Source organism: Rhodanobacter sp. MP7CTX1 (genome assembly GCF_014205795.1).
Lineage (GTDB): Bacteria > Pseudomonadota > Gammaproteobacteria > Xanthomonadales > Rhodanobacteraceae > Rhodanobacter.
In genome coordinates, this window is the sequence record NZ_JACHCN010000008.1 from 1 (window position 1) to 57,671 (window position 57,671).

The 57,671-nt window shown below is 60.5% G+C and carries 38 protein-coding genes and 4 pseudogenes (1 of these 42 running past the window's edge); 24 read left to right on the forward strand and 18 right to left on the reverse strand.

The window, feature by feature from the left end:
- The first annotated feature begins 710 nt into the window (after positions 1-710).
- Both HDE77_RS11370 and HDE77_RS11375 read left to right on the forward strand, forming a co-directional pair.
- Positions 711-1,784, forward strand: a pseudogene (locus HDE77_RS11370) (IS5 family transposase).
- 923 nt (positions 1,785-2,707) lie between these two features.
- Positions 2,708-3,064 (forward strand): hypothetical protein, encoded by a 357-nt coding sequence (locus HDE77_RS11375; protein WP_184417458.1) that lies wholly within the window; start codon positions 2,708-2,710, stop codon positions 3,062-3,064.
- Between the two features lie 44 nt (positions 3,065-3,108).
- Here HDE77_RS11375 and HDE77_RS20535 read toward each other — a convergent pair.
- From HDE77_RS20535 to HDE77_RS11395, 3 genes and pseudogenes are all read right to left on the reverse strand, one after another.
- Positions 3,109-3,398: pseudogene (locus tag HDE77_RS20535) on the reverse strand (transposase); the annotation flags it as partial.
- A 654-nt stretch (positions 3,399-4,052) separates the two neighbouring features.
- Positions 4,053-6,371, reverse strand: a complete 2,319-nt coding sequence (locus tag HDE77_RS11390) for a response regulator (RefSeq protein WP_184417461.1) — start codon at positions 6,369-6,371, stop codon at positions 4,053-4,055.
- A gap of 82 nt (positions 6,372-6,453) precedes the next feature.
- On the reverse strand, positions 6,454-8,460 hold the full coding sequence (locus tag HDE77_RS11395; RefSeq protein WP_184417462.1) for a response regulator: 2,007 nt from the start codon (positions 8,458-8,460) through the stop codon (positions 6,454-6,456).
- A gap of 137 nt (positions 8,461-8,597) precedes the next feature.
- Between HDE77_RS11395 and HDE77_RS11400 the strand changes: the two genes are divergently transcribed.
- The 3 genes from HDE77_RS11400 (at position 8,598) to HDE77_RS11410 (ending at position 10,842) form a co-directional block, all read left to right on the forward strand.
- A complete protein-coding gene (locus tag HDE77_RS11400; protein WP_184417463.1) occupies positions 8,598-8,942 on the forward strand; it encodes an Hpt domain-containing protein in 345 nt (114 codons plus the stop codon).
- A gap of 58 nt (positions 8,943-9,000) precedes the next feature.
- Positions 9,001-9,399 carry a response regulator gene (locus HDE77_RS11405; protein ID WP_184417464.1) on the forward strand — a complete coding sequence of 133 codons (399 nt, stop codon included), beginning with the start codon at positions 9,001-9,003 and terminating at the stop codon, positions 9,397-9,399.
- 870 nt (positions 9,400-10,269) lie between these two features.
- On the forward strand, positions 10,270-10,842 hold the full coding sequence (locus HDE77_RS11410; protein WP_184417465.1) for a GNAT family N-acetyltransferase: 573 nt from the start codon (positions 10,270-10,272) through the stop codon (positions 10,840-10,842).
- Positions 10,843-11,057: 215 nt separating this feature from the next.
- Here the strand turns inward: HDE77_RS11410 and HDE77_RS11415 are convergent, their stop codons facing one another.
- Positions 11,058-13,049: an EAL domain-containing protein gene (locus HDE77_RS11415; RefSeq protein WP_343206100.1), complete on the reverse strand. Its 1,992-nt coding sequence runs from the start codon at positions 13,047-13,049 to the stop codon at positions 11,058-11,060.
- Positions 13,050-13,203: 154 nt separating this feature from the next.
- Here HDE77_RS11415 and HDE77_RS11420 point away from each other — a divergent pair.
- A pseudogene (locus HDE77_RS11420) lies at positions 13,204-14,279 on the forward strand (IS3 family transposase).
- On the opposite strand, the gene HDE77_RS11425 reads toward HDE77_RS11420, so the two are convergent.
- Positions 14,258-16,009 carry a sensor domain-containing diguanylate cyclase gene (locus HDE77_RS11425; protein ID WP_343206101.1) on the reverse strand — a complete coding sequence of 584 codons (1,752 nt, stop codon included), beginning with the start codon at positions 16,007-16,009 and terminating at the stop codon, positions 14,258-14,260. The pseudogene HDE77_RS11420 and the gene HDE77_RS11425 sit on opposite strands and share 22 nt — an antisense overlap.
- Before the next feature lie 1,166 nt (positions 16,010-17,175).
- Positions 17,176-17,481: a hypothetical protein gene (locus HDE77_RS11430; protein WP_184417468.1), complete on the reverse strand. Its 306-nt coding sequence runs from the start codon at positions 17,479-17,481 to the stop codon at positions 17,176-17,178.
- A gap of 169 nt (positions 17,482-17,650) precedes the next feature.
- On the opposite strand from HDE77_RS11430, the pseudogene HDE77_RS11435 reads away from it, so the two are divergent.
- Positions 17,651-18,576: pseudogene (locus HDE77_RS11435) on the forward strand (IS3 family transposase); the annotation flags it as partial.
- A 913-nt stretch (positions 18,577-19,489) separates the two neighbouring features.
- On the opposite strand, the gene HDE77_RS11445 reads toward HDE77_RS11435, so the two are convergent.
- A complete protein-coding gene (locus HDE77_RS11445) occupies positions 19,490-20,221 on the reverse strand; it encodes a hypothetical protein (RefSeq protein ID WP_184417469.1) in 732 nt (243 codons plus the stop codon).
- 965 nt (positions 20,222-21,186) lie between these two features.
- On the opposite strand from HDE77_RS11445, the gene HDE77_RS11450 reads away from it, so the two are divergent.
- The 9 genes from HDE77_RS11450 (at position 21,187) to ntrC (ending at position 33,425) form a co-directional block, all read left to right on the forward strand.
- Positions 21,187-21,699, forward strand: coding sequence for a hypothetical protein (locus HDE77_RS11450; RefSeq protein ID WP_184417470.1), 513 nt, complete (start codon positions 21,187-21,189; stop codon positions 21,697-21,699).
- Positions 21,696-23,525 carry a Mu transposase C-terminal domain-containing protein gene (locus HDE77_RS11455; protein WP_184417471.1) on the forward strand — a complete coding sequence of 610 codons (1,830 nt, stop codon included), beginning with the start codon at positions 21,696-21,698 and terminating at the stop codon, positions 23,523-23,525. The genes HDE77_RS11450 and HDE77_RS11455 overlap by 4 nt, the downstream gene beginning before the upstream one ends.
- 4 nt (positions 23,526-23,529) lie before the next feature.
- Complete coding sequence (locus HDE77_RS11460; RefSeq protein WP_184417472.1) at positions 23,530-24,471, forward strand: TniB family NTP-binding protein; 942 nt, start codon at positions 23,530-23,532, stop codon at positions 24,469-24,471.
- Positions 24,464-25,384: a TniQ family protein gene (locus HDE77_RS11465; protein ID WP_184417473.1), complete on the forward strand. Its 921-nt coding sequence runs from the start codon at positions 24,464-24,466 to the stop codon at positions 25,382-25,384. Before HDE77_RS11460 ends, HDE77_RS11465 begins: the two co-directional genes overlap by 8 nt.
- Before the next feature lie 624 nt (positions 25,385-26,008).
- Positions 26,009-27,097 carry a hypothetical protein gene (locus HDE77_RS11470; RefSeq protein WP_184417474.1) on the forward strand — a complete coding sequence of 363 codons (1,089 nt, stop codon included), beginning with the start codon at positions 26,009-26,011 and terminating at the stop codon, positions 27,095-27,097.
- A 14-nt stretch (positions 27,098-27,111) separates the two neighbouring features.
- Positions 27,112-28,467: an ATP-binding protein gene (locus HDE77_RS11475; protein WP_184417475.1), complete on the forward strand. Its 1,356-nt coding sequence runs from the start codon at positions 27,112-27,114 to the stop codon at positions 28,465-28,467.
- Positions 28,412-30,655 carry a S8 family peptidase gene (locus HDE77_RS11480; RefSeq protein ID WP_184417476.1) on the forward strand — a complete coding sequence of 748 codons (2,244 nt, stop codon included), beginning with the start codon at positions 28,412-28,414 and terminating at the stop codon, positions 30,653-30,655. The genes HDE77_RS11475 and HDE77_RS11480 overlap by 56 nt, the downstream gene beginning before the upstream one ends.
- Before the next feature lie 308 nt (positions 30,656-30,963).
- Positions 30,964-31,971 carry an ATP-binding protein gene (locus HDE77_RS11485; protein ID WP_184417477.1) on the forward strand — a complete coding sequence of 336 codons (1,008 nt, stop codon included), beginning with the start codon at positions 30,964-30,966 and terminating at the stop codon, positions 31,969-31,971.
- A 71-nt stretch (positions 31,972-32,042) separates the two neighbouring features.
- Complete coding sequence (gene ntrC, locus HDE77_RS11490; RefSeq protein ID WP_184417478.1) at positions 32,043-33,425, forward strand: nitrogen regulation protein NR(I); 1,383 nt, start codon at positions 32,043-32,045, stop codon at positions 33,423-33,425.
- A gap of 237 nt (positions 33,426-33,662) precedes the next feature.
- Here ntrC and HDE77_RS11495 read toward each other — a convergent pair whose 3' ends face one another.
- On the reverse strand, positions 33,663-37,544 hold the full coding sequence (locus HDE77_RS11495) for a glycosyl transferase family 36 (protein WP_184417479.1): 3,882 nt from the start codon (positions 37,542-37,544) through the stop codon (positions 33,663-33,665).
- Between the two features lie 296 nt (positions 37,545-37,840).
- Here HDE77_RS11495 and HDE77_RS11500 point away from each other — a divergent pair, with 296 nt between their 5' ends.
- From HDE77_RS11500 to gnd, 3 genes are all read left to right on the forward strand, one after another.
- On the forward strand, positions 37,841-39,172 hold the full coding sequence (locus tag HDE77_RS11500; RefSeq protein ID WP_184417480.1) for a glucoamylase family protein: 1,332 nt from the start codon (positions 37,841-37,843) through the stop codon (positions 39,170-39,172).
- The gene (locus tag HDE77_RS11505) at positions 39,159-40,679 is read left to right on the forward strand and encodes a mercuric reductase (RefSeq protein WP_184417481.1); all 1,521 of its coding nucleotides are present in this window, start codon (positions 39,159-39,161) and stop codon (positions 40,677-40,679) included. The genes HDE77_RS11500 and HDE77_RS11505 overlap by 14 nt, the downstream gene beginning before the upstream one ends.
- Before the next feature lie 101 nt (positions 40,680-40,780).
- Complete coding sequence (gnd, locus tag HDE77_RS11510) at positions 40,781-41,692, forward strand: phosphogluconate dehydrogenase (NAD(+)-dependent, decarboxylating) (protein WP_184417482.1); 912 nt, start codon at positions 40,781-40,783, stop codon at positions 41,690-41,692.
- 115 nt (positions 41,693-41,807) lie between these two features.
- Here gnd and HDE77_RS11515 read toward each other — a convergent pair whose 3' ends face one another.
- From HDE77_RS11515 to HDE77_RS11535, 5 genes are all read right to left on the reverse strand, one after another.
- The gene (locus HDE77_RS11515) at positions 41,808-41,996 is read right to left on the reverse strand and encodes a hypothetical protein (RefSeq protein ID WP_184417483.1); all 189 of its coding nucleotides are present in this window, start codon (positions 41,994-41,996) and stop codon (positions 41,808-41,810) included.
- A 158-nt stretch (positions 41,997-42,154) separates the two neighbouring features.
- Positions 42,155-42,469 (reverse strand): antibiotic biosynthesis monooxygenase, encoded by a 315-nt coding sequence (locus HDE77_RS11520; RefSeq protein ID WP_184417484.1) that lies wholly within the window; start codon positions 42,467-42,469, stop codon positions 42,155-42,157.
- A 213-nt stretch (positions 42,470-42,682) separates the two neighbouring features.
- The gene (locus tag HDE77_RS11525) at positions 42,683-43,387 is read right to left on the reverse strand and encodes a LytTR family DNA-binding domain-containing protein (RefSeq protein WP_184417485.1); all 705 of its coding nucleotides are present in this window, start codon (positions 43,385-43,387) and stop codon (positions 42,683-42,685) included.
- Positions 43,387-44,436, reverse strand: coding sequence for a histidine kinase (locus HDE77_RS11530; RefSeq protein WP_184417486.1), 1,050 nt, complete (start codon positions 44,434-44,436; stop codon positions 43,387-43,389). Before HDE77_RS11530 ends, HDE77_RS11525 begins: the two co-directional genes overlap by 1 nt.
- Before the next feature lie 126 nt (positions 44,437-44,562).
- A complete protein-coding gene (locus HDE77_RS11535; RefSeq protein WP_184417487.1) occupies positions 44,563-45,225 on the reverse strand; it encodes an alpha/beta fold hydrolase in 663 nt (220 codons plus the stop codon).
- A gap of 147 nt (positions 45,226-45,372) precedes the next feature.
- On the opposite strand from HDE77_RS11535, the gene HDE77_RS11540 reads away from it, so the two are divergent.
- Positions 45,373-47,817: a prolyl oligopeptidase family serine peptidase gene (locus HDE77_RS11540; protein ID WP_184417488.1), complete on the forward strand. Its 2,445-nt coding sequence runs from the start codon at positions 45,373-45,375 to the stop codon at positions 47,815-47,817.
- Positions 47,818-47,908: 91 nt separating this feature from the next.
- Here HDE77_RS11540 and eda read toward each other — a convergent pair whose 3' ends face one another.
- The 5 genes from eda to HDE77_RS20540 all read right to left on the reverse strand — a co-directional run bounded on the left by eda (position 47,909) and on the right by HDE77_RS20540 (position 53,048).
- Positions 47,909-48,562 carry a bifunctional 4-hydroxy-2-oxoglutarate aldolase/2-dehydro-3-deoxy-phosphogluconate aldolase gene (eda, locus tag HDE77_RS11545; protein ID WP_184417489.1) on the reverse strand — a complete coding sequence of 218 codons (654 nt, stop codon included), beginning with the start codon at positions 48,560-48,562 and terminating at the stop codon, positions 47,909-47,911.
- A gap of 166 nt (positions 48,563-48,728) precedes the next feature.
- On the reverse strand, positions 48,729-50,546 hold the full coding sequence (gene edd / locus HDE77_RS11550; protein WP_184417490.1) for a phosphogluconate dehydratase: 1,818 nt from the start codon (positions 50,544-50,546) through the stop codon (positions 48,729-48,731).
- Positions 50,547-50,633: 87 nt separating this feature from the next.
- A complete protein-coding gene (gene pgl, locus HDE77_RS11555; protein ID WP_184417491.1) occupies positions 50,634-51,347 on the reverse strand; it encodes a 6-phosphogluconolactonase in 714 nt (237 codons plus the stop codon).
- A gap of 118 nt (positions 51,348-51,465) precedes the next feature.
- Complete coding sequence (gene zwf / locus HDE77_RS11560; protein ID WP_184417492.1) at positions 51,466-52,929, reverse strand: glucose-6-phosphate dehydrogenase; 1,464 nt, start codon at positions 52,927-52,929, stop codon at positions 51,466-51,468.
- Positions 52,926-53,048 (reverse strand): hypothetical protein, encoded by a 123-nt coding sequence (locus HDE77_RS20540; RefSeq protein ID WP_255482680.1) that lies wholly within the window; start codon positions 53,046-53,048, stop codon positions 52,926-52,928. The genes zwf and HDE77_RS20540 overlap by 4 nt, the downstream gene beginning before the upstream one ends.
- Positions 53,049-53,153: 105 nt before the next feature.
- On the opposite strand from HDE77_RS20540, the gene HDE77_RS11565 reads away from it, so the two are divergent.
- The 4 genes from HDE77_RS11565 to HDE77_RS11580 all read left to right on the forward strand — a co-directional run.
- Positions 53,154-53,906, forward strand: coding sequence for a GntR family transcriptional regulator (locus tag HDE77_RS11565; protein ID WP_184417493.1), 753 nt, complete (start codon positions 53,154-53,156; stop codon positions 53,904-53,906).
- A gap of 79 nt (positions 53,907-53,985) precedes the next feature.
- Positions 53,986-55,017 carry an SIS domain-containing protein gene (locus HDE77_RS11570; RefSeq protein WP_184417598.1) on the forward strand — a complete coding sequence of 344 codons (1,032 nt, stop codon included), beginning with the start codon at positions 53,986-53,988 and terminating at the stop codon, positions 55,015-55,017.
- Between the two features lie 129 nt (positions 55,018-55,146).
- Positions 55,147-56,289 carry an N-acetylglucosamine-6-phosphate deacetylase gene (gene nagA / locus HDE77_RS11575; RefSeq protein WP_184417494.1) on the forward strand — a complete coding sequence of 381 codons (1,143 nt, stop codon included), beginning with the start codon at positions 55,147-55,149 and terminating at the stop codon, positions 56,287-56,289.
- A gap of 296 nt (positions 56,290-56,585) precedes the next feature.
- On the forward strand, positions 56,586-57,671 hold the beginning of the coding sequence (locus HDE77_RS11580; protein ID WP_184417495.1) for an efflux RND transporter permease subunit. 2,085 nt of this gene lie beyond the right edge of the window; 1,086 of the gene's 3,171 nt are visible here — the first part of the coding sequence; it begins with the start codon at positions 56,586-56,588; the stop codon falls past the right edge of the window.

Genomic DNA, 57,671 nt, shown 5'->3' on the forward strand with positions numbered 1-57,671 from the left:
AAACGGCCGGTCAAATCGTCATTTTGGCGCAGCCATGCCGAAGTTTCCGCACGGCATATGGACGGCCGTTTCAGCCTCAATAGATCAGAGCATCCCTAGGCGAGATGGACAAACTTGTGCCGTGGGAAGTATTGCTGGCATTGGTGTTGATAGCAAATAAAGTTGTTTCCTAGGAACTGCCTAACTCGTTGAATCTATTTTGATGCTCCGAAGCTCTAAACGCTCAAAGTTCTATCCTTGTTCGGCACTTCCCAGCTTTCGGCTCAGAACAAAGTCTTTTCCAGGAAAAATACCCCTGCGGCCACAATACTGCGGCTTGCCACTTCGCTAGCGGCTATCAAGTCTTCCCCTTGGTCGCGACCATGAAATCACGCAGATGGGTTGTGGACGCTATTTGGTACCACTCGCCCCAAGTGAGGAGCGATAAATTTCACCGACCTGAATGGCACGATCTTGCGCGCCCCTTCCCGGCGTAATTGCTTGATAGTTGAACAAATAGTCCATCAAGGTGTTGGTTTTGTTGTGAGAGCCGGAAATGGTCAACAGGTTGTTGACCATTTCGGCTAGGCAGAGCACCTAAGTCCAGTTGGGCAGCAGGCTACTGCGCAATTTCACGTAAGCCGGAGCATCGTCAAGACTAGCAGGCTGTTGAGAAACTCCGGAGCGTCGTCGCGGTCATAGTTTGCCTCAATCGCAGAGCTTTCGACCCGATGCGCCGTCCCGACGTCCAGCAGCTTGGCATGTTCTCTTATGTATCCGTGGAAGATCGCGTGCCGAGCGATCATCCGATCCGCAAACTTCGCGTGCTGGTGGATAGCATCCTGGGTGAGCTCGACGGCGTGCTGGCCGCGCGTTATGCCGAAGGCGGCCGCCCGTCGATTCCGCCGGAACGCCTGCTGCGCGCCTCGTTGCTGCAGGTGGTCTACAGCGTGCGCAGTGAGCGGCTGCTGATGGAGCAACTGGACTACAACCTGCTGTTCCGCTGGTTCGTCGGCCTCAACGTAGATGATCCGGTGTGGGATCACTCGACGTTTTCGTTCAATCGCGAACGGCTGTTTGATGAAGCGATTGCCCAATAGTTCTTCGAGCACACCGTGCTCCTGGCGCGGATGCGCGAGCTGGTCAGCGATGAACATTTTTCGGTGGACGGCACGCTTCTGGAAGCGTGGGCCTCGCACAAGAGTTTCCGGCCGCGGGGAGGCAGCGGTGATGACGGGGACGATTTCCACGGCGAGAAGCGCAGCAACGACACGCACGTCTCTGCCACCGATCCGGACGCGCGGCTGATCCGCAAAGGCAAAGGCAAGGAAGCGAAGTTGAGCTATCTGGCCAATGCCCTGATGGAGAATCGCCACGGCTTGCTGGTGGCAGTGGACGTGCGCCACGCTAGCGGCACCGGCGAGCGCGAAGGTGCGCTGGATCTGCTGACGGCCGCTGGCGTGAAGGTCGGCGCCACGCTCGGCGCGGACAAAGGCTACGACACGCAGGACTTCGTCGCGGCACTGAAACAACGCGGCATCCGACCCCACATCGCCCGCCACACCAAGGGACGGCGCAGCGCCATCGACGGACGTGCCGCGCGAGACAAGGGGTATGCGACGAGCTTGCGGATTCGCAAACGCATCGAGCAGAGCTTCGGCTGGATCAAGACCATCGGCGGGTTGCGCAAACTGCCGTTGGTGGCAATGTCCAAAGTCCGTGGCTGGGTGACGTGGACGTTTGCGGCATACAACCTGATCCGGCTCGGCGGCATCGGTGAGTGGTGGGAGCCGTCGCCGACGTGAACGACGACGGGAGACGTGCGCCTGCGGGCTGGAAAGTAGGTAACAGCGGCCGCCTTGCACTGCCCATTTCATAGATTGCATCTATGACGGCAACCCCGTAGGGGGCATTCTCAACAGCCTGCTAAGAAGCGACAGATGATCGGAACGTAAAGGACTTGGTGCGACCCAGGAATTCGGTAGTTAGCAAGTGTTTCAGTGGATGCCTCATCGGCGGAAAATGGGCGGTGTCGACAGGGAAGGAAGAGCAGGACGCCAATGGCACGTACGCCAGGCACGTAAGAAAGGGCATCAAGGGAATACCAAAGAATTAGGAATTGGCGGTCAAGCCAGAGTTGAAAGAACTCAGGCCGTGGAGACCGGCTTGACCGCCAAGATGTACACCACTTACTCCCCTGGAGTGGTCATGGAGAGTCACTTCGCAGGATGCGAAATAGCCTGGTGCCGCAATTTCGATCGTGAGCGCCAGGCAAAAAAGCAGGTCGCTCCTCCCCCAGCGCCTGTTTGCCACGTCGTGAGATGAAGCGTGTCGAAGGTCCGCGAGGACTGCGGAGAAAGTTTAAGGCCCAAGGATAGGGCCTTTCGGCATTTGAGCGTGCTTAGCGGCCCGTTACGGCTCCGCGACATACCGCTCGATTGACCTTGCGCTGTCTTCCACCACACGGTAGATCGGCGCCCACGTACCTATTTGATATAAGTTCTTCAGCCTGCACCGGGCCTAAATCAAGCGCGGCCTTCTCGGCAGAACACCGTACCCGTGAAAGCTCACGTTTTGTACCTGATCGTATCCCGCACTCACTGCTACACATTTCGATGCCATTTGGCGCGTCCCGCGACACATCCGGGATACGTCGCTGCGGTTTCCTATGCACACCGGTCGTCTTCTACATTTCGGGCCAATGGCCTCCCACCAAGAAGCCCCAAACATGTCCTCTCGCCTTAATGTTGTCTACACACCAACGCCCTCACCACTGGCGGACGCGATGGTCGATCGTACAGTCATGACAATCGACTTTGACGCGACGGACTACCCAAGTGTGAACGATCTAAGCTGTATCGCGATTTATCAATCCGCGATGGTAATGAAGGCTGCTATGAAGATTGATCCAGACCTTGGAAGCGTTCTGGACTGGTTCGAGAACGACATCATCGCCGAGTTCGGTGAAACACCGCTAAGCATGGTCTTGCAGGGCAGGTACGTGCAGGTCATTCTGTTCCTTGACCGTTGCAGCCGCGTAGAGTCATCAATTCACCTCACGCCGGAAATTTATCGGCTCGATTGAGCATGCGGCATTGATTTACCGAACAAAGCCTTGGCCCGGTTGTTGGAGGTTTGTGGTCGAGGCACGTAGGCGGTGGTGCCGGTTTCTTCGCACGTTACGATCTCCTCACCGCTGAAGTAACCGCGATCTGCGACTATCTCCAGCTGTTCGACCTGCAAGGCGGTGCGTGCGCGCTGCGCCATCACCGCCTGCTGGCTGCGATCGTGGCCGACGTTGGTGATCTGGTGATCTGGTGGTCGGCGATCAGGTGATGCTGCGCATCCACCACCGTCTGCACGTTGTAGCCGACGGTGCCGGTACCCTTGCCGCTAGTGGCCATTGATCGTGCATTCGGCATCTGCTTTTCGAGCACGGCCTCGACCTCGTGCGCCAACGGGGGGCTTCGTTGATCTAATCGACGTCGATCACGGCGTGCGGACCACGAGCTCCGACGGTTGGGACGACGAAGCCATGGGTACCTAACTAATGTGTCCGAAAAAGCCGGGCGACCTCGAACCCAATTGGTCAGCAACCTGCTGACCAAATTGTGCAGCAGGCTACTTCCAGCTCAGTGAGAGCCGGAGGGCATGGGAGGCACTTGATGGTTGGCTGCGGCGTCAGCTGCGTTGCCTGATATGACGGCAGGCCAAGACGCGACAGCGGCGAACGAGTTGTTACGCCGAGGCGGGTTGGCGGAGAGGAGTGCGTGACACTCGGCGCGCAGCGGGCATGGCCCGTGGTGGAATGCCGGGGCCACCCACATGAACGAAGCGTTCCCCAAGGCCTTCTTCGACGGCAAGGGACAGGTCTGTATGACCGACCTGTGCCGTCATCTTCAGCGTCTGGCGTGAACCGCCGTATGCGGAGCCGCACGTACGGTGGCGTGGAAGGAGGCCGAGTGACCGGCTCCCTACCCGATTAGGGTTTGGCTACCGAGATCGACGGCTGGGAGTTCTTCATCACCGGACACACTTTGCGCCACCGATGGAGACGGCTAGGTCAACACTGCTTACTCCGTTGCTTGCGCAAGCCGAGGCAAAGAGCGCTGTAGCGCTTCAATCAACTTCGGCATGGATATTGGCTTGCTCAAATAGTCGTCAACCCCTGCCGCCAGACAAGCACGGCGATCCTTCTCCATGGCGTCAGCAGTGAAAGCCACGATGCGCGGTCGACGCTCCGGAGGATAGCTGGCAAGGATGATTCGCGTCGCTTCGAGTCCATCCATGTCCGGCATTTGCACATCCATCAGGACGAGATCGTAAAACTCTCGTCCCACGGCAGCGACAGCTTCCCTGCCGTTAACGACATAGTCCGCGTTATAGCCCAGTCGATGGAGTGCTGCCATTACCACCTTTTGATTCAGAGGATTGTCCTCGGCGACCAATATTCGAAGCGGATGCCGCTTAGCCATGTCGCCGTCAAGCGCAGACTCGGACCTCGCGGGCACTTTTATCAAGGCCACGCCGAGGTTTTCGACAATGACTGCATACAGAAGTGCCGGCTTGATGGGTTTGGTGAGATAGTTAGCAATGACAACCCCCTTGGCCGCCGCTTCTTTCTTGGCCTCAGGAACCGAACTCAGGATGATGATAGGCAGTTTCGGCGATAGCTTGTTCAGTTGCCCAGCCAACTGGATACCCGTCATTCCCGGCATCTGGTAGTCGAGAATCGCGATGTCGTACGAAGAATTCGTCTTGAATTTTTCCAGCGCTTCAACAGAGTTATCGAGAAGGGTCACTCGCATGCCCCAGCTCCTGGCGTATTGGTCGATGATCTTGAGGTTGGTCGCGTTGTCGTCGACGATCAATGCGTGCCGATCACGCAACAGCCCGTCCACATGAATTTCCCGTCCGTGCTTGCTTGCTGCAGTCGGTTGAGCGCGCACACTGAACTCGAACGTAGAGCCATGTCCCAGTTCGCTGCGCACGGTGATGGTCCCGCCCATCAACTCAACAAGCCGCTTCGAAATGACTAGCCCGAGCCCTGTCCCCCCATATAGCCGCGTAGACGAAGCGTCCGCTTGGCTAAATGCTTGAAAAAGACGACTCATGCGATCGGGAGGTATGCCGATGCCAGTATCCCTAACAGCGAATTTCAACTCGACGTTCTCGGCATCGATGCGGTGAGAAACAACGGTCAATACTACTTCGCCGCGTTCAGTGAACTTGATGGCATTGCCCACTAGATTTAATAAGACCTGCCGCAAGCGCGCGAGGTCGCCGACAATGGCTTCAGGAACGCTGTCCCCGACGGTGTAGGCCAGATCCACTCCTTTTTCGTCCGCCTTAGGCGCAAGCACGTCCAAAGCCTCCTCGATACAGTCACGCAGAGTGAAGGCTGCCCGCTCGATTTCCAGCATGCCACTTTCAATTTTCGAGTAGTCCAGAATATCGTTGATCAGGGTGAGAAGGTGCTCACCACTGGAATGGATCGTTTGAACAAAGTCGCGCTGTTGTGCATCCAGCTTGGTGTCGAGTAACAGGCTCGTCATGCCGATCACCCCATTCATCGGCGTGCGGATCTCGTGGCTCATATTGGCGAGAAATTCGCTTTTGACACGGTCCGACTGCTCGGCCAGGCGTGTGACGGCAGTCTGTTCGGCCAGTCGCGCATCAAAGACGGAGATCAATAGTGCCGTCGCCAGGAATAATAAGGTGAAAACGCCGATGGTCAGCGCCAGCCATCCGTTCTGGATGCCGCCAGATGAACCGTAGCAAATAGTAGAGGGATCGAATCGCGAGGCCCACATCCCCGTAAAGTGCATGCCGACGATGGCCGCGCCCATCACCATCGCGCTACCTCCTTTGCGCCAGAAGCCCGCTTGAAGCGACTGTCCGCGCAACCGAAACGAGATCCACAGCGCAGCGATGGACGCGGCGATCGCAACAGCAAGAGAAGCTGAAAAAAGAAGAGGGTCGTAGGTTGGGAACGGCATTACTTCCATCGCGGCCATGCCGGTGTAGTGCATGGCCGCGATACCCACGCCCATCAATATGCCTGCGAGGACAAGCCGACGCCAGCTCAGATCCTCCCGACTCACCGTATAGAGCGCAAATGCCGAGACGCCTATCGCGATGCCGAGTGAAAACGCGGTTACCTCAACGTTGTAGGACACGCTGATCGGCAAACTGAATGCCAGCATGCCAATAAAATGCATTGCCCAGATCCCTCCCCCCATCGAAAGTGCACCGCCGACGAGCCAGTATTTGGCCGCTGGACGACCGCGCGAGGCCGATACTCGCGAGGCCATATGCAGAGCGACGAAGGACGCGAGAATGGCCACCAGGTAAGACAGCACGACAAGCCATGGGTCGTAGCTCTTGATCATGTAATGGTCCTCAAATTTTCAAGCAGGCCGGTTCCCGGAATGTAGTCTGGCGTTTTAGCGCGGACAACGCGTCATCCCCAACTCAGGTTTGATAGACGACGCACCGACGCCCGGAGTCCTTCGCCCGATACAGGCGCTGGTCCGCGCATTGAACGAGCTCGTCCTGAGCATGCCCATCCTCCGGATACACGGCGATGCCAGCGCTGAAACTCGCATGGAACATTGTTCCGTCTTTTGCGTTGAATTCGAATTGAACAAACTCCTCCAGGGCACGCTCGACGGCAGCCTTGGCCGTTTCTCCGTCCAGTTGAGGAAGCGCAAGAATGAATTCTTCCCCGCCCCACCGGCCACGAAGGTCTTGCGGACGAAAACGATCGGCCAGGAGAGCACCCAGTTGTGTCAGAACGGCGTCGCCTATCAGATGGCCATAGGTGTCATTGACCGCTTTGAACTTATCCAGGTCTAGAAGCACCAAGGCCATGGTTGCATCGGCGCGCTCGCACTGGCGCAGACATGAACTGAATGACTCGCTAAACCGTCGGCGCGTAAAGAGACCAGTTAGTGCGTCACGATCACCACGTTCGCGCAAGAGCCGCACGCGCTCCAGTCGGGCACGTATCCGGGCTTTGAGTTCGATTGCCACCACGGGCTTGGGGATGTAGTCGTCGCCGCCCACCTCGAATGCCGCGATACGACTCGCGGGGTCAGTTCGTGCCGTAAGGAATAGTATGGACAGGTCCTGCCAGCGCGGTTGGTAACGCAGTGCCCGACAAAGGTCAAAACCGCTGACAATGGGAAGATTGACGTCCAGCAGCAAAAGCTCGGCATTCTCGCGCGCCAATACCTCCTGCAGTAGGGACGAATCGGTGACGTGAGTAACGCTCATCCCGGCCTCCTCCAGAATCGAGCGCGTCAGGTGTGAAAACTCGATGTCGTCATCGAGTAGCACGACCCTGGGTTGAGTCAACCGGTGATTGGAGAGCGCCTCGTTTGTTGCCAAAACGGTCGCCTCCGGCGTCGGCAGACCACCTAGAAGGTCCGAGGCGCCCAGGTGAACGGCAGCCGCTTTCTCTGCCAGGCTGACCGTATCGGAGATAAGCACGATCGGTAGCGGGATTCCACCCGTGATGGCGCGCAACTGGCGAGCCAGATCCGCTCCACTGAGCGCTCCACTCAAATGCAGGTCGATGACAGCAGCGTCGGTCGGGCGCAGGCGGTACTCATGCAGGGCCTGCGCCGTGCTGGTTGCGCCGATCACCCGAAATCCTTGGGTTTTGCCCAGAGCGCTCATCCCCTCTATGAATTGAGAACGATCGTCGACGACGAGTACGAGGATGCTCGATGCCTGACCAGTTGATTCAACGGGGAACGGAATTTCTTCAAGCATGGCGTGCTGCACGTTGGCCAGGAGATCGCTCACACGGCCCGTCGATAAGGATTCCTTGTGTTGTGCCCTCCCGGCCCAGACGCGCAGTTCCTCTTCCAGCAGCGCACAATTGCTACTGACCGCGTGGTATCCGTAGGACCCTGCCGTGCCCCTCAGACGGTGCGCCTGACTGATCGCTTCCTTTTGTGCCCCCTCGTCCTCCTGGAATCGACGCAGCACCTCTATCGAAGCCGTCAATGCCGCTATCTTGCCGGGAAGCTCCTGGCCGTATTTATCCCGAAGCTCACCAAGTCCGTCGTCGCCGTCGGAATAAGCTTCCGTCTCATCGGCGTTCTGGGTCTCGAACAAGTTGTCAACCATGTCTGCGAAGGCCAGAGGAACAACAGGCTTGTACGCAACCCTGGCAACGCCAAGCTCCTTTACAAGACGGTGATAGGTGGCGAAATCATTCCAGGTTCCCGTTACGAACATAATGGGCACTCGATTCCCCGCGGACCGCTGAGCTGCGATCCAATCGCGCCCATCCTGGTCGGGTAGATGCCCATCAACGATAAGCAGGTCGAACTCACTGTCAGCGACCAACACGCTCGCCGCCGCGCAATTGTCAGCCTCCAACACACGGTAACCACGTTCGACAAGCGGCCCCTTCACGAGTGCCCGAAAGTCAGCCTCATCGTCCAGAAGCAGGATAGTTGCAGGCATTTACTCTCTTCCCTGTATGGTGTGGGTAATGCCGATTTTTCACCGGTTGTATGCGTCCCTGGCGTGTACTATGCGCCAATGACAGCCCGGTTGCTCTGTTGCTATCGATATTTCCGTCTTTATAGCCGGGAGGAAAGATGAAAGTCATACAGCGAGCGCTGATTGATCTTCAGGAAATCGGAGGGGATGCCTTTGTCGGCGAGTGCATTGAACTATTCCTTTCGAGCGCGCCAACAAAGCTAACCGACGCCAAGGATGCAGCGGAGAAGGGTGACGTAAAGACGGCCATACGTGCGGCACATACGCTTAAGTCGACAGCCGCTCAACTTGGATTGGAGAAGCTGAGCGCACTATGCAGCGAGATGGAGATGCTGGGAAACGCCGGCGATATGGCTGGTTTGTTGCGGCTTCTCGCCGATGCCGAGAATGAATTGGTCTGGGCTGAACGCGCGATCAGCCGCGTTTTCGCTGTGAATTTCTGATGTTGCCGTTGCCATCCAGCTTGCCAGCAACCGCTTTGTCTTTTTCGATGGCGCACACATGAAAGTGCTGCTCGTAGACGATGAGCCCGACATGCTTTTAATCGTCGACATGGCGCTACGCAAGATTGGTGGTTACGAGACAGTTCAAGTGCAGAATCCGCTGCACGTGCTTGAGATTGCCAAGCGAGAGCGGCCCGATGTCATATTGATGGATGTCTTTATGGCGGCCATGGATGGCCCCCAGGTGTTGGCTCTTCTTGCTGCGGAACCCGATACTTGCGCTATCCCGGTGATCTTTCTTACCGGTAGCGCCAGTCCCGAGGAAGCGAGACGACTTATAGAAATGGGTGCAAGAGGTGTTATTGCGAAACCCACCGGCCCACGGTCGATGGTTGAGCAATTTCGCAGCATACTCAAAACTGACCAGATGGATTCAACCACGAAGTGCGACGTTTGAAGGACGCGAAAAAGACCTCGCTCGGCGTCTTGAATCTCGACATCCTGCGCCCTCCACCTCAGGCTAGTTGTCGCCTCGTTTGATTTCTTAAACCATAATGGGAGGCGCCAGCGAGCGAGAGTATGAAATGGGTATCGGCTGCGTGCGACTTTTCGTGAGGCCTCTGCCTTGGGTGGTAACTGACGTACCAGTCGACCTTAAGCGGCCAAAATGGACCGAAATTGCGCACCGGTAGCTTCGGGATGCAGTAGCACTAATCGTGCCCCGGCCTGCTTACGTGCGGCGGGCAGACAACACTGGCCATCCGCGGTGATCACGACCAGAGGCGTGCAAGCCCGTGTGTCCAGCGGTCGACAATAGACTCGGCCATGATTTGGTCCGCCAGCAATAATGTAGTCGACGAACGTATCCATAAAGGCTTGCTCGATGAGGGGACGGCAAGCAATAAGCAAGCACGACCCGCACCAGTCGACCCTTACTTCTCGTGCGGTGCATCACGGTTTGGAAGCAGCAAACTCAACAATCGGACCTCAGACTCTCATTCAAGGCCAGCTACGGGTCGACCGTAGAACCTGCGGCTTAAGGTTTTCCATGTTTTCATGGTTGGCGCGCTGAGCAGGCACCTGCACGGGACGAGTAGGTGTCTTACGACTTGTGAATCTGTCTGGCGCATCGTCGGACAAGTCGAGAGCGACAACTCAAACCACACCGTTTCCCCTGCGGAGTGACCCTGCACTTAATTGATTAAGGGCAAGCCGAGCTCTCCCCTCTTGAGGCGTACAATTAAGGTGTGCAAGGAGGCTTGCAACCCTGCTTGATCGACCAGGCCATGGAACAGCCGCGCGATCATCCGCCTCCGGGGATAGCGCCATGCCTTCCACCGAGCATCCGATCAACTATGACAGTACATCCACAGATCCCTTTGTGCTGGAGGGGACGCACTGGATCGAATCTCTCAGTGACGGTACCAGGGTATTGATACGCCCGCTCCGCACGGAGGATCGCGAGCGCGAGAAGGACTTCGTCAATCGTCTATCACCTGGCTCGCGTCACGACCGCTTTCTGGGCGCTTTTAAGGAAGCGAGCCCGGCATTGCTCGATCAGTCGATAGATATCGACCATCTGTATCAGATGGCTTTCGTCGCCCTGGCGCACGACAAAGACAAGCTACGCGAAGTCGGCGTCAGTCGCTATAGCGCGACCGACGACGATACGCATTGCGAGTGCGCCGTCACAGTGGCTGACGACTGGTGCCAACGCGGCCTGGGTGTTCTGCTGATGAAGCATTTGATCGGTCTTGCACGCAGAAACGGCTACAAGGAAATGTTCTCGATCGATACCGCTGCCAACGAGTCGATGCGTGACCTGGCCGGGGATCTCGGCTTCCGCCGTCAACAAGATCCGGAGGATTCCACTCAGGTCATCCATACCCTGGATCTGTGATCGAACCATTCTCTTGAGAGCGCACACCATGTCCATGCATGCTGAAAAGCTTCACACCATTTCGGATGACGATCGGGCCGACGCACTTCCGCGGCTTGCGCGGCTGAATGACATCATGATCCTGGCGACTTCAGGTGCCCCGTGGAGTCCTGCCGTAACGGCGGGGATATCGCTTGCGGCATGTTGGCATCACTGGATGCGCAGTTGGCGGCTGCTCAATTTTCACGACCGTCGCCACGTTCCTGGATTAGTGTGAGCTCGCTCAACAGCGCGACGAATGTTTCGCGGGCAGCGCGATAGGCTGGATGCATAGGCCCATCGATCGAGGCTTCACCCATTGCAAGATGGCTTTCAAGCAATGCTTCGGAAACCCACTCGACGTCACGCAGATAGCGCGCGCAGCTAATCTCCGCGTGCCGTTTCCATAACATAGGATCGGCTGGGAGAGCGGCAAATTGCTCCTCCCAAAGCAGGATTCCCGCGAGCACACCTGCCGCTGTCTTCGGATGTGACGCGTCGATGCGCAGGTTGGAGTGCGGAAGCCATTCGCGCAATGTATCGACAGGCATGGGTCGAGCTAGTGCATAGCCTTGCCCGAGATCTGCTCCAAGAACCAAGGCCGCCTCAATCAGGCCGGCCGTCTCGAGGCCTTCCATCACCACCTCCAGACCAAGATCGTGCCCAAGGCGTATCAGCTGCCTGATAAACCGCAGCGTACGAAGCGGATCTTCAGCAACTTGCAAGACGATGGCCTTATCGATTTTCACGCGATCAAACGGCCACTGACGCAGACGAATCAATGAGCTGTATCCCGCACCCAAATCGTCTTCGACAAGTCGAACGCCAAGTGCCTTCAGCGCCTGTGTGCCGGCCATCGTCAACGGTGATGTGTAGTCCGTGCCAACCGGCGACTCGAGTATCTCCAGTAGCAGCATCCTCGAAGGACATTCACTCGCGGCCAGGATATCCGCTGCGACGTTGGCGTAATCGAGGTTATCCAGCGCCACCGCGGGCGCATTCACAGACATGTCGAGCGCGTAGCCGGCATGAGCAAGGACCTTCCTGCACGCAATGGCTTGCGTTAGCACTGCGCGGAAAAGATGGAGCAGATCACGATCCCCTAAAGCCGGTAGAAATCTGCCTGGCAAGAGCAACGTTCCGTCGCGCTCGCGTAGTCGAGCTAGTGCTTCGAACTCTGTGACATGCCCGACAGCGAGTCTGACCACTGGCTGATAGTGCACTTCCATAGCGTCCGTCACGACCATCGTTCGCCACGCCTCACGCACAACAAAGGGCAGCAGCTCCGTGCCTGGCCGTGGAGGCGCGATACGAGCGAGTGCGAGATCGAGCACGGTTTTGATCTGCTCCACGAAGGCTTGTTGATCGTCGCTCTGGAATCCCCCAGCGTACTGACTGTAGAGCGCAAGCACCGCCGTCGGTCTATGCGGCATTGGACACAATGGCACGGCGGCACTGGAAGTAATCCCGATGGATAGCGCCACTTCACGCCAGCTCGCCATGGCGGGATCGCTTCCCATGTGTGTGCACCACTGAATCGTACCTTCGCGCCACGCACGACCGCTCGGACCGCGGCCATCCGCATTAGCGGGGGTTACGCGAATTGGCGAAGCTTCCCCCCTTGCGATCGCACGAAAATAGCTCGCAAAGGCTTCACCAGCGACGGCCTCGAAGGTAAGTTTTCCCGACGCATCGGGGCGGCCCACGGAGCAGGCGGCGATTTCCTCATGAGCGACCAGGATATCGACTGCGCCCTGGATAAGTTCGAGGTAGCTGTCGGCCGACCATGCAAGCCTATTAAGCTTGGCGAGAACCGCGACGCGACGACGTTGCAGCTCTCGCATGCTTTCCAACTGCCATTGCCTATCCAACGCCAATCGCTGCAAAACAATGCTCAAAGGTCGCTGGTCGCTATTCGCATTCGACTGCTTGAAGGTATTGGCGAACAAATCGCGAAGCTGTTCGATAGCTTCCAGCAGGCCGACCTCTTCGACGCCGCAGGCCGCAAAGAAAAAGCCCAACCGGCGTGCATGAGTCTCTTGAAAGGTCAGTTCAAGATCGGGCCGCAGCAAAACAAGCAGATGCCACGAGATACGACGTTTGACGAAATCCACGTCATCAGCCGGAAGACTGCCGAGAAGCCTGGCAACACTCTCGCTAACCCAGAGCGCGGTGTAGAAGCTATCCACCAATGCTGGAACCCTCGGCTTTATCGAAATGGACCAGGGCTCTAACAAGATTGATGCGAGCTCCCCATACGGAGATTGCGGATATCCGACGTCCCCCCGGTTTTGAGTAGCACAGCGATTTGGAGTCCAATCCCTCAACCCAAGGAGATTGGACGTGAAGAAGCGGTTTACCGAAGAACAGATCATTGGCTTCTTGCGTGAAGCGGAAGCCGGCATGCCGGTGAAGGAGCTATGCCGCCGGCACGGCTTCAGCGAGGCCTCGTACTACCTGTGGCGCAGCAAGTTTGGAGGGATGAGCGTGCCCGATGCCAAGCGCCTGAAGGAGCTGGAGACGGAGAACGCGCGGCTGAAGAAGTTGCTCGCCGAGCACGTGCTCGAGAACGAGGTCATCAAGGAAGCGTTGCGAAAAAAGTGGTGAGCGCACCGGCTCGACGCGAGTTGGTGCGGCACATAGTGGACAAGGGCTTGAGCGAACGCCGGTCGCTGGCGATCGTGGGCATGAGTGCCAGTGCGTATCGCTACGAGACACGCCCGGATGGTAACGAGGATCTTCGACAACGGATCGTGGCCCTGGCACAGCGGCACAAGCGCTACGGCGTGGGGATGATCTACCTGAAGCTTCGACAGGAGGGACTGCGGGTGAACTACAAACGCGTGGAGCGTCTGTACCAGGAAGCGAAGCTGCAGGTGCGTCGGCGCAAGCGGAAGAAAGTGCCAGTAGCTGAGCGGCAACCGCTGTTGCGGCCGTCGGCACCCAACGAGGTATGGTCGATGGATTTCGTGTTTGATCGCACGGCGGATGCTCGTGTCATCAAGTGCCTAACCGTGGTCGACGATGCCACCCACGAGGCAGTCGTTATCGAGGTTGAACGGGCGATCTCCGGCATGGGCCTAACGCGCGTGCTGGATCGTCTTGCGCTCAGTCGCGGCCTGCCCAAAGTCATTCGCAGCGACAACGGCAAAGAGTTCTGCGGCAAGGCCATGGTCACCTGGGCACACGAACGTGGCGTGCAGCTTCGTCTGATCGAACCAGGCAAGCCCAACCAGAACGCTTATATCGAATCGTTCAATGGCCGCTTTCGCGATGAATGCCTCAACGAGCACTGGTTTCCCAACCTGTTACACGCACGCACCGAGATCGAAAGCTGGCGTCGGGAATACAACGAGGAACGACCCAAGAAAGCACTCGGCGGACTGACGCCTGCTGCCTATGCAAAACAGTTACAGTAATCCCGGACTCTAATTCGCTCCGCTACTGAAAGCGGGGGGACGTCGTATCCGTCGTGATCGATGGCAGTTCCGTTAGTGCCTTCCGTTGGCGATTGCACCGACCACCACTTGGCGCGGTCGCGCTTGCGCGACTTAACGTGGTACATCGCCTGGTCTGCACGCCTGAGAAGTTGTTCACCACTGGACTTCGTGTGGTTTGCCGACAACGCAATGCCGAGGCTTGCCGACAATTGGAAGACCGCATCGTCGATGACCATGGGCTTGTGCAACTCACTCCATATACGCGCGAGTTGTGGCTCCAGATCCTGCTCCCGCTCGAGATTCTCGAATACCAGCACGAATTCGTCCCCGCCCAGGCGCGCCACGTAGTCCTCGGAACGAAGTGAGTGACGCAAACGCGCAGCAACCTCCGTCAAAATACGGTCGCCGGTCGCGTGACCGTAGCGATCATTGATGGGTTTAAAATCATCCAAGTCCAGTAGACCAAGAGCCACCAGATGCCGGCGTCGGCGCCGCTCAACTTTCATGAGAACGCTGTCAAGGTGATGGTCAAGCGCACGTCGATTGGGAAGGTCCGTCATCACATCGTGCAATGCCAGGTATGTCTGGCGCTCTTTCTCCAGGAGCATGGCGCGACGTTGTTCATGTTGTCTAAGGGCAAGGCCGGTTGCGTCGGCGATCTCATCGAGCAATCTGCACATCTCAGCATCGAAAGCATCCGGCTCTCTGGTGACAATCGCAAAAACGCCTGCAGGTTTCCGCATCGACCTCTTTTCGCTGGTCGCCCCCCCCAAAAAGAGGCCGGCAAGCAACGGCACCCATCTGCGCGAGGGGTTCCTTGCGCCATGCAATGGACACGTCTGGCTGGCGGCACGGATGGACCCGAATAACGGCCACCCCCCCCCCATAAAGGCGCGTGTGGGGGTGAAAATGGTCGGGCCTTCGCTGAAAATGGGAGGCCGTGGCAGCAGATGCATGGCATCTGCCATAGGTCCGACAAGGGCGACCCGGCACAGTAGAGGGTCATTGCCGTCAACGGCATAAACATCGACCGCCGCCGCCCCGGCGATCTCCACGAGTGCCTGCGCCAGTGTTCGGTAAACTGCCTCCGGATTCGGCTGATCCAGCAGCGCCCGCTGGATCGTGCGCTGCGCGTCGCGATACCGACTCATTCTGAGATTTCGTTCAAGCAGTCCCTGCTCGTCCCAGAAGCGTGCAAGCTCGTCGACCAGTCGCTGCGCCCAGTCGACCAGCTCATCGCTCAACACCGGACCGGTTTCACTGGAATAAGCCGCCAACACCAGTTGGCCACCGTCAGCCGTTCTGGATGCGGCCACAATGCAGGAACCTAGTCCGTAGTGCTGCGCAGCTTCCCGCCATGTGGCGAACTCTGGCGCATCGATAGATACCGCTCGCGCCCGCTCCTCGCGGAGAACGATGCCTACAGGGCCGCGACCCCCTTGAGCGTTCTCGTCAGCGCTGAGCCGAAGTGACGATGCGTAGTGGGCGGCTGACCCTGCCGCTGCTTCGACGTCAACTTCAAGGCGGTCAGGCTCACGCCGTCCGATCCAGACCAAGGGGATGCCCATGCGCGACGCAAGCACCCTGGCAATCTCGACCATGGCAAGCCCGCGGTCATACCCGGGTGCCGCATGGAGAAGCGTCAAGGTCTCCGCCACGCTGCGGTAGAAGCGTTCGCGAAGCTCGCCACGTAACTGTCGCAAACTCACTATCCCGTCCTACTGAAGCGGGCGGTGTGTGTCAGATATTGAACCGGCTCGGCCGATCGATACAACTGCAAAATATTTCTTCTGGTGACCAACTCGACAAGCTGAGTTGGGCTATGTGTGCCGCGCTGCGCGCGACTTTGCTGCGGCTGAGGCACAGCGCTCTGAGCAGCGGCAATGCCGTTGAGTGCCACAAGGCAGAGTCCAGGCACAAAGCTAACGCGCTTCAACATATCGATCCCCTTTCTATGCCTCGGTCACTTGGATACTGATGCAAAAGCTTTGCCAAGCTTCCTCAGATAATGACGGGTTGTTCAGGGCCGGCTGGCGCGCATCGCATAAGCGGCTATAGCGGCAATGAAGGTCGGCACCGGGCGGCTAACCCTGCTAGGTCAACGCAATCAAGCGCAAAGGGAGCGGACTGAGGTTACACGCAAATCAGTCGCGCCTTAGCCGCTGAATCGTTGTCGCCGGAGCAATCCGCGAGCGACGATGGACTGCTTATGAGGGGTTCCCACGCAAAATCGTCGCCACTACGGCACAAGTCTTTGATTTATGAAAAACTTAACGATAACCTCACGCCGAAAATGTGACCTGGTTGGCAATGAAGGTGTGCGGTAAGGCGGAGCCTGTTCTTTAGCAGCCCGAATCAACGGGGTAGTGTTGACATGACAATTTCTCTACTCGTGGTTGCTTGGTGCCTCTGCGCCATGGAGTTCATTCCCTCAGTCGTCAATGCGGCAAGTGGGCAGATCGTCTTCTCGGGTGCGATTGTTGAGCCTGCGGCCGTTGCACCACGCATGGAGGCGCGGCGATTGGCCTTGCGCCAAGCACAGCAATGCAATGGCTGCATTTCCGACCTATACACTGACCACAGAGCGCCTATCGAGCTCCGCGTCGGATCGGGTGCTGAAGTACTTTGACGCATATGTAAAGGCAAGTCGGCCAGGCGCATCGGATCCCCTGTTGCTCACGCAGACTTACGAATGACGCTGCTTTGCGCTGAGTGAGCTGAACCGAGACATGAAAAACCCGCATCAGGCGGAGTTTTCAATAACTAGTACCACTAATAGGACTCGAACCTGCACGACATCGCTGCCTGCGGATTTTGAGTCCGCCGCGCCCACCATTCCGCCATACCGGCACAGAAGGTGCTAATCATGGCGGTTTCAGTGGACGCGGCCGAACCCAAACCGAAACAGCTTCACGCCGGCTAGGATTTGAGGCAGCCAGACAGGGCTTTGAACCCGGGCGGTCGTCGCTGAAACCTGCTCTTTGGGCAGACCGCCAGCTTGTTGACCAATCATTGCCAGAACAGTTGACCAGGCTCGCCACACAGCTTGACCGGCATAGCCAACCGGCTGACCATCCGACTGAAGGTCGCTTGTCGACCTCTTGTTGTCCTTCGAGAAACGCCACTTGATGATCCGCTTCGCAGCGGAAACAAACATCACCAGACACAGAACCATCGCCATCTGGCACAGCTTTGCTATACATCGGGAGGAACTTCCTGAGAAACTACAAGTAGAAATGCTGAAACCATTGAGTTCATCTCCACCGATCAGCGTTGGTGGCACCGGTCCGCGAGACATACGGACCGGAAATGAGCATGTCGCTCGCGAATCGATCGGAGGGCCGCGTCGGCTACCCGATGCGAAGCGTCTGCGTGAGCTGGAGACGGAGAACACACGGCTGAAGAAGCTGTTGGCCGAGTCGATCCTGGAGATCGAGGTCACCCGCGAGGCGTTGCGAAAAAAATGGTGACCGCATCCGCACGACGACTTGCGGCAGATGATCAACCGAGGATTGAGCGAACGGCATGCGTTACGCGTATTGCGCATGAGCGCCAGCGCGCTGCGCTATGCCCCAGCACCCGACCGCAATGTGTCATTACGCGAACGTATCCTGGCCTTGGCCCATCGGCATCACCGCTACGGCGCTGGGATGATCTACCTGAAGCTGCGTCAGGCAGGCCTGATGGGGTCAATCACAAGCGGGTTGACCGACTCTATGCCCTGGCAAAGCTGCTGGTGCGTCGGCGCAAGCGCAAGAAGGTGCCGGTATCCGAGCGTCAGCCACTGGTTTGGCCGCACGCTGCGAATGAAGTGTGGTCGATGGACTTCGTCTTCGATCGGACGGCCGAAGGTCGGGTCATCAAATGCCTGACCATTGTCGACGACGCCACGCATGAGTCGGTTGCCATCGTGCCGGAGCGAGCGATCGGCGGCCGCCCGCTCACCCGCATCCTGGATCAGCTTCGCGCGATACGAGGTCTGCCCAAAGTGATCCGCCCCGACAACGGCAAAGAGTTCTGCGGTCGCGCGGTGCTGACCTGGGCGCACGGGCGCGGCGTCACGCTGCGCCTGATCGAACCAGGCAAGCCCAACCAGAATGCGTATATCGAATCGTTCAACGGTCGCCTGCGTGATGAATGTTTGAACGAACACTGGTTTACCAGCATGGCTCACGCCAAGGTCGTCATCGAAGCGTGGCGGCGCGAATATAACGAGGAGCGACCGAAGAAGAGTCTCGGCGGGCTGACACCCGCTGCCTACGCACTAAGACTGGCCGCCAGAGCGGCTACGATGTTACGCCGCGATTTGGTGGCCGTCGCTGACGGCTTGCACGAAGTCTTGGCGACAGCGCAGTTGCCATCGGTCTGACTGCAGCAATGATCCGTGAGATAGCCAATCAGATCATTCATGGCCTCGATCACGGGGCGTAGTAGATGACGCGGCCGCTCTGCTGGCTGGTCACAAGGCCGGTGTGCGACAACTCCTTCAGATGAAAGGAGAGCGTGGCGTTGGGCAAGCCTAGCTTTTCACCAAGTTGCCGAAAAAATGGCTCCTAGCCCGCTGGCCCACGGAAAATGTGGCACTTGTAGCGGTTCGCTGCACCAATTGGGCATCATGTTTTGGGGTCGGCAGGCATTCGTCCAAAAGCCATTGGCAGGTAGATCACACATTTCAATGGGGTGCATGGGCAAGCCGCACGTACTGCAACGGAACGACGGTCGCCCAAATGCGACAGTCGGTTAGCTCGCGGCCGTCGACGTCCTAGGGAATTGCGTCGCTGCGGCAATTTGTGCAGCAGCCTGCTGCGCAAATTGGTCGGCAGGTTGCTGACCAATTGGGTATGCCCTTAGGATCAGAAACGGCCGTCGTTCTGGCATGCGCTGCACACCAATAAATTCATCACTGACGATGACGTCCCTAAGGCTCTGAATTGGGCAGCAGGCTGCTGCCCAATTGGGCGGACCACACGTAATACAGGGTTGTCCCGATGCGACGTGCACAGCCTTCGCAGAAGACTCGTGAAGCGATGGCGGGCGCGCGGACTTTAACCTACGCTCGCACGACCCATACGTCGGGAAGCGAGAACAATTTTGCTAGTAACTCTTGGTTACCAATAAGAATATAAGGAGGTGCTACCTCCCAGTTTAGCCACGAGGACGCTCCGTTTCCTCCTCAAGGTTAGGTCACCCTACTTGGCCGGTGGTATAGACAACCCTAGCTTGTCAGCAATGTCTTCGGTCGTTTCGCGGCCGACTGAGGTGGCGTTTACCGATAAAGTGTCCACAAGGAATGGTCTTTCGGCAGCCTCATAGCCATCGCTAATGGCATGTCGGTTTGCGTGGAACCAATGAAGCCGGTCGTTTATTGGCACGATCGGCGCCGCGACCGCGAAGTATTGTGTTCCCCGATATAAGGCGTCACCGTTGAGCAAAGCGATTGCTTTTGACCTTGCATCGGACTCAGGTGCAACTCCGTGTTTTGCGCGCGATTTCACACGAGCCGATGAGGCGTACAGATCGGTCCAGTCGTTCCTGCATACCCGCTTTTCCACGATAGCCTGCAAATCTCCGATCCACGTTTTGACGTTTGCCGGGAAGGGCTTAGCAATCACAACAAAAAGCGACCGCATACCTTTGAGGTAAGAGTTCGCTTCGACGAGATCAAGCCGATCGATGGCTTCTTTATACGCACAGCCAAGTAGAGCTATGCCGTCGAGCGACGGGGTATTGGCAAGGTACTGAATGACATGCTTGGTCGCATCATCATCTATGGATCTGAAAGCAGGCTCGTCAGGAAGAATCCAATGGCCCATGGGCCGGACGAGCCAATCTGCCCGAAACAGGCCAAGCGACTGAATCAATGCCGTGAAGATCTCGCCACGTTCGAATCTGGTCAGCGATTTATCTAGCAGCTTCCACAACTTCGACTCGTACAGCGCCTTCGTGCCAGTGAGCTCTGGGCAGCCGTCCGTGACCTCAACTAGATCCACACCGCTTTGAAGCCGCGGTTTGGAGCGTGGGTCGATTCCCGCGTGAGCCATGCTCCAAAACGCACGCGACCGCGGAGCTTTGGGTCCTGACGCCGTCGGGATAAAGCGAAAATCCAGTTCGTCCCACGAGCATCCCGCTCGCCGGTAGACCTCTGAAGCCCACAACCGATTGCGAATGTTTGCAGCGATATCCGTCGAGGGCCTACCCCGTTTGGTCGAATGACTTTCCATGGAGTAGCAAAATAGCCATTTTGCATGAGTTTTGCTACTCCAATTAGCCTGACATAGTTTCTACGCCGCATATGGCGGCTGTTGGCTGGGAATGGCGATGGAAAGTGAAAAACACGAAGCGCCAAGGGCGTTCGTGAGCGATCTGCTGGAGCGCTACGGCGAACTAATGAGTGGACGGCCTCTGCGATTGGCCTTGGGGTTCCGCAGCGACCGCTCGTTCCTGCGTGCAGCTCTTACCGGTCAACTTCCGGTTTCGACATTTCGCTTGCCAAATCGACGGGGACGGTACGCCCGTACGCGAGACGTTTCGGAGTGGCTAAGAACGTTGGCAGATAAATCGACGGAGAGCTGAGATGGGCGGAATGCTTATCAAATGACCTTCCGGAAATCGGCAAGAAAAGGAAAAGCCGCAGTCAGACACTTGAGGGACAAGGAGGCACGATGAAGAACTAAAACTCAACCAAGCAAACTCGTTCAGGAGCCTTAAGCAGAGCGGCCTACGGGGTGTCTAGATCCCGTAGGCCGTTGCCAGCTCGTCGATATGTCCCCGACGACTGCATCCTAGCCCGACCAACAATCTTGTCAAGGTTGCGGATAGTTTTTGCTAAGCGCTCCATCCCATATCGGCACCAAGGTGCCTGAAATGTCCATGGAGCAACAAAATGATGAAACAGTTTGAATTTTTGCGTATCGCATGTAGGAATCCGTCCACCAAGGACGAACTGGCGTCGCTTCTGAAGGAGCGAATCAGAACGGAAGGCGTAGAACTGAAGTGGGGCTTTCGGCGTGTGCCGCTCTCCCGCGGCCGCCATCATGGCGGCTACGTCTGCGCATTCCGCTGTCAGCCGCTCTTGCGGGTGGAAAGTGCGCTGGAGCGGCACGTTCTCAGGGCGTTGGCTGCCGATCAGGGATGCGTAGCGCTGGCCACGCAGCCGGTAACTATTCAGTGGACATGGCGAGGAACCGTTCGGCGATACACACCGGACGTGCTGGTGATGCTTTGCGACGTGCCAGAACCATGGTCCGCCGTTGGACTCGAGCGGCTTTCGCTGGTCGAGGTCAAGCCGACGCGGTTTTCCGTTGACGACGATCTCTGGGTGGAGCGAGTACGTGTCATTAAAGAAGCCTTGAACATGCCGCTCGTTCGGTTGGCGACGTTGCCGGAGGCCCTGTCATGAGCAATTTTCAGAAAGGCAACGACGTGATCTACCAGGGCCTGCGTATGCGCGTGATGGATCCGGCATACAACGGGGCCGTCACATTGATGGATTTGCAGGATTCGTCCGTACTGTGCCGGGCTCCTGTCGGGGAGGTGGCGCTTGCACCTCATGTGCCGAAGCCTCTGGCACAGATCGACCTGCTTAAATGGAACGAGCTGGAAAGCATGGCCAATGCTGCTCGCGCCATTATCAAGGCACCGACTCTCGAGGAGAGGCAGAAGACCTACACATCCTATGCACTTCAGCTTGGATGCAGTAAACGCACGCTTCAGCGTGTCGTCAAGCAAATCAAGCGCGTAGATTCGGTCGACGCATTGCGCGGGGGAGTATGCGGGCGACCAATAGGCATGCGGATGTTGTCGCCCGCCGTAGAAGAAATTATCGCACGTCAGCTCGCCGAGAACTGGCTCGTCCCAAACCAGCCAAATCTGTCCGACATCATCGATCAGATTCAGTCCGAGTGCCGAACCCAGGGGCTGAGGGCGCCTCTCGACACGACGGTGCGAAAACGTGCGGCTGCTCTCGATGCTTACCGAACAATGGCGTTGCGAAAGGGGGCGAAGAAAGCCAAGTACACCCTCAAGGCCATGGTGGGCCATATCGAAGCGGCATTAGCGCTGGAGACCGTCCAGATCGATCACACCTTGGCTGACCTCATTCTGGTGTCCGAGGATAACCGGGCGATACCCATTGGGCGACCTTGGATCACCCTGGCTATCGACGTGGCGACACGCATGGTCGTGGGTGTCTACATCACCTTCGAACCACCGAGCGCGGTGTCCGTGGCCATGTGCCTGCTAAACGCCCTGTTGCCCAAGGAGGCGTTCGTTGCGTCGCTGGGTTTGACAGGTCGCTGGCCTGTCTTCGGCGTCATGCGTTGCATCCATCTGGATAACGGACGAGATTTCCATAGCGATGCACTGCAGCGTGGATGCAGCAATCTGGGCATCGACATCCAATATCGGCCAGTGGGATCCCCACATTACGGTGGGATGATTGAGCGCCTCATCGGTACATTTATGGGGCGGTGTCGTCTGTTGCCCGGCGCGACACAGAACAATATCGTCAACCGCGGCGATTACGATGCTGAAGCCAAGGCGGTCATGACGCTGACGGAGTTCAAAGCGTTCCTGGTCAACGAGATCGTCAATGTCTACCACACGCAAGAACATCGGACGCTGGGCGTTCCACCCCTCGTAAAGTGGGATGAACTTCAATCGTGTCAGGAAGAACAGCGCATTCTTCCCGCTGGCTGGGAGCAGTGGATGCTGCCAACCGCGTTCTATCCGTTTGAAATGCGACGAGTGCGTCGGACCGGCATCCAAATGTTCAGGCGCTTCTATTGGGCGGAGGGACTCGAGGAATGGGTTGGTGATGGTATCGAGCGTCCCGTTTCCTATGACCCCGGCGATGTCTCGAAGGTCATCATTGAGGGACCCAATGGCATACCGCTCGTGGCGTACGACACGCGAGGTGATGTAAATCATCTCTCGTTGTACGAACGTCGCAATGCGCGCAAGCAGCAAAAATTGCTGGGTCACGATCCTGAGCTTCTTGCCCAGCAGGACGCGGGCCTGACGAAGCGACAATCGCTCACCAAAAATGCCACGAAGGACACGAAAAAAGAACATCGCCAGGCAGCGATCGCTCGAGGTCAGAAGCAGCGTTCGGCTGACGTGCCGGCATCCAGCGACGCACAGAAGCCGGCACCAGCGGTGAGTGTGCCACTGTTCAATTTCGACACGCCCGTAAACCAGTTGAATGTTCGCAGGAAAGGGAGCTAAACGTATGGATACGACTATCGACACCGCACAGAATTTGCCGGCTAATGCGCCACCAGAGTTGCCCACCTCGCCGGGACCGGGAAGTCCCGAGTCCTATGTGCATCTGGCGCCGCCATACCGCATGGATGCCACTCGTTCGAACGAGGAACGCATTGAGATCATCAAGAAGGGCATTGTGATTGAACATGCGGCCTATACCGCAGCAATGGACTATGCCTATTGGATCTTGTCGCAACCAGACGGCACGCCCGGGAGGGGCATGCTCCTGATGGGCGAGCCGGGTGCGGGCAAGAGCACCTTCGGTGAGGAGCTTGCACGTGCCTGCAAAGGACCGATTGTCATGATCAGCGCCGAAGGGGCACGCAGTATGCGCGAGGTATACGGCCGTGTGCTGCAGGCTCTGGATGGGCCAGTCGCCAAATCGATGCATACGCCGGATCGTGAATTGGCAGTCATCCGCCTCTTCCGGGCACTCCAGGTCAGAGCTTTCGTGGTGGACGAAATCCAGGATCTTGCCAAAGGCACTCAGCGCGAGCACGAACGTGTTTTGCTGAGTATCAAGTACCTGTCGAACACAGCTCGCATTCCATTGATCTGCCTGGGTGCTCCGGAATCCGAGCAGACATTCCGGATGGATAAGCATCTGGCCAAACGCCTGCGCCCGTTCAAATTGCCATTGTGGAAGTTGGACCAGTCGTTCGCCGACCTCGTTTCCAATATTGAGGCAACGCTCCCTCTGCGTAAGGCCTCTGCCTTGCGCAACGAGGAGGCGCTTAGGTACCTGATCGATATTTCGGGGGGCAGTCTGCGGGAGATCATGGCGCGTATCACTTGTGCGGCGGTGCGCGCCATTCTCAGCGGCGAGGAATGCCTGACTCTGCAGGGGCTCAAGGATGCCGAATTTCCGCCAGCTCGCCCCGGGACCGGAGATGGCGTGAATGGATAATTACCTGGCGACCCCGCAGTCTCGGCGTTTGAAACTTGTGCCTCAGGTCCTGATGCCCGGTGAGTCGATCTCCTCGCTCGTCGATCGTCAAGCGCAGCTTTGGGGTGTATTGCGCAAGGAACTGGTTTACCAGGCCGCTTTCATAAGCGGCCTGGTGGCCCTCAAGGATCTGGATGTCTGCAAGGAGGGTGGTTTCCTGGACATTTATGCCCAGAAGACAGGAATCGATCGGCGGCTTCTGGAAATTCATCGGGCGCAGGTATCAAGCCCTTTGGTGAGTCAGAGGCTTCGATACCCATACTGCCCGATGTGTTTCCACGAAGATGCCTCCGCAGGTCATATACCTTACTTCCGGCTGGATTGGGCGAGGATTTTCCTCACCCATTGCCAAAGGCACGGGTGCCCGCTGTTTCGATGGTCCCGCGTGTCATCCGATGGCACACGGAAACTTCCCCACGGATGGTTTATTGGCGAAGGGCCGGATCAGCGGAGTCTGCCGCAGTTTCGACAGGATCTCATGCTGGCGAGAGCGTATGCCTTCGGTGCTCGACCGAGAGCACCGAGTTCGATTGAGGCCTGGAATCGGCTGAAGAACTTCGAAGCTTGGCTATACCAAACAGGTGTGTGTGCACCCATATGCCGAGTTTTGGATGACCGCGCCAGGTCGATCGAGCGCGATGTCATGGAGCACGCTGTCACGTTGGCTAGATCTGCAACGGCAAACGGGAGGCTCCTTGTCGAGGAATCGGACGCTGTTTCATTCGAAGATCAACGAGTGATGTCGTTCACTTTCAAGGAATCACCCGTTCGGGATTCGAATCCGGCGTGGAGAGATTTGCGTTCAGGCATTCAGTCCATTGCGTGCCGTCGGGCGGTCCTTTTCATTGTGAGTGGAGCTTACAACGCAAAATAAAAGCATTCGTAAGAGTCCGATCGAGCGTGTGCCCGACATACGTCGGTGGATGAAGACAGTGATCATTCCGCCCTCGGGTTGTGAGTGACGAATTGTCTGCCATACCCGGGATTCGTAGCGCTCGGACAGCGACCGCCATCGGCACGCGAATTTGGGTGAGTGCTGGCAATTTTGAAGATGTCGCTGCCCCAACTTCACGCAGTAGTCGATCGCGGCGAAGGCGTGGCCGTGCATTGCAAGGGTGGCCGAGGGAGGGCCGGGACAATCGCTGCATCGCTGTTGGCCAGCTGCAAGTCGGCATCTTCCCTCAACTGACCGCGTTCCGTAGATGCCGTCATCCGGACAGAGGGTGCGGATGCGGCCCTATAGTGTTCGTGAAACCGGGGTCTTGGCATACGCGGGTGCAGGCACCGACGAAGTTGATCACCTGGACTAAAGGTCCTGCATCCGCATACCGCCAAGTTGATCGCCAGATAGTGCCCGCTATCGGGTTGCAAACGCTCAGAGCTTTTGGAAGAAGCTTCAGGTTTAGAATGCGCCTCCAAGATCGGTGCGTGTTGAGGCAGGCTAAGCCCAGCTCAGCGCCAAGTGCAAGATCAGATTCTCCATTGCGAAGGACGCTGTATGGGAATGCAAATCGAAGCCTTACAGGCGGATGAAGGCGATGCGCTACTAATAACCTTGGAGGGCGACGTTCCTAGGACGATATTGATTGATGGAGGCTTGGCCAGAACCGGGGAAGCGATCGCGCAGATATTCCGCGACCGCGGTGTTGTTAAACTCGATCTATTAATTGTCACGCATATTGATCGCGACCATATTGAAGGAATCCTCAAGCTCCTCGATGAGTTGCCAGCGTCAATGCTCACGGTCGATCAGATCTGGTTCAACGGGTACCGGCATTTGAGGGCCACCCCACCCAATCCAGGCGAGTTGGGTGAGCACGGTGCGTTAATGGGCAATCGACTTGAATCTTCCATTTATGCGCGAAGCATTCCTTGGAACAAGGCTTTTTCGCATGGCCCCGCGGCCAGAAACGGCAAAACCTTTCCGGTCATGTGGTTCAGTGACACGTCGCGCATTACGCTTATCGGTCCGACGACACTCCAACTGGAAGCACTCGCGCCGAGCTGGGAGAAGGAATGCGAGAAGGCCGGCATCGTGCCTGGTCAGCCGCCGGCGATAAGTGATTCAACGCTAGTGCAGCACAGCAGCTCGGGTGAATTCGATTTCGACGCACTTGCCAGTGCTGAGTTCAAGAACGATCACGCTCTCGCGAACTTGTCCAGCATAGTTGTCCTAATCGAGCATGGCGCAGCCGTGGCGCTATTTGGCGGCGATGCATGCGCCCGTTCGCTCACATCCGCACTGGAGGAACTCGCTGCCGAGCGAGGCGCGCCATTGCACGTCGATCTCTTTAAGGTGCCCCACCACGGTAGTGCGTCCAATTTATCGATGGAGCTCCTTACGAGTCTCCAGTGCACGAACTACGTTATTTCAAGCAGCGGTGCACGATTCGGGCACCCGGACGACGAGACTTTGGCAAGAATTGTGGCGCATCACCGTGCATTAGGGGGACCCCTGCCAACGATCTGGTTCAACTACCTGTCGGCGCGAACGCGGCCTTGGTGCGATCAAGATCGGAAAAGCAGTCTGGGATATGAAGTCGTCGTGCCGGAGGGAACCGGCTCGGTGACGGCTCGGCTGGGCTAGTATGGGCCCGTCTTTTGAGCTTCCTGACCCATAAAGTGGAATTTGGTTCCACGATTGGCTATTTTGGTCACGATAGTAGCGGTTTTGGTACCGCACTGGTATATTGTCCGTCATCCACGGAGGTATATACAGTGCAGCACTTTGGTGACGTCTTAAAGATCATCGAGGGTGGGCTGAAGTTCAACGTCCAGACTGTAGTTAATTACGCGCAGGCGCTTAAAGCTCGCCTTGAGAAAGACGGCGAGCTGCAGCAAGCTCGCTTGCTGCAGACCAAGCTCGATGGTATCTCGCCGACGCTCATGGCCTATAGCGGTTCAACCGCACCTGAGCTTCCTGTCGATCAGGAAAGTCAGTTGGAACTGGCCGATATCGAAAAGTTGGCCCCGGGCGAGGCCCACGCGATTCTCGATACGCATATTCGGAGCGATGTTGATCGCTTTCTGACATACGCGCGCGCCACCGATCAGCTGGTTGAGGCCGGCGTCGGTGTGGCGCCCAGGATGCTTATTTTCGGGCCGCCAGGCGTCGGTAAGACACAGTTGGCGCGTCATCTCGCGGCCGAGCTTGGGCTGCCATTAATGACGGCCCGATGTGACTCATTAATATCCAGCTATCTCGGAAGCACGGCGAAGAATATACGTAAGTTGTTCGACCACGCCTCAGAACGGCCATGCGTACTCTTCCTTGATGAATTTGATGCGTTGGCGAAGGCACGTGATGACGCACAGGAGCTCGGCGAGCTCAAGCGTGTTGTGGTGGGGCTGTTGCAGAACATCGACGCTTTGCCACCATCGTGCGTGCTTATTGCGGCGACAAATCATCAGCAGCTGCTTGACGCAGCCGTGTGGCGACGGTTTAGCTTTCGGATCAATATGGATTTGCCGCGGCCAGAGCTGCGCGACGCGCTTCTTCGGTCGTATTTGAAATCGTTCCTACCATCTGAGCACTTGGACCGGGCGGTCTTGCTATCGGAGGGATTGTCCGGCGCTGCCCTGCGGGAAGTGGCTGAGGACTGTATTCGTGGTGCCGTGATCGCGGGCGAGCAGACCGTGCCGGCTCATCTCTTGTTGCACCGCATGGCGCAGACATCAATTATTGCTCGGGGGATGTCGCCGACCGAGTCGGCGATCGCTCGTTTTCTTCTTGATAACAAGACACCGCAGCGCCTTGCGGCCGCCGCGAGCAACATGTCTCGTCGACAAGTCATAAAACTTTCGGCGGATATGAAGGTGAAGGTCAAGCCTGTCGCCAAGGAAGGCATTCGAAAAACAGGGAAATCAGGCGGCCTAGTTGCCGTGGACAAGGGGACGGACAGTGGAAAAGTACAAAAACCCGGCGCTGGTCGTAAATCATCTGCCAAAAGAGCTTAGGCCAAAGCCTGCCGGCGGTGGTAACCGAAAGCATTTCGTTACTGACCTTGATGCTCACCGCCAGGATGTGGCTCTGGAGTGGGAGGCAGCGGTCACGAACGTTCTAGCGCGCGCGGAAAGCGCTTCGCTGACACGCGGCGTGCTAAAGATCGAGCTCAATCGAGAAGCGTTGGCGAAGTCGCACCGCCCTATGTATCTCCTAGAGCAATCGGGACGTAATCGGGTTATTGGCGGTACCTCAATCGGTACATTGTTGGTGAGCGTAAGCCGAAGCTCGTCGCAAACCACGCTTGATTCGATTCGGTCCAATACTACGAAAAATGGCGAAGCTGACGTCACGACGATTCGTGCGGTTCGACCGTTTGAGGTCGCCGATGTCACAGCCGTGCCGTTCGAAGATGTCCGATATAAAAAGGGCGTGCTCACGCGGCTTTTTGATTTCGATGACGCAGTCATCAATGAAGAGGCCAGGCGCTCGCTGTTTGCCTGGGCCGTCCATAAAAACGCACAAGTGAAACCACTCCGGGGAGGTAGCTACCTTGTCACAAAGGCGCGTCCTGCTGACTTGGTGTCACTTTGCGAGTTGGCTGCTGTCCGCGAGGTGACGCCGAACGCTGTCATTGATGCTCATCCGCCTGGCGCAGCCATTCCTAATAAAGTATTCAAGATTGCGCCTCCGGATGGAGCGAAGCGCTACGCGACGGTGGGTTTGCTCGATTCAGGCTGCTACCCGGTCCCTGCGCTGCAGCCTTGGATAGTGGCGCAATCCAATGCGATCGCCATGACGCCCGCGGCTCCGGCCTCGGATTACTCGCACGGGACCTTTATTGCCGGACTGCTCGCGAGTGCCGCGCAGCTCAATAGCCAGGCCTTCGAACTGCCGTTGGAACCTGTTCGAATTGTCGACGTGCGTGCATTCTCGCGTAAAGAAAAGACGACAGTAAGCGACTTCCTTGCGCGCGTGGGTGACGCGCTCCGAGACTTTCCACAGGTGCACGTGTGGAGCATTAGTATCGGCCTGGACGTGCCGCTGACCGGGCCCGAATTCAGCCAAATGGCGCGGGATCTAGATGAGTTAGCTGGCACGTATGGCGTCCTCTTCGTTGTGGCCGCCGGCAACGATCTCGATCCAACGCCGCTGCGACCGTGGCCGCCCGCCAGTTACGGAGCAGACGATCGGGATCGCATTACCGCGCCTGCCGACTCGATGCGAAGCCTCACCGTTGGATCCATCGCTCACGGCGATGTTGCTAGCGGGGTCAAGAAGAACGAGCCTGCACCCTATTCACGCCGTGGACCTGCAGCGGCGGCCGTGCCGAAGCCCGAAGTGGTGCACTACGGTGGCAACTGCACCTTAGATAATCAATCGGCCGGCGGCATCAGCTCCATCGCGCCTAATGGCAATGTTTGTATTGGCCATGGGACTAGTTACGCGGCGCCGTTGGTGGCAAGTCTAGCGGCTCAGATGTGGGAGGTCCTTGCGGCCTCAGGAAACAATCCTACGCCGTCTTTAGTCAAGGCTCTTATCGTGCACTCAGCGGTGATCAACTCGCCACCCAGGAGCGCTGATCATCAGAGGTATTACGGCTTTGGTTTGCCGTTCGGTATTTCTGAAAGCCTGATGTGCACGGATGATATGTTTACGACCTTCCATACGGTGGCGATCCCACAGGGCCGCGAGATCCATCACGCCTTTCCGGTGCCCCATTGCCTTCTGGTGGATGGAAAATTTGTGGGGGAGATCATCATTACTTTGTGCTATCCGCCGGTGTTGAACGGGGCGAATGGTGCCGAATATTGCCGTTCGAATGTGGCGGTCTCTATGGGGCCGCTGCAGCTAAAAAGGGATGGCAAGGTCCACTTCACCGGATGCGTGCCACCGGATCCCAAGGGCAAGGCGAACGCCATCGAGTCCGCGCTGATTGAGCACGGGATGAAATGGAATCCCCTTAAGGTGTATCGGAAGCGATTTCCGCGCGGAGTGGCGGGCACTGACTGGGAACTCAGATTCGACGTACTGTACCGGGCCGGCGAGCCGATACCTGCCAGCCCGCAAGTGGTCCATGCCATCGTGACGTTACGGGGTTTGGAAGATGGCATGCCCGTCTATCGAGACGGCGTGCGCGCCCTGGCAAAGTTGAAGCATCAAACAACGGCGCTTGTAACGCCGACGCAGTTGCGTGTCTGAGATCGCATCATCACGGCAGTGACATAGTCCTAAGGCGTCTTCTTGGGTACTTTGCTCGTGGCACGCGCAGGAGTGGGTCGAGACACCGTGGCGCAAGGGAAAGTGGACATGGTAGCCACGTGCGGAACCCGCTGACTCTTTAGGCTAGCGGTAGAAATAGTCCGCCGCTCTACGACAGGGTTAGGTTGCTGTGACAAGGTTAACTGTAAGTGCGACACAGTTACGCGTCGCCGACAACATAGGCTCAAGGCAACGGGCCCTCTTTTCGTGTTGTTGCACCAAACCGGCGCAAATCCCACCATGGTGCAATGAACGCGATGGCTTGGCGCACTTGGGCAGATCAGATGGCGACCGGGCTGGCCCTGGTCGACGGGGGACTGCAGGTCAAGTGGATCAATCCCGCGCTCGCTGAGTGGCTGGAGCTCGGCACGCGCGGTGCGGTCGGGCAGTCGCTGGGTCTGTGGCTGGGCGATCCCGACGGGTTGGAGCGGGCCGGTCGAAGTTTGCTGGAGCGGCGGCCGCAGCAATGGCGCGGGGTTGCGCTGGTCACGGCCAGTGGCCGCGAAATCACCGCGGACGTTGCGCTGCAGCCGTTCGACGATGGCCTGTTGCTGGAAGTACATGCGCTGGCCGAGCCGTTGACGACCAACTCGCCGTTGTCGGCCACGCTGCGTGGCTTTGCGCATGAGGTGAAGAATCCGCTGGCTGGTTTGCGCGGCGCGGCGCAGCTGTTGCAGCGGCGCGTCGGTAGCGAGGATCTGCAGGCGCTGGCTGGATTGATTATCGACGAGGCGGATCGTCTGGGCGCATTGGCCAACCGGCTGCTGCACCATGACGGCGCGGCGCAGATCGGCCCAGTGAATATCCATCAGCTGCTGGAGCGGCTGACCGATCTGCTGCAGGCCGAACCGACGCCACCGCAACTGCGCCACGACTACGACCCCAGCGTGCCGGATCTGCTCGGCGATGCGGATCGACTACAACAAGTGTTGCTCAACCTCACGCGCAATTCGCTGGAGGCGGGCGCGCACACGCTTACCTTGCGTACCCGAGTCGAGCACGGCTTGCGGTTGGGCGAGCGCGTGCTGCGCATGGCGCTGCGGGTGGATGTGATCGACGACGGCCCGGGCGTGCCGATACAGCTGCGCGACACGTTGTTCCAGCCGCTGGTGTCCGGCCGCGCCGATGGCAGCGGCCTCGGGCTCGCGTTGTCGCGCGAGATCGCACACGAACACGGCGGTGAGTTGCGCTGCACGAGCCGACCAGGCGAGACCGTGTTTTCCTTGTACCTGCCGCTGGAGCGCGCGCATGACTGACTGCCGCGCACCGCGTTTACTTCCTCCCCTTACGTGCCGGGCGAGCAGAAAAGCCACCGCAGAGCAAAGTCATGACTGAAGAAATCTGGATCGTCGACGATGATCGCGGCGTGCGCTTCGTGCTGGCCGAGGCATTGCGCGATGCCGGCCTGGCGATACGTGAGTTCGGCGAGGTGGCCAGCGTGCGCGCGGCGCTGCTGGAAGCGCGGCCGGCACTGCTGCTCACGGATGTGCGCATGCCCGGCGAGGATGGATTGAGTCTGCTGACCGAATTGCAGGCACAGGGCATCGGTCCGGTGATCGTGATGAGTGCCTACACCGACGTGGCCACCACCGCCGCGGCGTATCGCGCCGGCGCCGTCGACTATCTGGCCAAGCCGTTCGATCTCGACCAGGCGGTCGCGGTCGTGCAGCGCGCACTGGCCAGCGTGACGCTGCCCACGGCGGTCAGTGAACATGCCGCCGCGCCGAACCATGCACTACTCGGTGAGAGTGCGCCGATGCGCGAGGTGTTTCGCCTGATCGGCCGTGTCGCCGCCAGCGACCTCAACGTGCTGATCACCGGCGAGACCGGCACCGGCAAGGAACTGGTTGCACGTGCGCTGCATGAGGAGAGTGCGCGACGCAGCAAACCCTTCGTCGCGCTGAACACAGCGGCAATTCCCAGCGAACTGCTGGAGAGCGAATTGTTCGGTCACGAAGCCGGCGCGTTCACCGGGGCGACGCGTCGCCACGCCGGCCGCTTCGAGCAGGCCGAGAGTGGCACGCTGTTTCTCGACGAGATCGGCGACATGCCGCTGGCGTTGCAGACGCGCCTGCTGCGTGTGCTGGCTGGTGGCGAGTTTTATCGGGTTGGTGGTCGTGAGCTGATTCGCGGCAATGTGCGCATCGTGGCAGCCACTCATCAGGATCTGGCTACGCGCGTTGCCGCCGGACAGTTTCGTGCCGACTTGATGCATCGACTTGATGTAGTGCGCATCGAATTGCCGCCGTTGCGTACGCGACGAAGCGACATCCCGCTGCTGGCCCAGCATTTCCTCGCGGTCACGGCGCAGGAGCTGAAGCTGCCGCCGAAGCGCTTCTCGCGCGCTGCACTCAAATTGATCGGGCAGCGCGAGTTCCCCGGCAACGTGCGCGAGCTGGAAAACCTGTGCCGGCGCTTGACCGTGATCGCGCCAGGGGCAGAAATTCTTCCTGCTGATCTGGGAGGTGCCACCGCGAGTGGGTCGGGCAGCGGTGAATGGACTGATGCATTGCGGGAGTGGGCAGTCGATGCACTGGCCAGGGGGGACGCAGACATTCATGCACGTGCCCGCGAGGCGCTCGACCAGACTCTGCTACAAGCAGCGTTGTTGGCCAGCGAAGGGCATCGGCAGAATGCGGCGCAGGCGCTGGGCGTGGGGCGCAACACGCTGACCCGTAAGCTGGGCGCGTCGCGCACGCGAAGGCGGTAGATTTTGCCTCCTCTCCGCATCGGGGAGAGGGCTTGGGTGAGGGGCGGGTGTTAGCGGGACATTGCCACGTTGGGCTTTTCTGCTCTTGTGGGAGCGACTTCAGTCGCGATGCTCTGCTGTGGATTTCTTTTGTAGTTGCAGATCTGAAGCCAGCAAGACAACGCAGCAAAGCCAAAGCATCGCGACTGAAGTCGCTCCCACAAGAGCAGCGGCGCCAGCCAAGCAAAAACCACGGCCCTACCCAAGCACGATGCGCAGCTTATGGCTCCGGCCATCATCGGATAGCGCAATGGCATCACTGGCGGGCATCGTTTGGCCGTCCAATTCAATCAACGTCAACCCACGACAAACCTTGCCTGGATTCTCCACACTGACCTCGTAGCAAGTCACATGCTGCGGTCCGCGATGCCGATAAGTGAGCTCGAATCCCGGCCATTCCCTGGGGATGCACGGATCGATGCGCAGCTTGTCGCCTTGCAGATGGAAGCCAAGGACTGCCTCCAGGCCGCCCCGATACAGCCATGCGGCGGAGCCGGTGTACCAGGTCCAGCCGCCGCGGCCGACGTGCGGTGGTTCGGAATAGACGTCCGCGCAGGCGATATAGGGTTCCACCATGTAGCGCTGCGCTGCCTCGGCGGTTTCGCTGTGGCGGATCGGATTGAGCAGGTCGAACAAGCCGCCAGCGCGGTCGCCATCGCCGAGCTCTGCCCAGGCGAAGATCGACCAGGTTGCACCGTGTGTGTACTGGCCGCCGTTCTCGCGCACGCCGGGCGGGTAGCCCTTGATGTAGCCGGGGTTCTGTTTGCTGTGGTTGAACGGCGGGGTGAACAGGCGGGCGATTTGGTTCGGGTGGTCGACCAGCAGCCGGTCGACCGAAGCCATCGCCTGCGCAGCACGCTCCCGATCGGTCGCACCCGCCATCACGCTCCACGACTGGGCGATGGTGTCGATCTGGCATTCATCACTTTCGTGGGAACCCAATGGCGTGCCGTCGTCGTAGTAGCCGCGCAAATACCACTGGCCGTCCCAGGCCTGCTCAAGCGCCTTGCGCAGGTCATCGGCGTACGTGCGCCAGCGCGTGGCGCGTGCGCTTTCGTCGCGTTGATCGGCAAGTGGTGCGAACGCGGCGATGGTGGCCAGCAAGAACCAGCCGAGCCATATGCTTTCGCCGCGTCCCTGTTCGCCGACCGCGTTCATGCCGTCGTTCCAGTCGCCGGTGCCCATCAGCGGCAAGCCGTGCGCGCCGCGGGTGAGGCTGGAGTCGAGCGCGCGGGCACAGTGCTCGTAGACGGAGACTGTCTGATCTGATGCAGTGGGCTGGAAAAACGCATCGGTGGCACCGTCCGGAATGGCCTGCCCCGACAGGAACGGCAACACGTCATCCAGCACGGCGTTGTCGCCGGTCACGCCGACGTAGTGCATGGCGACGTAGGCGAGCCAGACGCGGTCGTCGCGGATCTTCGTGCGGATGCCCTGGCCGGCCGGCGGCAGCCACCAGTGCTGCACGTCGCCTTCGGCAAACTGGCGGCCGGCGGCGCGCAGCAGATGCTCGCGGGCGAGGTCGGGTCGGCTCACGCACAGCGCCATCACGTCCTGCAACTGGTCGCGGAAGCCATAGGCGCCGCTGGCCTGGTAGTACGCGGTGCGTGCCCACACCCGGCAGCCGAGCACCTGATAGAGCAGCCAGTCGTTGAGCAGGATGTCCATCGCGCGACTCGGCGTACGAACCTGCACCGTGTCGAGCAGGCCGTTCCACTGCGCGGCGACGTCGGTGAGCACGCTGTCGATATCGATCGCACGGTATTTTGTGATCAACGCCTGGGCCGCGGCTTCGTCGGCTGTGTCGCCAAGCATGAAGACGATGTCGATCTGTGTGTTCGGCGGCAATTCAATCATTGTCTGCAGCGCGCCACACGGATCCAGGGCCGTCCCGAGCCGCCCGGCCAACGGTGCATCGCGGTGCAGGGCCGCCGGCCGCTCGATGGCGCCGATCGGCCCTAGAAATGCGGCGCGGTCGCCACTCATCGAATGCTGCTGGCCGGCCATATCAATGAAGGCGATACGATCGCCGAAATCGGCACGCCATGGATTGCGCGCAAACAACGCGCCGGTCGACTCGTCGCGCGAGGTGATCACGTACGGCGCTGGCGTGGTGCCGTTTCCGCCCAGCGCCCATTCGACGTAGCCGGTGACCGACAGTTGCCGCGTGCGCCCCGAGCGGTTGCCCAGGCGCAGTCGTGACAGCTTCAGGGGATCGGCTGTGGGCACGCACTGGGTCAGTTCCAGTTCGATGCCGTGCGCATTGTTGGTGAAGCGGCTCCAGCCTTTGCCGTGCGTAGTCGCATATTTGGCACCGGCCACGCGGATCGGCAGTGCGGTGGCGCTCCACAACACGCCGGTGTCCTGATCGCGCAGATACAGCACGTCGTGCGGGCTGTCGCTGACCGGATCGTTCGGCCAGGGTGTAAGTGGATTCTGCTGACTGTTCAACGACCACGCATAACCGCCGCCCTCGGACGAAACCAGGAAGCCGAATGCGGGGTTCGCGATCACGTTGACCCACGGTGCCGGCGTGCTGTGGTTGTCGTCGAGGTTGATTTCATAACTGCGCCCGCCATCGCTGAAGCCGCCGTTGCCGTTGCTGAATTCGAGGGAGGCAGTGGTGATCGCGGCGGCGGCAATCGGTGTTCGCGCGCGGATTGCCGTCGGCCGGGGTTGGGCCGGTGCCGCTGATGGATCGGCCTGGGCGTGGGTAGCCTGCTCCTTGTCGCTGCGGCCCAGCAGCACTCTGGCGACCGTCAGCAGGCCGTTGCGCAAGTCGTCACTGATCGCGTTGTCGCGCAATGCAAATAATTCGGCTTTGACCGCTGTACTGTCGGCCTTCAGCAGCGCCTGTTGGGTATTCACCAGCGTATCGAGAACGCTGTGCAGCGTATCTTCATCGGTACCGGTATTCAGCAGCACCACATCGACTGCCAGCCGCTTGCTGCGCCAATAGATCTGCGCAAGCAGAAGCTCTTGCACGAGCGGCAGTTCGCTGGGGTCGTCGATGCGAAGCAGCACGATCGGACGATCGCCGGAAATGCCGGCTGCCCACAACGTGGGTGGTCCGCCGCGACCACGCATCAGTACTTCGGGGGCGGCGCGCTGGTTCGGATCGCTGCTCACCAGCGCGCTCATCCAGTGCGCAAAACGGGCCGCCTGTGCCGCGTCGATGCCGAGCCGCGCCTGTTCGGCCTCCGCATGGTTCGCTGCGTCGGCGAACAGCAGCTCGGCGGCGTTCGCGTTGGTCAGCTGCGCGGCCAGCGCAAGGGCGCCCTCACGCGAGTCGGCCAGGCGTGTCCACAACAGCAGGCTCACGCTGCTACCCGGTGCGAGCGTCACGCGTCGACGCAGACTGAATACCGGGTCGAGCACGCAACCGGTGGTGTTCGACAGCACGGCACCGGGCTGCATCGCCTGCGCGTGGCGCAAGCTGCGACCGCGGCCGAGAAAGCGCGCGCGGTCGGTTTCATATTCGGGCTCGGCGTCCACCGCTTGCCCGGCTATCTGGAGTGCGTGCGCGGCCCACACTTCAGCTTCGCTGCTTGCGCGCCGGCGGCGGGTGGCGAGCAACACGCCATGCTCGGCGTCCCATTCGGTCTGCACGAACATCTTGGAGAATGCCGGGTGCGCGTTGTCGGCGCCGATCGGCCCGATCACCAGTTCGGCATACGAGGTCACCGAGAACGTGCGCGTGCGATCGCCGTGATTGCTCAGGGTAAGACGGCGCAGTTCGATGTCGGCATCGCAGGCCACGGCCACATCCAATGTGCTGTGCAGACTGTGGTGGCGGCGAGTGAAGGCGGCCCGGCCGGCGCTGAAGGCCGCTGCGTCGTCCGGCATGTTGGTGCCATATGGCCGCTGGCTGGCCGACCATACGGCGTCGTCCTCTTCGTCGCGCAACAGCAAGTAACTGCCCCAGCCGTCACCGGTGGGGTCCTCGCGCCAGCGCGTTACGGCCATCTCGTGCCATTGGCTGAAGCCGGAGCCGTTGCCACTCAGCATCACGCTGTAATGCCCGTTCGAGAGCAGGCATCGCTGGTGGCCGTTGATGGTACGGGAGGAATGGGATGGCATGGGCGACCCGCTTGACGACGATAAAGGCGCCAGCATGCGCCATCAGGGGCATTCGTGGCGTCAACCTGAGCTTCACCGTTCGGCAGAGTAGGATGACGCTGTTGTGGATTGGTTATCCGCGGCGCCGCTGGCTGATCAGCTGCCTTTCCTTCATATGCCGCTGCCACCCATACAGACCCGATCCGAACCATGCGCCTGTAACCGTTCCGTCATCCCTTCCTGCTCTGGTTCGCAATGTACGAGATTCGTTTCGATCATTTGACCATGGCACTCTGGCCACGCCCGGAACCGATTCAATGACCCAGCTACCCACACTCACGGACGAGGCACTGCTCGATCGGCTGCAACATGCCGCATTCGGCTACTTCCTGCAGACGGTGAACCCAGTCAACGGCCTGGTGGCCGATACCTCGCGTGACAATTCCCCGGTCAGCATTGCGGTCGTCGGCTTTGCGCTGTCGGCGTATCCGGTGGCGGTGGAGCGCGGCTGGATGGAGCGCACCGATGCCGTCCAGCGTACGCTCGCGGCGCTGCGTTTCTTTCGCGACGCTGATCACAGCGGCAGCCCCACGGCGACGGGTTACAAGGGCTTCTACTATCACTTTCTCGACATCCACAGCGGTGTGCGCGTGTGGCAGTCGGAGCTATCGATGATCGACACGGCGCTGCTGATCGTCGGCATGCTTACCGCCGGCATGTATTTCACCGCCGATACGCCGGATGAAACCGAGCTGCGCGAATTGGCCGATTTCCTTTATATGCGCGTCGACTGGAAGTGGGCACAGGGCGGCGGACATACCATCAAGCAGGGCTGGAAGCCGGAGAGCGGATTCCTGCACTACGGCTGGGAGGGCTATAGCGAGGCTATCGTGCTGTATGTGCTGGCGATGGGGTCGCCGACGCACCCTATCAGCGGCGATTGCTACGCCGCGTGGACGGCCACCTATCAGTGGGAGAACCTGTACAACTACGATTACCTGTACGCCGGTCCGCTGTTTATCCATCAGTTCTCGCATGCGTGGATCGACCTGCGCGGTATCCGTGACAGTTTCATGCGCGAGAAGCGCTCCGATTATTTCGAGAACAGCCGCAACGCCGTCGCCATCCAGCGTCGGTATACGGAGCTCAATCCGTATCAATTTGTCGGCTATGGCGAGAATTGCTGGGGACTCTCCGCCTGCGACGGCCCCACCGGCGAGCAGCCCGACCTGTTCAACGAGAAGCGACGGCTGTTCGGCTACGCGGCGCGTGGCGTGCCATACGGCCCGGATGACGGCACGCTATCGCCGCCGGCCGTGCTGGCGTCGTTGCCATTCGCGCCCGAGCCGGTGCTGCTGGCCATCCGCAACATGCTGACGCGCTATCCGCAGATGCTGACGGACGATCGGCTGGCCGGCGCTTTCAACCCGAGCATCGGTTTCGGCCCCGAGGAACCGTGGGTGTCGGAAGGGCACTATGGTCTCGATCAAGGCGTCGTTTTGATGATGATCGAGAACCATCGCAGCCAATTCATCTGGGAACTGATGCGTGGTTGCCGCTATATCACCGACGGCCTGCGCATCGCCGGGTTCGAAGGCGGCTGGCTGGGCGAAACCACCGAGCAGGAGAGTGCTGATGTCGCCCTTTGACGCCAGGCTCAACACGCCGCAGGACGCCTACGAAGACAAGCGCCTCGCGGACCTGCATCCGCAGTCCTGGGTCAATCCCAAGGCGCTTGATCGCTACCCGCTGGTCATCATTGGCGGCGGATCCGCGGGCATCGCCGCCGCGGAGCTGGCCTGCACAATGGGCGTCAGGGTGGCGATGATCGAAAGGCACCTGATCGGCGGTACCTGCCTCAACACCGGTTGCGTGCCCTCCAAGGCGCTGATCCGTACCTCACGGCTGTATGCCGAGATGCGCGATGCCGCAAATTACGGTGCGAAAGTTCCCGACAACATCGAAGTCGACTTTGAGGCGGCGATGGCACGTGTGCGGCGTATCCGCAGCCATCTCAGCGGTGACTCGTCGGTGCAACGGCTTGCTGCGCAAGGCATCGATATATTTTTCGGCCGTGTGAATTTTACCGGACCCGATACGCTGGTGGTGAACGACCAGGAGTTGCGCTTCAGCAAGGCGATGATCGCCACCGGCACGCGTCCGCACATACCCAACATACCGGGATTGCGGGAAGCCGGTTTCCTGACCAATGCCAACGTCTTCAACCTGACCGAACTGCCCAAGCGCATGCTGTTGATCGGCGGCGGCCCGCTCGGCTGCGAAATGGCCCAGGCGTTTTGTCGACTGGGTGCGCGAGTCACCCTGGTGCAGGACAAGCCGTTGTTTCTCGAGAAGGAAGAACGCGATGCCGCGCAGATTCTTTCCGACGCGCTGGCGCGCGACGGGGTTGAGGTTCGGCTCAATACGCAAGTCACCGCCGTGCGCGTGGAGGATGGCCGCAAGTTCGTTGATCTGGTCAGCGCCGATTACCACAGCACCGTCGAAGTCGACTCGCTCGGCGCCGGCGTCGGTCGCATGCCGAACGTGCAGGGGTTGGACCTCGAAGCTGCGGGCGTCGATTACGATGAGCACAAGGGCATCACCGTCGATGATTTCCTGCGCACCAGTAATCCACGCATCTATGCGGGCGGCGATGTCTGCCTGGAAGAGCAGTACACCGATACGGCGGCCGCCTCGGCACGCATCGTGGTGCACAACGCCTTGATGCGCGGCAACAAGCGCTTCAGCCAGCTGGTCATCCCGTGGTGCACTTATACCGATCCCGAAATCGCCCATGTCGGCATCTACGTTCGCGACGCGAACCGAAAAGGCATCCCGATCAAGACGTTTACGGTGCCGATGCACGAGGTCGATCGCGCCGTAACTGACAGCGAAGAGATCGGCTTTGTGAAAATCCATATCCGGGAAGGCACCGATACCATTCTCGGCGCCACCATCGTGGCTCGTCATGCCGGCGAGATGATCAACGAGATTACCCTGGCCATGGTCGCCGGGATCGGCCTGAGCACGCTGGCGAAAGTCATCCACGCTTACCCGACCCAGGCCGAAGCAATCCGCGAAGCGGCCAAGGCCTATGTCCGGACGCGCGTCTCATCGCGGCTACGCGCAAGAATGCAGCGATGGCTCGCGCGCTGACCGCTATACCCATGCAGGCTTGTTACGCTCACGCCGATTTATCGATGGCCTGCGTAGGATGGCGGCCTTGTGATCACGTTACTTCAACCTAAGGACACACTATGGAACTGGGCATGATCGGTCTCGGCAAGATGGGCGCCAACATGGCGGAACGTCTTGTGCTCGGGGGCCACAAGGTGACTGGCTTTGATCCAAACGCCGACGCGCGCAAGGCACTGGAGACGAAGGGCGCGGGTTCGGCCGACTCGCTGCAGGCTCTGGTCAAGGCGTTGCCGACGCCGCGCGTGGTTTGGTTGATGGTGCCGTCCGGCAAGATCACCGACGACACCGTCAACGCGCTGATACCGCTGCTGGCCAAGGGCGACACCGTGATCGACGGTGGCAACTCCAACTACAAGGACAGTGTGCGTCGCGCCAAGTTGTATACCGACAACGGCCTTGGCTATGTCGACTGCGGCACCAGCGGAGGTATCTGGGGCCTGAAAGAGGGCTACAGCATGATGGTCGGCGGCGACGAGAAAACCGTCGATGCGCTGAAGCCGATCTTCGAGACGCTGGCTCCGGCCAAGGCCCAGGGCTGGGGTCGTGTCGGCCCGGTCGGCTCCGGCCACTTCACCAAGATGGTCCACAACGGTATCGAATACGGTTTGATGCAGGCCTATGCCGAAGGCTTCTCGATCCTGCAGCACAAGCAGGAGTTCGGCCTCGACCTCAAGCAGATCGGCGAGATTTGGCGCTACGGTAGCGTTGTGCGTTCATGGCTGCTCGATCTGACCACCGATGCACTCGGCAAGAACCCCAAGCTGGACGGTATCGCGCCCTACGTGGTCGACTCCGGCGAAGGTCGCTGGACCGTGGATGAGGCGATCGACCTCAACGTGCCCGCGCCGATCATCACCGCCTCGCTGATCGAACGCCTGCGCTCGCGCGACACCGAGTCGTTCTCCGACAAGCTGTTGTCGGCCATGCGCAACGAGTTCGGCGGGCATGAGATCAAGTCTGAGAAGAAATAATCGGGCGGGATTCGCGCGCCGTGGTTTCGGGACACCGGGATGTCCCGTCCGGCGACGTAGGTTGGGGTGAGCAACGCGAACCCCAACGTTCGACGCGCGGCCAGGCATGCCGTTGTCACCGCCGCGCCGACCGGAATGCCCAGACACAAAGGCTACCGGCGACGATCAGCGCGATCCATGAAAACCAAACGGGCACCGCAAAGGGGCCCACTTGCACCGGCCACTGATTGAAGGCCCGGATGGCCTGGATGACGGCCACTACGCCGAAAATGACACCTGAAACCAGCGCATAGGTGCTTTGCATGACGTGGTCCTCCTCTTCAGCAGCATGGCCAGTGACACTTTACGCTTGAACCGACATCTGGGCGGTGTTGAGTCTTTCCACGCGTCCGTTCGGGGATGACATCGCGAGTAGATAGAAAAGTAGTTGCCATGACGGCCTGCCTGCAGCTTGAGTGAGCTTTACGGCGCATCTGCTTTCGCCGTCACACTGAAGTGCTGAACGAGCGGCTCAAACTCCAAAAGATAGTCCTGATCTTCGGGATAGTATTTGGCCTTGAGCACGTCATCGCCAGCAAAAGCACGAATGCAGTCCTCGGATTCCCAATACGTCACTGTCAGGAAATGGGTTGCGTCACCTTCGTCTCGACGTAGCACGGCAACACTCAGGTTGCCCGGAACGGACTGATAGTCCGGGATCGCCCTTTGTTCAACAAAGCTTGCATACGCGTCGGCTTTTGAACGCGGGGTACGGCCATGCCACATGCGACAGATCATGAGACCTCCACAGGGACCTTCCAATGAGCGACGCAATCGATGTTCAGCCGCCAAGTGCATGCGGTCAAGTGTTTGAAACTTGCCTGGGTACTTCCGAGGTCGTCATTCCTGCGTAGGCAGTAACCCAGTCCTTTTCAACATCAACACTGGTCGCCGAGTGCTTTTCGTGTGATCCCGGCAAGGTTGCTGTAGAGCAACGAACGCCAGACGCACTCACCCCAACCGCAGCAACTTCCGCACCGTCGGCAAATTGCGGCGGCTGATCTCGGGACTGAGCTCGGTGCCGTCTATGCGCGCCAGTACACGGCCGTCGGCGAGGGTTTTCAGGCCGAGCAGGCGCGCGGGGGGCACCAGGCAGTTGCGGTGCAGGCGGATCAGCTGATCGGGGTAGGCCTCTTCCAGCTGACGCAGTGATTCCTCGATCAGCAGTTCGCCGCGCCGGTGCTGCACCACCACGTATTTCTCCTCGGCAAGCAGGCAGATCACTTCGTCCAGCGCGATGCGGATCTGTTCGCCGCGCATGCGGCCGTGCAGGTAGGCGGCCGGTTCGCGCGGCTGGTCAGCGAGCCGGCGTTGCGCGCGCTGCAGCGCATCGCGCAGGCGCTCCAGCCGTACCGGCTTGAGCAGGTAGTCGACCGCGCCCAGCTCGAACGCCTGTAGCGCGTGGGCTTCGTAGGCGGTGCAGAAAATCACCTGGGCACGCGTGCGTCCGGACAAGCGCTGCGCCAGCGCGGTGCCGCTGAGGCCGGGCATGTTGATGTCCAGCAGCAGGATGTCCGGATGCAGTTCGCCGAGCGAGGCGAGTGCGGTTTCGCCATCGCCGACGCTGCCGACGACTTCCACGCCGTCGCATTCGCCGAGTAGCGCAGCCAGTCGGGCGCGCGCCAGCGGTTCGTCGTCAATGATCAGTACGCGCATCACGTAGGCTGTCCGGGAAGTTGCAGCTGCACCACGAAGCGATCACCTTGCGCACCGGCCTGCACCCCGCCACGCGGGCCATAGCGATAGGCGATACGTTGGCGCACGCTGTCCAGGCCGTGACCATTGCCGGGTGCGGAGGGACTGGCGGGCAGTGGGTTGATGATCTCGATACGGACACCATCGCCGTCACGACGTCCGCGCAGGGTCACCTCGCCACCGTCGAGCAGCGGCTGGATGCCATGGCGAATGGCGTTCTCCACCAGCGGTTGCAGCAGCAACCGCGGCAGCGGGAAATCGGGCGGCAGGTCATCCACTTCGCGCTGCACGCGCAGGCGCGCGCCGAAGCGCAGTTGCTCGATCGCCAGGTAACGCTCGATCAGCGCCAGTTCCTCTCCCAGCGTGCCGTCGGCGGTGTCGTGCTGACCCAGCGCGGCGCGAAACAGTTCGGACAGATCCTCCACCGTGCGTTCGGCGGCGGCCGGATCGACGTGGATCAAGGCGGCCACCGTGTTCATGCTGTTGAACAGGAAGTGCGGGCGAATACGCGCTTGCAATGCTTCAACCTGCGCCCGCGTCACCGCTGCCAGCCGCGCCTGCCACTGCGCCAATACGTAGAAGTAGCGCAGCATCGCCGCACCGAGCAGCGCCGCGATCACGACGTTGTCGCGCACGAAGACGCCCATGCTGGCTTTGATCAGCTGCATCTCCAGCGAGCCATCGAACCAGTGCGCCGCCGTGCTGGCGGCGAGCACGATCAATACGATCAGCAACCACACGCCGACATACGGAGTGCGCCCCGGCAGCCGTTGCAGCAGCGGCCGCAGCTTGCACAGCGCCACTGCGACCACCAGCACCATCCAGGTCACGAACAGCATGCTGACGCTGTAGGCCGACCAGTTGCGTTCATCGCGCGCCAGCCACATCACGGTCACGGTCAGCGCGCCGACGACAAACAAGGCGAACAACGCAGGCAACCCGCAGAAATCCGGCAGCGGACTGTGTTCGGCGCGGCCGCGCGGGCCGTTGGCGATAAGGGATGCGCGCATGTGGACAAGTATGCCGCACCGCGGGCGCGATCAGTCGATGGGAGCAGCCTGATCGAATCAGCTGATCGAGTCAGCCTGATCGAATCAGCCCGTTCCAAATCGCGCGGTCGAAACCGCGCGGTCGAATTAGATCAGCCGCTGCCCCAGCCAGTCACGCAGGTCACTGATCTCCTCGGCGCAGACCGCGTGCGCCATCAGGTAGGTATGCCACTCGACGGCATACCCCAGCGATTGCAGCAGGTCACGCGAATCGACACCACGCTGCAGCGCAACGACCGGATCCAGGGTGCCGTGACCCCAGAATATCGGGATGGCCGCATTCGCCGCGCTGCGCTCGGCGGCAAGCGGCGCATGCATCGGCAGATAGGTCGACAGCGCGATGATCCCGGCCAACTTTTCGGTGTGACGCAGGCCGGCCGCCAGGGCGATCGCGCCACCTTGCGAGAAGCCGGCCAGCAGGATCCGTTCGCTCGGTATGCCACGGGCATGTTCGCGTTCGATCAGCGTTTCGATCTCGTCGACCGAGGCGCGCATGCCTGCTTCGTCCTGCCGCGCACCGAGGTCGAACGCGGCGATGTCGTACCAGGCACGCATCGACATGCCGTTGTTGATGGTCACCGGACGTACCGGCGCATGCGGAAACACGAAGCGCAGCGATGGCCATGCGCGATCCACCAGTTGCGGCACCATCGGCGCGAAATCGTTGCCGTCGGCACCCAGTCCATGCAGCCAGATCACGCTGTAGCGGGGACTGGCAGCGGTTTCGAGTTCAAGAGCGGGCAGGGTCATGGCTTGGTCGTGACAAAAGGGAAGGCCGATATCGTAGCAGCCGCCTCGCCGAACACGTGCCAGGCGCGCACCCCTGACTTATGGCACAGCCCGCCACGCGGCACCGGCGTGCTCGGGTATGCTGATTTTTTTGCCCGGGGATACTTCATGCGCCGACTGCTGCTTGCCGGTCTCGTTGCTTTCGCTGTCTTGCCAGCGTCGGCGGTTACGCCGCCAGCGTCGGGTCCGCTCGACATGGAAACCATCATGGCCAATCCGGACTGGATCGGACAGGCGGTGGAATCGCCGTACTGGAGCGCGGACGGCCGCAACCTGTATTACTCGCTGAAGCGCGACGGCAGTCCGGTGCGCGATCTGTATCGGCTCGACCCGACCAGCGGGCAAAGCACGAAGCTGGACCCGGCCGCGATGGCGCAGGCCGACGGCCCGGCGGTATTCGATCACGCGCATCAGCACGCGGCTTTCATCCTGCATGGCGATGTATTCCTGGTGGATCTGGCGAGCGGCCGGCGCGTGCAGGTAACGCGCACGCCGCAGGAGGAATCCTCGCCGCAGTTTTCTGCGGATGGTCGTGCGCTGCAGTACCGCGACGGCAACAACTGGTATAGCTACAACCTCGCCGGCGGCGTTACGGCACCAGCGGCGGTGTTGAATTTCGCCGATGATCCGCAGGCGAAACAGCCTGACGAACTGGGTGACCTGCAGCTCAAGCTGTTCAAGACGCTGCGTGAGATCAAGGCCGACAAGCAGGCCATGCGCGACGAGGACAAGGCGCTGGCGGCAGCCGATCCGGGACGTGCGCCGCAACCGTTCTGGCTTGGCGACAAGTCCAGGGCGGTGGATACCGAACTGTCGCCGGATGGCCGCTGGATGCTGGTAGTCACCGCGTCGAAGGATTACGCCAAAGGCGAAGCACCGAAGGTCATTCACTACGTCACCGACAGTGGCTACACCGAACCGCAGAATGCTCGCACCTACGTGGGTCGCAACGATCCGGCGCCGCAGTCGCTGCTGCTGCTGGACCTGGTCAACCACAAGTCCTATCCGCTGAAGACCGACAGCCTGCCGGGTATCAAGGACGATCCGCTCAAGGCGCTGCGCAGCCAGGCGGTTGCGGCGCTGGAGAAAGTCGACAAGCACGATGAAGCCAAGGCGCTGAAGGCGCCCGAAGTGCGTGCCGTACGCATCATCGCGAACTCCGAAGATGGCGGTGGCGGCGGTATCGTGTGGAGCGACGACGGCAGCCATCTCGCGGTGCAACTGCGCGCGATCGACAACAAGGATCGCTGGATCGCCAACGTCGACTTCACCCAGCACTCGCTGGTCAATCAACAACGCCTCACCGATCCAGCGTGGATCAACTGGAACTTCAATGATTTCGGCTGGCTGAAGGACGGTCGCACGCTGTGGTACATGAGTGAGGAGTCCGGCTATTCGCAGCTTTACACCAAGCCGCTGGACGGCAAGGCAAAGCAGCTCACTTCGGGCAAGTTCGAGGTCAGCCATCCGCTGCTGACCGATGACGGCCAGTGGTTCTACGTGCGTACCAACCAGCTCGCGCCGTACAGCTACGATGTCTATCGGCTGCCCGCCACGGGCGGCGCGCTGACCCGTGTCACGAACTATCAGGGCATGGACGAGTTCAAGCTGTCGCCGGATGGCAGGCAGCTCGCCGTGCTGCATTCATCGCCCTACGTTTTTGCACAGCTGGCAGTACAGGATGCTGCTGGCGGAACCCCGCGTGAGCTGACCAATACCATGCAGCCGGCGTACACCGCGCACGCGTGGATCACGCCGAAAATCGTCCAGGTGCCGTCGTCGCACGGTGCCGGCGTGATCTACGCAAAGTACTACGGCCCCGCCGACGAAACCGCGGCGGCCCCACGTCCGGCCGTGCTGTTCGTGCATGGCGCCGGCTACCTGCAGAACGTCACGCTGTCGTCGACCTACTACTTCCGCGAGCAGATGTTCAACAACCTGCTGGTGCAGCAGGGCTTCGTGGTGCTGGACATGGACTACCGCGCCTCCGAAGGCTACGGGCGCGCCTGGCGTACCGCGATCTACGAGAAGATGGGCCATCCCGAGCTGGAGGACCTGCTCGACGGAAAGGCCTGGCTGGTGAAAAACCACGGCGTCGATCCGCAGCGCCTCGGCGTTTATGGTGGTAGCTACGGCGGCTTCATGACCGAGATGGCCTTGCTGCGTGCGCCAGGTGAATTCGCCGCCGGTGCCGCGCTGCGCGCACCATCGGACTGGACCAGCTACAACGACGAATACACCTCCAACATCCTCAACGACCCGAAGCTCGATCCCGCCGCATACGAGACCAGCTCGCCGATTGAATTCGCAGCGAACCTGCGCGATCCACTGCTGATCGAACACGGCCTGATCGACGACAACGTGATGAGCAGCGACTCGATCCGCCTGTACCAGCGCCTGCTTGAACTGCACAAGCAGAACTTCTGGATCTCGCTTTACCCACTGGAACGCCACGGCTTCCAGCACCCCGACTCCTGGTACGACGAATACCGTCGCATCGATGAGCTGTTCAATACGTATGTGAAGCCGGTAAGGGCGTCTGCGGGTAACTGATCGATTCGGTGCCCTTACACCGTTCGCCCTGAGCGTAGGCCGCAAGGCCGAAGTCGAAGGGCGAATGGGTGCCTCCTGGCGGCTGAACAGCTCAGCCGCTCTGACGCAAGCCTGCTGCTTCGCGGGCCAGCAATTCGATACCCGCCCAGTCACGAGCAACAAGTTTGTCGGTCGGGGTCAGCCATGAACCGCCCACACAGATCACGTTCGGCAGCACGAGAAAGTCAGCCGCGTTGGTTAGGCTGATGCCGCCGGTCGGGCAGAAGCGCAGCTGCGGCAGAGGGCTGGCCCAGGCGCCGAGCAACTTGTGACCGCCAGCGGGAACGGCCGGAAAGAATTTCAGATGGCGATAGCCACGCTCCAGCAAACTCATCGCTTCGCTGGCGGTGGCGACGCCGGGGAGTAGCGGCAGTTCGCAGTCGTCGGCGGCATCAAGCAAATGCGGCGATACTCCGGGCGAAACCGCGAAGCGCGCACCGGCCTGCAGTGCTGCATGAAGGTCACGCGCGCTAAGCACGGTGCCGACACCGATCACCGCACCTTCCACTTCAGCGGCAATCGCTCGAATCGCCTCCAGAGCAGCGGGTGTGCGCAGGGTGACTTCGATCGCCGGAGTGCCGCCAGCTACCAGCGCGCGCGCCATCGGCACTGCCGCGCGTGCGTCGTCGATCACCACCACCGGAATCACCGGCGCCAGTCGCATCGTGGTTTCAATCTGTTGCTGCTTGTGTTCGATGCTGCTCATGAATTCACTCGCTAGGTAAATTTGTAGGAGCGCACCCTGTGCGCGAGCCCCTTGTTGTGGGAGCGACTTCAGTCGCGATGTCGTTTGTGAAGTCCCGGTAGTGCATTCGCGACTGAAGTCGCTTCCACAGGCTTTCTCGCATAGGGTGCGCTCCTACGGGATACCGTCATAGCACGCCGGCACCGAGATCGGCGGTGGTTGCCGCTTGGCGGAACAGGCCGAACAGTTCGCGGCCCATGCCGCTGTGCTGGGCGGACAGGTCGGCGGTATGCGGGAGGCGGGCGTCCAGTTCGTGCGCTTCCATGAGGACGTCCAGACGGCCGTTCACCGCGTCAAGACGGATCATGTCACCGTTGCGGATTTTCGAGATATTGCCGCCGGCCACTGCTTCGGGCGTTACGTGGATTGCGGCGGGCACCCGGCCGGAGGCGCCGGACATGCGGCCGTCGGTGAGCAGCGCGATACGATGACCGCGGTCTTGCAGCAACGCCAATGTCGGCGTAAGTTTGTGCAGCTCCGGCATGCCGTTCGCCTGCGGACCCTGGAAACGCACTACGGCAACAAAATCGCGATTGAGCTCGCCGCGCTTGAACGCGGCAGGCAGTTCGTCCTGATCCTGGAACACGATGGCCGGTGCTTCGATCACCAGCCGATCGTCCGGCACCGACGACACCTTGATCACGGCGCGACCCAGATTGCCTTGCAGCATGCGCAGGCCGCCATCGGCGCGGAACGGTTCGTCGATCCCGCGCAGCACGCCGCGGTTGCCGCTCTGTTTCGCCACGCGCTGCCAGTGCAGTGCGCCGTCGGCATCCAGTTGCGGGATCTGCGCATATCCGTCCAAGCCGGTGCCGAAGATGGTGTTCACATCCGCATGCAGCAGGCCGGCGGCGAGCAGCTGGTCGATCAGGAACGCCATGCCGCCCGCTTCGTGGAACTGATTCACGTCGGCGTAGCCATTCGGATAGACGCGCGCCAGCAACGGGATCACGCCGGACAGCGCATCGAAATCGTCCCAGCGCAATGCGATGCCGGCGGCATGCGCGATCGCCACCAGATGCAGCAGGTGGTTGGTGGAGCCGCCGGTCGCGTGCAGGCCGATCACGCCGTTGATGATCGCGCGCTCATCGACGATGTGGCCGATCGGCAGATAGCCTTCGCCGAGCGCAGTCAGCGAGCCGATGCGACGCACCACGTCGGTAGTCAGCGCGTCGCGCAGCAGTGTGTCCGGCGCGGTGAAGCTGGCACCGGGCAGGTGCAGGCCCATGATCTCCATCAGCATCTGGTTGGAGTTCGCGGTGCCGTAGAACGTGCAGGTGCCGGCGGTGTGGTACGAAGCCGCCTCCGCTTCCAGTAGCTCGGCCTTGCTGGCCTTGCCGTCGGCGTATGCCTGGCGCACCTTTGATTTCTGCTCGTTTGGAATGCCGCTGGGCATCGGGCCGGACGGCACGAATGCAGCGGGCAGATGACCAAAGCTCAGTGCGCCGATCAGCAGGCCCGGCACGATCTTGTCGCAGATGCCCAGGTATAGCGCGCCATCGAACATGTCATGCGACAGCGCCACCGCGGTCGCCATCGCTATCAGGTCGCGCGAGAACAGCGACAGCTGCATTCCGGCGCGGCCCTGGGTGACGCCATCGCACATCGCCGGCACGCCGCCGGCGACTTGTGCGGTAAACCCGGCGTCGCGCGCAATCTGGCGGATCAGCGCCGGGTAGCGCTCATACGGCTGATGCGCGGAAAGCATGTCGTTGTATGCAGTGATGATGGCGAGGTTGGCGCGCCGGCCGCTGCGCAACGCTGCCTTGTCCTCGGTGCCGCAGGCGGCGAAGCCGTGTGCGAGATTGCCGCAGGATAGATGTTCCCGCTGTGGACCGCCGCGGTCGACGGCGTCGATCCGGCGCAGATAGGCCGCGCGCGTCTCGCGACTTCGTTCGCGCAGACGTTCGGTGACTTCGGCAACGACGGGGTGCAACGTACTCATGCGAAAACTCCGAAACTGAGACCGCGTGAGCTGAAGACACGCGTGTGTGCGATGTGGATGATCAAAGACGAAACAAACGATGAGGCATTACGGGCACCAGTACACCGCCACCGGCACGCGTTGCTGGGTCAGCACCGCTTGCACCGGATAGTTCTGCGCGGCGCCTAGACCGAGCCGCACATCGGCGAGTATGTCGCGCTTCTTCACGCCGGTGACCAGTAGATACAGCGCGCGCGTATTCAGCAGCGTCGGCAGGCTGAGCGTGATACGTGGCTCGCCGGCATCGGGTGCGTGCATCGGCAGTACCGGGGCGCGACCATTGAGATCCAGCGCTTCGGCCAGATGATCGCCGCCAGGGAAGAATGAGGCGGTATGACCATCGTCGCCCATGCCGAGCACCACGGCATCAAACGGCAGGGACAGTGCGTTGATGCTGGCAGTGACGTCGGCGAGCCCGGCCTCCGGCGTTGGCGCGCCGGTGTAAAGAGGCACGAACCGCGCGCCGCTGGCGGCATGCTGCAACAGCAGCGACTTCACCAGTTGCGCATTGGAACGCTTATCGCTCTCCGGCACCCAGCGTTCGTCGACCAGGGTTACCTGCACGTTGGCCCAGTCCAGCTGCTCGCGCGATAGCACGTCGAAGAAATCTTTCGGTGTGGTACCGCCGGAGACGGCCAGCACCGCATGGCCGCGCTCGGTCAGCGCAATCCGCAGTCGCTCGGCAACACGTTCGGCCAGTGCGAGGGCCTGTGCCGAACAATGGGTGAAGCTGTGGGTGGTGACGTTCAAATGGGTCGTCATGGCTGATGGTGACGCGTCCCGCGCTCAATGGACGAAGGCGCGCGTCTCATGGGGAAGGGAGGCAAAGTCTGCCGCAGGCATCGACATGGTCGAGTGAAGCGGCAGTAAAGATGAACAGCTATTCACTGTCGTCGTTCCAGGTGCGGCCATCGCGTTCGATCAGCGCCACGGCGGCGCTCGGACCCCAGCTACCGGCGGCATACGGCCGCGGCGCTTCACCGCTGGCGGCCCATGCGGCGAGGATCGGATCGGCCCAGCGCCACGCCGCTTCCACTTCATCGCGGCGCATGAACAAGGTCGGATTACCGCGCACTACATCGAGCAACAGGCGCTCGTACGCATCGGGCTGTTGCACGCCGAACGCTTCCGCAAAACTCATGTCCAGCGGCACGTGGCGCAGGCGCAGTCCGCCGGGTCCGGGGTGCTTGATGGTCAGCCACAATTTCACGCCTTCGTCCGGTTGCAGGCGCAATACGAGCCGGTTTTGCGCCAGCGGGCCAGCGGCGGAATCGAAGATCGAATGCGGCACCGGTTTGAACGCCACCACAATTTCCGACACCCGGTTCGGCAGGCGCTTGCCAGTGCGCAGGTAGAACGGCACGCCAGCCCAACGCCAGTTCGCGATTTCCGCCTTCAGCGCCACGAAGGTTTCTGTATTGGATTTGCCGTGGCCCAGCTCATCCGGATAACCGGGCACGCTGGCACCTTCGGCCACGCCGGCGCGGTATTGTCCGCGCACGGTGAGCTGCGCCGCGTTGCTGTCATCAATGGTTTTCAGTGAATGCAGGACCTTCAGCTTCTCGTCACGCACGGCATCGGGCGCAAGTGATGATGGCGGCTCCATCGCCACCATGCACAGAAGTTGCAGCATGTGGTTCTGCACCATGTCGCGCAGCGCGCCGGCACGGTCGTAGTACGCGCCGCGATGGCCTACGCCGAGCGTTTCGGCCACGGTGATCTGCACGTGATCGATGTGACCGGCATTCCACAGTGGCTCGAACAACGCATTGCCGAAGCGCAGAGCCAACAGGTTCTGCACCGTCTCCTTGCCAAGGTAATGATCGATGCGGAAGGTCTGCGATTCGTCGAACACCCGACCGACCGCGTCGTTGATCTGGTTCGCGCTGGCCAGGTCGCGGCCGATCGGCTTCTCCATGACGACCCTCGACGCACCCTTATTGAGTTCGTACTGGCCGAGCCGCGCACAGATATCGACGAACAACTCAGGCGAGGTGGACAGATAGAACACGCGCACGTGGTCCGGTTGCGCCTTGATCAGCGCGGCGAAGTCCGCCCAGCCTTCATCCTTGCGCGCATCCAGCGACCGATAGGCGACCTGTTGCAGAAACGCATCGAGCTGTGTCGCGTCGACGGTGCCGCTCAAGGAGGTGCGCAATAGCTCGCGATAGCCGTCGTCGTCCAGCGCCTCGCGGGCGATGCCTATGATTCGGCTGCTGGCGGGAATCTGGCCGTCGACGAAGCGATGAAACAGGGCGGGCAGCAGCTTGCGCACGGCGAGATCGCCGGTGCCGCCGAAGATGACCAGGTCGAACGGATCGACCGGTAGGGAAGAAGGGCTCACACATTCACCTCGACACGATGCCGGATGGCAGGCGGCAGGCCAACGGCGCAGCTGCCCGGGTTGAGGCTGATCGTACCAGTGAAATACCAGATCGGCCACCCGTATGCATACGAATTCATTGGATCCATCCGTTTATTGAGGGTGCTCCTCGTGGCGGGTCGTCTGTTGGACTCCCGGCGGGATGGGCTTGCACTCAGTGGTTTGCTATTGGTATCTTTACTGTCATGGAAAGCGCCCTGGCCAATGAATACACCCGAATCTGCCGCGACCCGGCCACGCATCAGCCGCTGGCCTATCTGCGCCTGCGCCGGGCGATCCGCAATGTGGTCGAGCATCGCGACATCGAACCGGGTCAGGCGCTGCCCAGTGAGCGAGATCTGTCGCAGGCACTGAAACTGTCGCGGGTCACCGTGCGCAAGGCGATCGCCGGTCTGGTCGAGGAGGGTCTGTTGACCCAGCGGCATGGTGCCGGCACCTTCATCGCCGAACGCATCATCAAGCCGATGTCGCGGCTGAGCAGCTTTACCGAGGACCTGCGCGAGCGCGGCCTGCATCCGCGGTCGGAGTTTTTCGAGCGCGGCCTCGGTGAGGTGACACCGGAAGAATCGATGGCGCTGAACCTGTCGCCCGGCTCGCTGGTCATACGGTTGCACCGCGTGCGTTACGGACAGGACGAACCGCTCGCGATCGAGCGCAGCGTCGTGCCGGCCAGCGTGCTGGCAGATCCGATGCTGGTGCACGACTCGCTTTACGAAGCGCTGGAACGTGTGAACTGCCGGCCGCGCCGCGCGCTGCAAAGGCTGCGTGCGGTATCGCTGAATGCGCAACAGGCGCGTCTGCTGCACGTTGCCGCGGGTAGCGCGGGTTTAAGCATCGAGCGACGCAGTTTTCTGGACGACGGCCGCGTGGTCGAGTTCACCTGCTCCTGGTATCGCGGCGACATCTACGACTTCGTCGCCGAATTGCAGACTGATTGAGCAGGTCGACTGCCTATTCGTCCGACTGAATATCCCCTTTGATACGACCGCCTCGAGAGCCGCTTTGAACACACCCGTCATGCATGCACGCGACACCCTGATGTACCGCGAGGCACACGAGTCGGCCGAGGTCGTCGAACGCCAGTTCGCTGCCAACGACAGCGTGGTCACGGCGCTGGCTCAGTCGCTGCGCGCGCAGCCGCCGCGCTTTATTGTTACCTGCGCGCGCGGCAGCTCCGATCACGCCGCGGCGTATGCGAAGTACGTGTTCGAGACGCAGCTGGGCATCGTCACGGCGTCGGTGTCGCCATCGGTCACCTCGGTCTACGCCGCTGCACAGCAATGGGAAGGCGCGCTGTTCATCGCGATCTCGCAGTCGGGCAAGAGCCCCGATCTGGTGCGCAACGCGCAGGCCGCCAAGCTGGCTGGCGCGCGCGTTGTGGCGATGGTGAATGTCGAGGACTCGCCGCTGGCGGCGATTGCCGATACGGTGATTCCGCTGCATGCGGGACCGGAACGCAGCGTCGCCGCGACCAAGAGCTACGTCGCTGCGCTGGCCGCGGTGCTGCATCTGTGCGCTCGGTGGCGCGGTGATCGTGCGCTGGTGGATTCGCTGCATGCGCTGCCGGACGCCTTGCGTTCGAGCTGGGATGCCGATTGGTCCGCGTTGAGCGATGGCCTGGTCGATGCGCATAACCTGTTTGTGGTCGGTCGCGGTTTTGGTCTCGGCATCGCGCTGGAGGCAGCGCTGAAATTCAAGGAAACCTGTGGTCTGCACGCCGAGGCGTTCAGCGCGGCCGAGGTAAAGCACGGCCCGATGGCGCTGGTCGGGCCGAATTTCCCGGTGCTATGTTTTGCCCAGGATGACGACACACTCGCTGGCACGTTGGCGGTGGCCGATGAATTTCGCAAACGCGGCGCAAAAGTTTTCGTCGCGGCGCCCGGTATGCAGGGCAGCGGCATGCTGCCGGTGTTGGCCGGCTTGCCGGCACTGTGCACGCCACTACTGATCATCCAGAGTTTTTATCGTGCTGCCAGCGGACTGGCCTTGCTGCGGGGTTTCAATCCCGACGTGCCGCCGCACCTCAACAAGGTGACAGAGACAGTTTAAGAGCGGGACGGTTTGAAAGCAGGGACCGTTCAAGAACAGGGACGAACGACGCGAGGCGAGCAACAACCGTCGACGTTCCCGCTACTGCGCAACGATCCATCGACTCCACGCATGCCCAAGGTCAATGACATGACTCTCGCTCTCATCAATGGTCGTGTACTCACGGGGCACGGTTGGCAGAACAATCTCGCGGTGCTGCTGGAGGGCGGACACATTGCCGATCTGCTGCCGCCGGACGACCCGCGCATACGCAACGCGCCACAGCACGATCTCCAGGGCGCCAGACTGCTGCCCGGCTTCATCGACGTGCAGGTCAATGGCGGCGGTGGCGTGTTGTTCAACGACGCGCCCACCGTGGAAACCATCCGCCAGATCGGCGCGGCGCACCGGCGCTACGGCACCACCGGGTTTTTGCCGACGCTGATCAGCGATGACGTGCAGGTCATGCGTGCCGCGCTTGACGCGGTGGAGCAGGCCTTGGCCGAAGGCGTGCCCGGCGTGCTCGGCATTCACCTGGAAGGACCGTATCTGGCCCCGGCACGCAAGGGTGTGCATGACCCGAAATTTTTCCACACGCCCGGCAGCGACGAGCTGGCGCAGCTGTGCGCGCCCCATCGCGGAGTGCGCCTGCTCACGCTGGCACCGGAGCGGGTGCCGCTGGCCAGCATCGGTGCGCTCGCGGCCGCAGGCGTCATCGTCTGTGCCGGCCATACCGCCGCCGACTACGCGACGACGCATGCCGCGCTGGCCGCAGGCGTGCGTGGCTTCACCCATCTGTTCAACGCGATGACCCCGTTCGGCAGCCGCGAACCGGGCGTGGTCGGTGCAGCACTGGAGGATGTCGACAGCTGGTGTGGCGTGATCGTGGACGGACATCACGTACATCCAGCCAGCCTGCGCGTGGCGATCGCCGCCAAGCCGCGCGGCAAGATGCTGCTGGTCACCGATGCCATGCCGCCGGTCGGCGCCGATGATCCCCACTTCGTGCTCAACGGTGAAACCATTACCGGGAAAGACGGTATCTGTCAGACCGCGCAAGGGGTGCTGGCCGGCTCGGCGCTGGATATGGCCAGCGCGGTCCGAAACGCGGTGCAAATGCTCGGCTTGCCGCTGGGCGAGGCGGTGCGTATGGCCAGCACCTATCCCGCTGATTTTCTCGGCCTCGGTGCCAGCCACGGCCGCATTGCCGCCGGCTACCAGGCCGATCTGGTGGTGCTGGACGATGAATACCACGTTCAACAGAGCTGGATCGCCGGCGTAGCCAACGCTTAGCCCTTTGGGAGAGGGTTGGGGTGAGGGGTTCGGCCGGAGCGCGGGGATTCATACCAGGCCGAACCCTCATCCGTCGCTGCGCGCCACCTTCTCCCGATGGGGGAAGGGAGGGCCAGAGACTGAAGTCTGCCCCTGCCTTTCGGCAGGGGCAGACTTCAGGCACATTCATAAATTACGCGCGGCTGGCATAAAGCACGCATGATTTTGCGAACTGCCCGCGACACCCGTCGCGCGATGCGCAGGGTTCGCGACACTGCAATGGAATGCCGGCCACACCGGCCACACCGCGGAGCCCCGTGAACATTTTTGCGCCCCTGATTCGTCGCCCGGTTGGCACGTCGTTGCTGGCCATTGGCCTCACCCTGGCAGGCTTCATCGCCTACCTGATGCTTGGTGTTGCCGCGCTACCGTCACTGGATTTCCCCGGTGTGTATGTGACGGTCAGCCAGCCTGGCGCAAACGCACAGACGATGGCGAGCACGGTGCTGGCGCCACTGGAACGTCACCTCGGGCAGATTCCCGGCATCGACGATATGTACGGCAACGCCAGCGAGGGAGTTGCCTCGGTGAGTGTGCGTTTCAAATTTTCCCGCACCGCGGACAGCGCAGCGCGCGACGTGCAGGCGGCGATCAACGCCGCGGCGGTCGACCTGCCTGCCTTGCCGAGTCCGCCGCAGTACTTCAAGTTCGACACCTCGCAAATCCCAATCCTGTTCATCACGCTGACCTCGACCGGGCTGCCGCAGGACAAGCTGTACGACCTCGCCGACACGCTGCTCAAACCCGTGGTGGCGCAGATCCCGGGCGTGGCCCAGGTGCAGGTATTCGGCGGCACGCCGCATGCTGTGCGCATCGAGCTGAACAGCAATGCGCTGGCCGCCAAGGGGCTCACCGGCAACGACATCAGCAATGCGTTGCGTGCGGCGAACGTCAGCTCACCCCAGGGCACGTTGAGCGACGGCCAGACCCAGATGACGGTCGACGCGAATGACGCCCTGCACGAGCCAGCCGAATTCGCGCAGCTGGTGATCGCGGTGAAGAACGGCGCGCCAGTGCGTCTGTCTGATGTGGCGAAGGTCTATGGCGGCCAGCAGGACCAGTACCAGGGCGCCTGGTACAACACGGACCGCACGGTCGGCCTGCAGATCACCCGGCGGCCGGAAGCGAACGCCGTGGCCACGGTGGAAGCGATTCGCGCCAAGCTGCCGCAGTTGCGTGCCTCGCTGCCGTCGAGCGTGACCATCACGCCGACCTTCGACCTCACCCAGACCACCAAGTCGGCATTGCATGAGGTGGAGGTGACGCTGCTGATCTCGATCGTGATGGTGGTGCTGGTGATGCTGGTGTTCCTGCGTCGGTTGCGTCCGACCCTGATTGCCATG

Bases quoted from the DNA above. Each gene is read 5' to 3' on its own strand.
- HDE77_RS11375 (WP_184417458.1), top strand. From the start codon at position 2,708: ATGTCCTCTCGCCTTAATGTTGTCTACACACCAACGCCCTCACCACTG.
- HDE77_RS11390 (WP_184417461.1), bottom strand. From the start codon at position 6,371: ATGATCAAGAGCTACGACCCATGGCTTGTCGTGCTGTCTTACCTGGTG.
- HDE77_RS11395 (WP_184417462.1), bottom strand. From the start codon at position 8,460: ATGCCTGCAACTATCCTGCTTCTGGACGATGAGGCTGACTTTCGGGCA.
- HDE77_RS11400 (WP_184417463.1), top strand. From the start codon at position 8,598: ATGAAAGTCATACAGCGAGCGCTGATTGATCTTCAGGAAATCGGAGGG.
- HDE77_RS11405 (WP_184417464.1), top strand. From the start codon at position 9,001: ATGAAAGTGCTGCTCGTAGACGATGAGCCCGACATGCTTTTAATCGTC.
- HDE77_RS11410 (WP_184417465.1), top strand. From the start codon at position 10,270: ATGCCTTCCACCGAGCATCCGATCAACTATGACAGTACATCCACAGAT.
- HDE77_RS11430 (WP_184417468.1), bottom strand. From the start codon at position 17,481: ATGGCGATGGTTCTGTGTCTGGTGATGTTTGTTTCCGCTGCGAAGCGG.
- HDE77_RS11450 (WP_184417470.1), top strand. From the start codon at position 21,187: ATGAAACAGTTTGAATTTTTGCGTATCGCATGTAGGAATCCGTCCACC.
- HDE77_RS11455 (WP_184417471.1), top strand. From the start codon at position 21,696: ATGAGCAATTTTCAGAAAGGCAACGACGTGATCTACCAGGGCCTGCGT.
- HDE77_RS11460 (WP_184417472.1), top strand. From the start codon at position 23,530: ATGGATACGACTATCGACACCGCACAGAATTTGCCGGCTAATGCGCCA.
- HDE77_RS11465 (WP_184417473.1), top strand. From the start codon at position 24,464: ATGGATAATTACCTGGCGACCCCGCAGTCTCGGCGTTTGAAACTTGTG.
- HDE77_RS11470 (WP_184417474.1), top strand. From the start codon at position 26,009: ATGGGAATGCAAATCGAAGCCTTACAGGCGGATGAAGGCGATGCGCTA.
- HDE77_RS11485 (WP_184417477.1), top strand. From the start codon at position 30,964: ATGAACGCGATGGCTTGGCGCACTTGGGCAGATCAGATGGCGACCGGG.
- ntrC (WP_184417478.1), top strand. From the start codon at position 32,043: ATGACTGAAGAAATCTGGATCGTCGACGATGATCGCGGCGTGCGCTTC.
- HDE77_RS11495 (WP_184417479.1), bottom strand. From the start codon at position 37,544: ATGCCATCCCATTCCTCCCGTACCATCAACGGCCACCAGCGATGCCTG.
- HDE77_RS11500 (WP_184417480.1), top strand. From the start codon at position 37,841: ATGACCCAGCTACCCACACTCACGGACGAGGCACTGCTCGATCGGCTG.
- HDE77_RS11505 (WP_184417481.1), top strand. From the start codon at position 39,159: ATGTCGCCCTTTGACGCCAGGCTCAACACGCCGCAGGACGCCTACGAA.
- gnd (WP_184417482.1), top strand. From the start codon at position 40,781: ATGGAACTGGGCATGATCGGTCTCGGCAAGATGGGCGCCAACATGGCG.
- HDE77_RS11515 (WP_184417483.1), bottom strand. From the start codon at position 41,996: ATGCAAAGCACCTATGCGCTGGTTTCAGGTGTCATTTTCGGCGTAGTG.
- HDE77_RS11520 (WP_184417484.1), bottom strand. From the start codon at position 42,469: ATGATCTGTCGCATGTGGCATGGCCGTACCCCGCGTTCAAAAGCCGAC.
- HDE77_RS11525 (WP_184417485.1), bottom strand. From the start codon at position 43,387: ATGCGCGTACTGATCATTGACGACGAACCGCTGGCGCGCGCCCGACTG.
- HDE77_RS11530 (WP_184417486.1), bottom strand. From the start codon at position 44,436: ATGCGCGCATCCCTTATCGCCAACGGCCCGCGCGGCCGCGCCGAACAC.
- HDE77_RS11535 (WP_184417487.1), bottom strand. From the start codon at position 45,225: ATGACCCTGCCCGCTCTTGAACTCGAAACCGCTGCCAGTCCCCGCTAC.
- HDE77_RS11540 (WP_184417488.1), top strand. From the start codon at position 45,373: ATGCGCCGACTGCTGCTTGCCGGTCTCGTTGCTTTCGCTGTCTTGCCA.
- eda (WP_184417489.1), bottom strand. From the start codon at position 48,562: ATGAGCAGCATCGAACACAAGCAGCAACAGATTGAAACCACGATGCGA.
- edd (WP_184417490.1), bottom strand. From the start codon at position 50,546: ATGAGTACGTTGCACCCCGTCGTTGCCGAAGTCACCGAACGTCTGCGC.
- pgl (WP_184417491.1), bottom strand. From the start codon at position 51,347: ATGACGACCCATTTGAACGTCACCACCCACAGCTTCACCCATTGTTCG.
- HDE77_RS20540 (WP_255482680.1), bottom strand. From the start codon at position 53,048: ATGAATTCGTATGCATACGGGTGGCCGATCTGGTATTTCACTGGTACG.
- HDE77_RS11565 (WP_184417493.1), top strand. From the start codon at position 53,154: ATGGAAAGCGCCCTGGCCAATGAATACACCCGAATCTGCCGCGACCCG.
- HDE77_RS11570 (WP_184417598.1), top strand. From the start codon at position 53,986: ATGCATGCACGCGACACCCTGATGTACCGCGAGGCACACGAGTCGGCC.
- nagA (WP_184417494.1), top strand. From the start codon at position 55,147: ATGACTCTCGCTCTCATCAATGGTCGTGTACTCACGGGGCACGGTTGG.